A 56,797-nucleotide genomic window follows, 5' to 3' on the forward strand; every position below is an offset into this window, starting at 1 on the left:
GGCCACCGCCTCGGGCGCCACGGCGCCGTCATAGGGGCAATGGGTGACGCAGCTGACATAGCCGCGCACCGGCAGATCGGCGGCGCGGGCGGCCTCGACCACCGGGCGGAACCGATCCAGGCTTTCGGCGATGGAGGCGTTGATATTGGCGCGGCTGAACCCTTCGGAGGCGGCGCCGAAGACGGCCACCTCGTCCACCCCCGCCGCCAGCGCGTCCTCGAAGCCCCGCATATTGGGGGTCAGCGCGGTATAGCGCACGCCGGGCGCCCGGGTGATGCCGGCCAGCACGTCTGCGCTGCCCGCCATCTGCGGCACCCATTTCGGGCTGACGAAGCTGGCGCATTCGATGCGCGCGAACCCCGCCCGGCTGAGGCAATCGACCAGGGCGATCTTCTCGGCCACCGGAATGGCCCGCGCCTCGTTCTGCAACCCGTCGCGCGGGCCCACCTCGAATATCTCGACCCTCTCGGTCATCGCTCCCCCCTCCCTATGTGTGTGCCGCCGCGCTTACTGCGGCGGGCTTTCTTGCAGCGGCGGATAGAAATCCTGCGCATAGACCCCGGTGTCGGGCTCGGGCCGCGCGCTGGCAAAGCTTGGCCGGTCGGTGATACGCTCGTACCAGGCCGCCATTTCGGGGAACCCCTCCATGTCGGTGAAATGCAGCGCCATCCACACCGCCTGCCCGACGGCAATGTCGGCCGCCGAAAAGCCCGAGGTCAGCAGGTAGTCGCGGTTCTCGACCGGGGTCGACAGGCGCCCCTCGATGGCGGCAAAGCATTTCTTCAGCCGCGCCACCTCGATCTTCATCACGGTGGGCGAGCGCATCCAGTCCTCGTGCAGCACCAGATGCTGTTGCGTCAGCGCCGCACAGTGCTGCGAGACGGTTTCGGCAAAGTGCAGCCAGACCAGCCAGTCGGGCCGGTCCAGATCCCCCGCCGGGCGGCCCAGGCCGCGCTCGGGGAAGCGTTCACAGAGGATCTCCATGATCGCCAGGCTTTCGAAATAGGTCTCGCCGTCCATTTCCAGCGCGGGCACCCGACCGGCGGGTGACAGCGACAGGTAGTCGGGCTGGCGCAGCGAGGCGTCGAAGGGGCGGATCGACATCTCGAAGGGCACCCCCAGCTCGTAGAGTAGCCACAGCACCCGCATAGAGCGCGACCCGGCACAATGATGCAGCGTGATCATGCGGCCTCTCCCGCATCCTCCGCCTCAAGCCGGATCAGAGCGGCGCCGGCTTCGACCTGGCCGCCCTCCGTGGTCAGAATTTCGGCAACGATACCATCTCGCGGGGCGACAAGCGCGTGTTCCATCTTCATGGCCTCAAGGATAGCCAATCGTTGCCCGGCGGCAACCGTATCGCCGGGGGCCGCGAAAAGCTGACGCAGAAGGCCCGGCATCGGCGCCAGGATCACGTCACCGCCCGCGCCCTCGTCGGCCCCCTGACCGGGCAAGACCTGGTCCAGCACCAGCGGCCAGCCGCCAAACAGGGTGATGCGGGTTCCGGCGCGGTGCCAGCCCGGGGCGCGCGCGCCCTCCAGCCACCAGGCGCCGTTCTGCCAGCGGGCCGCGACCGGGGCGCCCTCGCCCCCGCCCTCGACCGCCGTGATGACATGGCTGCCATCCTCCAGGCTTTCGACCGCCAGCACATGGGCCTCGCCCGCCTGGTCCAGCGTCACGATGCGGCGCAGCGGCGCCCACAGGGTGAAGCCCCGGCGCGGCGCGGGGGCCTCGGCCAGATCCAGCGCGATCATCGCCGCCCAGGCCAGGGCAGCGGTGTCCGCCTTTGGCGCGTCGCACAGCACCGCCTGATGGCGTTCGATCAGCCCGGTATCGACCTCGCCCGCACGGAAGTCCTCTTGCGCCGCCAGCCGTTCCAGGAAGCCCAGGTTGGTGACGCTGCCCGCAACTTCGGTGGCCCGCAGCCCGGCCTCCAGCCGCGCCAGCGCCACGTCGCGGGTCGGACCATGGGCAATCAGCTTGGCGATCATCGGGTCGTAATGGGGACTGATCTCGTCGCCCTCGCGGACGCCGGTGTCGATGCGCAGCCCCTCGGGGAAGGCCAGCCGGTCCAGCCGACCCGTGGCAGGCAGGAAGCCAGCGCTGGCATCCTCGGCGTACAGGCGCGCCTCGAAGGCGTGACCTGTGATCGTCAGATCCTCTTGCGCGCAGGGCAGCGGTTCGCCCGCCGCGACGCGGATCTGCCATTCCACCAGATCGACGCCGGTGATCGCCTCGGTGACGGGATGTTCCACCTGAAGGCGGGTATTCATCTCCATGAACCAGAAGCCATCGGCGCGCAGGCCGTTACTGCCATCGGCGATGAACTCGATCGTGCCCGCCCCCTTGTAGCCAATGGCCTCGGCGGCGCGGACGGCGGCGCCGGTCATGGCGGCGCGCACCTCCTCGGACATGCCCGGCGCGGGGGCCTCCTCGATCACCTTCTGGTGGCGGCGTTGCAGCGAACAGTCGCGCTCGAACAGATGCACCGCCCGGGTGCCGTCGCCAAAGATCTGCACCTCGACGTGGCGCGGGCTGAGGATGTATTTCTCCACCAGCATCTCGTCATTGCCGAAGGCGCCCCGCGCCTCGGCCTTGGCCGCGGCCAGCGCCTCGGCGAAGCCCTCGGGGGCGTCGACACGGCGCATCCCCTTGCCGCCGCCGCCCGCGACGGCCTTCAGCAGCACGGGATAGCCGATGCGGTCCGCCTCGGCGGCCAGATGCGCCTCGGACTGCTCGGCGCCGTGATAGCCCGGCACCACCGGCACCCCCGCCTCTTCCATCAGCGCCTTGGCCGCGCCCTTCAGCCCCATGGCCCGGATCGCCTTGGCCGAAGGGCCGATGAAGACCAGCCCCGCCGCCTCCAGCGCCTCGACGAAATCGGGGTTCTCGGACAGGAAGCCATAGCCCGGATGCACCGCCTCGGCCCCGGTGGCCCGGGCGGCGGCGATGATCGCCTCACCCCGCAGATAGCTTTCGTCAGGGCGCGCGCCGCCCAGGCTGACCGCCTCGTCGGCCAGCGCCACATGACGGGCGCCCGCGTCCACGTCGGAATGCACCGCCACGGTGGCAATGCCCATGGCGCGCGCGCTTTCGATCACCCGACAGGCGATCTCGCCCCGGTTTGCCACCAGGATTTTCTTGAACAGATGTCCCTCAGCCATCGACGGCCTCCCTCAATATCTCTGCCTGCCGGGCGTCATAGGCGACCAGCGTAATGTCCATCTCGTCCCGGGCCTCGGCCTGCCAGGCGCGGCAGGCGCAGACGGCGACCCGGGCGGCGGCGCGCGCCGGATAGCCGTAGACCCCGGTGGAAATCGCCGGAAAGGCGATAGAGCGCAGCCCGGCGTCCGCGGCTAGGTCAAGCGCATGGCCGTAACAGGCCGCCAGCGTTTCGGCCTCATGCGCCTGGCCCCCCTTCCAGACCGGCCCCACGGTGTGGATCACATGGGGCGCGGGCAGGTCATGGCCGCCGGTCAGCCGCGCCTCACCCGGCGGGCAACCGCCCAGGGTGCGGCACTCGGCCAGAAGGCCCGGCCCGGCGGCGCGGTGAATGGCGCCGTCGACGCCCCCGCCCCCCAGCAACTGCGGATTGGCGGCGTTGACGATGGCGTCGACCGCCAGGGTGGTGATGTCGCCCTGCCAGACGCTCAGGCTCATCGCCGCCTCCATCCACCCGCCAGCAGCCCCTCGGCCTGCGTTGCCATCTCTTCCAGGATCTCGACCGCCGGGCGCACCCGGTCGATCAGCCCGATCCCCTCGCCCACGATGGGGCCCGCAATATCCGCCTCGCCCGTGGCGGCGGCGTCCAGCCAACGCGCCCGCGCGGCCTCGTCCCGGGCCAGCGCATCGAGCCGCCCTTCCCATTCGTCGGAAAAGGCATTGCGCATCCCGCGCAGGTCGAACCCCTCGGGCCAGTTTTTCTGCCGCGCCACGTCCCACAGTTTGCTGCGGTAGGTGGCATCGCCCCCGGCCTGCATTGCGGCGCGATGCTGCCCCTCAGGCACCAGCGCCTCGGCGGCGGCCCAGAAGGCAGTGCCGCAGACCACGCCCTCGGCCCCCAGCATCAGCGCGGCGGCCAGGCCGCGGCCATCGGCAATGCCGCCAGCGGCAAAGAGCAGCACCTCGGGCGCCTCGCGCGCCAACAGATCGGCCAGTTCCGGCACCAGGGTCATCGTGGCGCGACGCGCCCCATGGCCGCCGGCCTCGGTGCCCTGGGCGACCAGCGCCATGGCGCCCGCCGCCAGCGCCGCGCGGGCCTGTTCAACGCTTTGCACCTGCGCCATCACCGGCACACCCGCGTCCCGCGCCTTTGCCGCAAAGGGCGCCAGGTCGCCGAAGGACAGGAACAGCAGCTCTGGCGCCTCGGCCAGTATCTCGTCCAGCAGGGCCTCGCCCAGGGCACCGGTCTCGGCCAGCGCCCAGGTGATGAAGCCCAAGCCCCGGCGCGCATTGCCCGCCTGCGCCCATTCGCGCCGCACCCAAGTGGGATCGGCATAGCCGCCCCCCACCAGGCCCAGCCCGCCCGCGCCGCTGACGGCGGCGGCCAGCGCGCCGCCCGACACGCCCGCCATGGGCGCCAGCAGCACCGGATGGCGCAGATCGAACCTCTGGGTGACACGCGTCTCGATCATCGCCCCGCCCCCTCTTCTCGTTGCCAAAAATATCCCGGGGGAGTCGCGGCGCCGCCGGGACGGGGGCAGAGCCCCCTGCCCGCCCGCCGCAGGCGCGGCCTTCGCACGCAGGTCAGACCCCGATCACATGCGGAAAATGCCAAAGCGGCTCTCCTCGATGGGGGCGTTCAGGCTGGCCGACAGGCTCAGCGACAGCACCTCGCGGCTTTTGCGCGGATCGACGATGCCGTCGTCCCAAAGACGCGCCGAGGCATAGAGCGGGTGGCTCTGCCGGGCGAACTGCTCCTGCATGGGGCGCTTGAATTCGGCCTCTTCCTCGGCGCTCCAGCTCTGGCCCTGACGTTCCAGCCCCTCGCGCCGCACCTGGGCCAGCACGCCCGCCGCCTGATCGCCGCCCATGACGGCAATGCGCGAATTGGGCCAGGTCCACATGAACCGGGGGGAATAGGCGCGCCCGGCCATGCCGTAGTTGCCCGCCCCGTAGGAGCCACCCACCACCATGGTGATCTTCGGCACCGAGGTGCAGCTGACGGCGGCCACCATCTTGGCACCGTGGCGCGCGATGCCCTCGGCCTCGTATTTGCGGCCCACCATGAAGCCGGTGATGTTTTGCAGGAAGACCAGCGGGATCTTCCGCATCGAACACAGCTCGACGAAATGGGCGCCCTTCACGGCGCTTTCGGAAAACAGCACGCCGTTGTTGGCCACGATGCCCACGGGCCAGCCGTCGATATGGGCGAAACCGCAGACCAGGGTCTCGCCAAAGCGCGCCTTGAACTCGTCGAAGCGGGAACCGTCGACCAGCCGCGCGATCACCTCGCGCACGTCATAGGGGATCTTGGCATCGGCCGGCACCACGCCCAGCAGTTCGGCGGGGTCATAGGCCGGGGCCTCGGGCGACTGGCGGACAATGCCGCCGGGGCGGGTGCGGTTCAGCGCCGCCACCTGGGCGCGGGCCAGTTCCAGCGCATGGGCGTCATCCTCGGCCAGGTGATCGGCCACCCCCGACAGCCGCGTGTGCAGATCGCCGCCGCCCAGATCCTCGGCCGTGACGACCTCGCCGGTGGCGGCGCGCACCAGGGGCGGGCCCGCCAGGAAGATGGTGCCCTGTTCGCGCACGATGATGGTCACGTCGGACATGGCGGGCACATAGGCGCCGCCAGCGGTACAGCTGCCCATGACCACGGCGATCTGGGCAATGCCCTTGGCCGACATCCGCGCCTGGTTGAAGAAGATCCGCCCGAAATGGTCGCGGTCGGGAAAGACCTCATCCTGGTTGGGCAGGTTGGCGCCGCCGCTGTCCACCAGATAGACGCAGGGCAGATGGTTTTCCTCGGCGATCTCCTGGGCGCGCAGGTGTTTCTTCACCGAGATGGGATAATAGGTGCCGCCCTTCACCGTGGCGTCATTGGCCAGCACCATCACCTCTTGCCCGGCGACGCGACCGATCCCGGCGATGATGCCCCCGCCCGGCGCGGCGCCGTCGTAAAGGGCATGGCCCGCCGTGGCACCGATCTCGAGGAAGGGCGAGCCGGGATCCAAGAGCCCCGCCACACGGTCGCGCGGCAGCATCTTGCCCCGCGACAGATGCCGCGCCCGGGCCTTTTCGCCCCCGCCCGCAGCCGCGGCCTCGGCGGCGGCGCGCACCTCGGCCAGGGCGGCCTCATGGGCGGCCAGGTTGGTGCGGAAATCATCCCCGCCGGTCAGGATCTTCGACGCGAGCTTCATGCCCCTCTCCTTGTTTTTCCCTTGGCGGGCCGAAGCCTACGCCAGAATGTCGCACCCCCGCGCGGCGCGCGGTGAAGTTGACCCAGATCAATGAATTGGCCGCCGAAGGGGCGCAAAGGGGCAGTCGAGACAGACTGAAAGGAAACCCCATGCAACTCCGGACCCTCCTCCTCTCCGCCACCGCCGTCCTGGCGCTCGGCGCGTCCGGTGCCGCCGCTCAGCAGGCTGGCGACATCACCCTTGGTGTCGGTATCGGCAACGTGAACCCGAAAGACGACAACGGCACCGCCGGCGGCGCCCGTCTGGACATCGACGACGATACCCAGATCACGCTGACGCTGGAGTATTTCATCACCGACAACCTCGGGATCGAACTGCTGGCCGCAACCCCCTTCACCCATGACATCAAGCTGGGCGGGGCGGATATCGGCAGCGTGAAACACCTGCCGCCGACCATCAGCCTGAACTACCACTTCCAGAACGGCAGCGACGTGACGCCCTTCATCGGCGCCGGTGTGAACTACACCACCGCCCTGGACGTCGACTCCTCGGTGCCCAACCTGAAGCTGGAAGACAGCTGGGGCCTGGCCCTGCACGCCGGCCTGGACTACCGCGTCAGCGAAAAAGGCCAGATCCGTGCCGATGTGCGCTGGATGGACATCGACATGAAGGTCAAATCCGGCAACACCACCCTGGGCACCGCCGAGGTCGACCCGCTGGTCGTGGGCATTTCCTACGTCCACACCTTCTGAACCCGGCTCAACGACATGACCGGCCCGTTCCCTCGGGAGCCGGTCCAGCGGGCGCGCCAAACAGGCGCGCCCGTTTTGCATGGCGGCCCCGGGTCGCCGGGGCGCCGCCGCATATGTCGCGTCCAGGGCCTGCATGATCAGCTCATCGCCGCCATCAGCTCTCGCCCGACCAGCATCCGCCGGATTTCCGAGGTGCCCGCGCCGATCTCCATCAGCTTGGCATCGCGGAAGATCCGCGCCACCGGCGCATCCGCCAGGAAGCCCGCACCGCCCATGGCCTGCACCGCCTGGTGCGCCACCACCATGGCCTCTTCGCTGGCATAAAGGACGCAGCCCGCCGCATCGGCGCGGGTGACCTCGCCCCGGTCGCAGGCGCGGGCCACCTCGTAGACATAGGCCCGGGCCGAGTTCAGCTTGACGTACATATCGGCGATCTTGCCCTGCATCAGCTGGAAATCCCCGATGCGCTGACCGAACTGCTTGCGCTCGGCCATATAGGGCATGATCTCGTCCAGGCAGGCGGCCATGATGCCGGTGCCGATGCCCGACAGGACCACGCGTTCGTAGTCCAGCCCCGACATAAGCACGCGCACGCCGCGCCCCTCTTCGCCCAGCACGTTCTCGAAGGGCACTTCGACATCGTCGAAGATCAGCTCGGCGGTGTTCGAGCCACGCATCCCCAGCTTGTCGAAATGCGGCGATGTGCTGAAGCCCTTCATCGACTTCTCGACGATGAAGGCGGTGATGCCCTTGCTGCCCGCCTCCGGGTCGGTCTTGGCATAGACCACCAGGGTGTCCGCATCGGGCCCGTTGGTGATCCAGTACTTGTTGCCGTTCAGCACGTAGCGGTCGTTCTTCTTCTCGGCGCGCAGCTTCATGCTGACCACGTCCGAGCCTGCGCCCGGCTCGCTCATCGCCAGGGCGCCGACGTGCTCGCCACTGACCAGGCCCGGCAGGTACTTCGCCTTCTGCTCGGCAGAGCCGTTCAGGCGGATCTGGTTCACGCAGAGGTTGGAATGGGCCCCATAGGACAGAGAGACCGAGGCGGAGGCGCGGGCGATCTCCTCGACCGCGATCACATGGGCCAGATAGCCCATGCCGGTGCCGCCGTACTCTTCATCGACGGTCAGGCCCAGAAGGCCCATGTCGCCCATCTCGCGCCACAGCGCGGCGGGAAAGACATTCTCGCTGTCAATCTCGGCGGCCATCGGCTTGACCCGGCCCTGCGCCCAGGCGTGGACCGCCTCGCGCAGCGCGTTGATATCCTCGCCCAGATCGAAGCGCATGGATGCGGTGAACATCGGGCTCCTCCCTTCCCGTTTATGAACACTTGTTCACACCATAGATCCCCGCCCCGTCCCGCGTCAATACGCGATCGGATAAGGCGCAGCGATTGGCGCCCATGGGCCGAACGAAAAACACCGGCGCCGTGGCCGGGCCGGTGTCACTGTTAGCTTGCATCGGGCGCGCCGGGGGCGTCGGGACAGGCCCCTAGCCCTGCGCCTGCCAGACCGCGCCGACCTCGGCGCGGATGATCCGTGCCAGCAGGGTGCAATCGTCCAGAGAGAAGGTCAGCGGCAGGCGCATGTCCAGGATGCCCTTCAGCACCCGGTCGGTCTGCGGCATGGGCGCGCTTTCCGCATAGCGCCAGCTGTCATAGCGCGAGGTGAAGCCCTGGGGCTCGGCGGCGCCGAACCACTTCAGCTCGACCCCACGGGCGGCACAGCGCGCCAGCACCTCCTGCACCGCCTCTTCGGACCAGTCCAGCAACAGGAACTGGATGGACGAGCCCACATAGGTCTCGGCCTCGGGGCGCTCGATCACCGTCAGGCCCGGGGTGCCGCGCAGCCCCTCCTCGACCACGCGATACCGCGCGTTCCAGGCGGCGCATTGGGCCTCCAGCTTGCGCAGCTGCGGGCGCAGGATGGCGGCGCGCAGGTTGTCCATGCGGCCCGAGACATTGGGGGTGTCGTATTTCACCCGCTCGAAAACCTCTGGCCCGGGGGCGGCAAGGTGCTTGCCATAAAGCATGTAGCTGCCGGTCAGGATGACGGCGCGGGCGGCGACCTCGTCGTCGTCGGTGACCATAAAGCCCCCCTCGCCCGAGTTGACGTGTTTGTAGGTCTGGGTGGAATAGCAGCCCGCCAGCCCCTGGCGCCCGCTGACCTGGCCGTTCCAGGCGGCCCCCATGGTATGGGCGCAATCCTCGACCACCTTGACGCCCGCGGCATCGCAGATCGCCATCAGCCGGTCCATGTCGCACAGATGCCCGCGCATATGGCTGAGCAGCAGAACACGGGCCTGGCCGATCTTGGCCTCCAGATCGTCCAGGTCGATCACCAGGCCTTCGGTCACCTCGACATAGATCGGGCGCCCACCCACGGCAGCAATGGCGCCGGGCACGGGGGCCAGGGTAAAGGCATTGGTCAGCACGGGATCGCCGGGTTTCACCCCCACGGCGCGCAGGGCGGTGGTGATGGCGATCCCGCCAGAGCCGGTGGCGACGCAGTATTTGGCGCCGGTCAGTTCGGCGAACTCCTTCTCCAGCAGCGCGGCCTCGCCCGCCTCGTCGGGCAGGGTGTTGTAGCGATGCAGGCGCCCGCTGCGCATCACCGCCACGGCGGCCTCGATGGCCTCTTCGGGGATCGGTTCCTGCTGGGTGAAACTGCCGGTGAACCGTTCGGTCATGGGCGTTCCTTTCGTGCCTAGAGGGACAGGCCGGCGACCACGCCGGGCAATTCGTCGAAATGGCCGATGATCGCCTCGGGGGCGAGCGCCGCCATATCCTCGCCCGAGGGGCCGAAACCCACCAGGATAGAGGGCACCCCCGCCGCGCGGGCGGTGTTGCGGTCGGTGTCGCTGTCGCCCACCAGGCAGCAGCGGGCCGGATCACCACCGGCGCGGCGCGCCGCCTCGCGCAGGGGTTCGGGGTCGGGCTTTTTCACCGGCAATGTGTCGGCGCCGATCAGGGCCGCGAACTCCTCCAGCACGCCCAGCTCGGTCAGCAGGCGGCGGGCCAGGCCCTCGGGCTTGTTGGTGCAGATGGCCACGGCGTGGCCTTGGGCTCGCAGGGTGGCCACGGCCTCCATCGCGCCGGGGTAGAGAACCGTGTGGCGGGCGATGTCGCCCGCGTAGGCCTCCAGCAGCAGCGGATAAAGGCGGTCGATCTCGGCCGCATCCTCGGCCCGGCCCAGCCGGGTCATCCCCAGGCGCAGCATGGCGCGCCCGCCGCGTAGGGCGGTGCCCGCGTCGCCCGCCCCCAGCAGATCGCCCGCGCCCAGCGAGCGGAAACAGGCATTGGCCGCCGCCAGCAGATCGCCACTGGTATCCGCCAGGGTCCCGTCCAGATCGAAGATCACCGCGCCCATCTCATTCCTTCCCCGCTTGCCCTGCCCAGCCCGTGCAGGCGCCGTTTCGCCGCCAATTGTTGCGATGCGAAACCCAAGTTGATCGCGCCACGACGCCACCCGGCTTGCACGCCTCTGCCCACCGGATAAAACGGGCGCGACGAAAGAACAATGGCCCAGACCCCGCCCCGGCGGTGTCGCGGGCCCAGGCGATGCGTCCCGCCCGGGCCAGAGGCGGCCGCATCCGGCATGACAAGCCGACCGGGCGAAGCCCGGCGAGGGGGCAAGATGAGCACGGCACTGGTAATCCTGGCCGCGGGCAAGGGCACGCGGATGAACTCGGACCGGCCCAAGGTCCTGCATGAGATCGCGGGCGCGCCCCTGCTGATCCACGCGATCGACAGCGGCCTGGCGCTAGAGCCGTCGCGGCTGATCGTCGTGGCGGGCCATGGCGCCGAGGAGGTGGCGAAAGCGGCCCAAGAGGCCTTCCCCCCGGCCGAGGTCGTCCTTCAGACCGAGCAGAAGGGCACCGCCCATGCGGTCGACCAGGCCCGCGCGGCCCTGGCCGATTTCGACGGCGACGTGATCGTCCTTTACGGCGACACCCCCTTCATCCGCCCCGAGACGCTGGAGGCGATGCGCGCCGCCCGCGCCAAGCATGACGTCATCGTCCTGGGCTTCGAGGCAAAGGACCCGGCGCGCTACGGGCGGCTGGTGATGCAGGGCGAACGGCTGGACCGGATCGTCGAATACAAGGATGCAACGGATGAAGAACGCCGCATAACCCTTTGCAATTCCGGCGTTGTCTGCGCCAGCCGCGCGGTGCTGTTCGAGTTGCTGGCCCAGGTCGGCAACGACAATGCGGCGGGCGAATACTATCTGCCCGACATCGTCGGCCTGGCCAATGCCTCGGGCCTCAGCTCGGGCGCGGTGACCTGCGCCGAAGAGGAAACCCTGGGCGTGAACTCGCGCGCGGAACTCTCTGTCGCCGAAGGGTTTTTCCAGGCTCGCGCCCGGGCAGAGGCGCTGGAGAACGGGGTCACCATGCAGGCCCCCGAAACGGTGTTCTTCGCCCATGACACCTTCGTCGGCGGCGATACGGTGATCGAACCCAATGTGGTCTTCGGGCCCGGCGTCACGGTCGAGAACGGCGCCCGCCTCCGGGCCTTTTCCCATCTTGAGGGCTGCCATGTCAGCCGGGGCGGCGTGGTCGGCCCCTATGCCCGCCTGCGCCCCGGCGCCGAACTGGCCGAGGACGTGCGCATCGGCAATTTCGTCGAGGTGAAAGAGGCCCGCATCGACCGCGGCGCCAAGGTCAACCATCTGAGCTATATCGGCGATGCCGAGGTGGGCGAGGGCAGCAATATCGGCGCGGGCACCATCACCTGCAACTATGATGGGGTGATGAAGCACCGCACGCGCATCGGCGCGCGGGCCTTCATCGGCTCGAACACCATGCTGGTGGCGCCGGTCTCGATCGGGGATGAGGCGATGACCGGCTCGGGCTCGGTCATCACCAGCGACGTGGAACCGGGCGCCCTGGCCCTGGCCCGGGCCCGGCAGGTCACGAAACCCGGCATGGCGCGAAAATTGTTCGAAATGTTGAAACTCAAGAAGGCCCGCGCGGCCAAAGGAGTGGAATAATGTGCGGAATTATCGGGTATCTGGGAAAACACGAGGCCGCACCCTTCCTCGTCGAGGCGCTGAAACGGCTGGAATATCGCGGCTATGACAGCGCCGGTATCGCCACGGTGAACGAGGGCCATCTGGACCGGCGCCGCGCCGTGGGCAAGCTGGTCAACCTGTCGGACGTGCTGGTGCATGATCCGCTGGCGGGCAAATCCGGCATCGGCCACACCCGCTGGGCCACCCATGGCAGCCCGACCGAGGCCAACGCCCACCCCCACCGGGTCGGCAAGGTGGCCGTAGTCCACAATGGCATCATCGAGAACTTCCGCGAGCTGCGCGCCGAACTGGCCGAGGCCGGGCTGGTCGCCGAAACCGAGACCGACACCGAAACCGTCGCCATGCTGGCGGCGCAATACGTGGCCGAGGGGCTGACCCCGCAAGAGGCCGTGGCCCGCACCCTGCCGCGGCTGGAAGGCGCCTTTGCCCTGCTCTTCCTCTTCGACGGCGAAGAGGATCTGATGATCGCCGCCCGCAAGGGCTCTCCCCTGGCCATCGGCCATGGCACGGGCGAGAACTACGTGGGGTCCGACGCCCTGGCGCTGGCGCCGCTGACCGACCGGATCACCTATCTGGAGGAAGGCGACTGGGCCGTGGTTACCCGCGACAGCGTCACCATCTACGACGCGGCGGGCAACCTGGCCAATCGGCCGATGAAACAGGTGACGCTGGACAATGCCCGCGTCGACAAGGCCGGGCACAAGCATTTCATGGCCAAGGAAATTGCCGAGCAGCCCCAGGTTCTGGGAGAGGCGCTGCGCTTCTACCTGGGCGAGGCGGGCGACACGATCACCCTGCCCGGCGACGGCGTGGACTTCACCAAGCTGGAGCGGCTGACCCTGGTGGCCTGCGGCACCGCCTATTACGCCTGCCTGACGGCGAAATACTGGTTCGAACAGCTGGCCCGGATGCCGGTCGAGGTCGATGTGGCCTCGGAATTCCGCTATCGCGAGCCACCCATCACCCCCGGCACCCTGGCGCTGTTCGTCAGCCAGTCGGGCGAGACCGCCGACACCCTGGCCGCCCTGCGCTATTGCCGCGACCGCGCCGACAGTATCCTGTCGGTGGTCAATGTGGCCGAAAGCTCGATCGCGCGGGAAAGCGACCTGGCGCTGCCGATCCTGGCGGGGACCGAGATCGGCGTGGCCTCGACCAAGGCCTTTTCCTGCCAGCTGACCGTGCTGCTGCTGCTGGCGCTGGAGGCGGCGCGCCAGCGCGGCACCATCGACGCCGAACGCCTGGGCGATCTGCTGTCGGCCCTGCGCGGCCTGCCCGCCACCCTGTCGCGCGCCCTGGACGATGGCGCCACCGCCGAGGCCCTGTCGCTGCAACTGGCCGAGGCGCAGGACGTGCTGTTCCTGGGCCGGGGCCTGATGTACCCGCTGGCCCTGGAAGGGGCGCTGAAGATGAAGGAAATCAGCTACATCCACGCCGAGGCCTACGCCAGCGGCGAGCTGAAGCACGGGCCCATTGCGCTGATCGACAAACATGTGCCGGTGGTGGTCATGGCGCCGCGCGACGCGCTTTTCGACAAGACCGTGTCGAACATGCAAGAGGTGATGGCGCGCGGCGGTCAGGTGCTGCTGATCTCGGATCACGCGGGTATCGCCGCGGCCCAGGATGGCATCTGGCAAAGCATCGAGATGCCGCAGATCGACCCGGTGCTGACCCCCATCCTTTACGCCGTGCCCGCCCAGCTGATCGCCTATCACACCGCCGTCGCCAAGGGCACCGATGTGGACCAGCCGCGCAACCTGGCAAAATCGGTGACGGTGGAATGAGCCCGGCAGAGGCCCCCGTCCCCGAAGCGGCCCCCGCCCCCGAGGCCCAAGCCTCCGGGGCGCTCTCGGTCGAGGGCGCCCTGGCCGCGCTGCGGGCCGAGGCCGACCCGGAACGTGCCGATGGCATGGCGGCCTATCACAAGGTGGCGCGCCCCTATCTGGGCGTGCCCACCCCGGTGCTGAACGACCTCACCCGCGACTGGCGCGCCGGGCTGACCCTCGACCAGCGCCTGGCCCTGGCCAGCTCCCTTTGGGACAGCAATATTCACGAGGCCCGCGTGGCCGCCGCCAAGCTGCTGACCCAGGCCCGCATCCGCCCCGATGACGCCCCGGTCTGGTGGCTGATCTGTTCCTGGGTGCCGCAGTTCGACGCCTGGGCCATCGCCGATCACGCCTGCATGGCGGGCCAGCGGCGGATCATGGCCGACCTCAGCCGCCTGGACGAGGTCGAGGCCTGGACCACCCACGAGCACCTGTGGACCAAGCGCGCGGCCCTGGTCATGACCCTGGGCCTGACCAAGGCCAACCACCCCTCCGAGGCGGAACGCGCGGCGCGGCACCGGGTGCTCGGCTGGGCGGCGGATTACGTGACGGACGAGCGCTGGTTCATCCAGAAGGCCGTGGCCTGGTGGCTGCGCGACCTGTCGAAACACGACGCCCCCGCCGTCACCGCCTTTCTGGCAGACCATGGCGACGCGATGCGCCCCTTCGCCCGCAAGGAAGCGGGCAAGTATCTGTAGAGAGGCCTGCCCCGGGCACCCCGCGCCCGGGCCGATCAGCCGCCGTAGATCTCGACCTCGGCCAGGGCGGTCAGCGGCAGGCCCAGGGCCTGCATCGCCTGAAGCGACAGCCGCGCGCCGCTGTCCCCCGCCCCGGGTGCCGGGCGCAGGGTCAGGGCCACGTCGCGGCCCGTGTCACTGGCACGTACACGGCCCGGCTGCGGCGCGCTGACCAGCGGGGTAGACATCCACATCCCGCCCTCGGTCGCAGGCCCCAGCGAGGCGATGGACCGGCCCAGCAGGCCCGTGGCAATGGGGCCTGTGGCGGTGGCGGTCTCTGCGTCTTCTGCCTGCTCCCGCGCCTGCGGGCGCAGCAACCAGGGCTCGCCGGTCGAGGAATAGGCCTCGCCCTCGGCGCCCTCGGCCATCAGATCGGGCGGCATTTCATCGCCCTGGCCAAGGGAACCGGGGTTCTGACAGGCCGCCAGCAGCGGAATCAGCAGGAAGGGAAAGGCATGTTTCATGCCGCCACCCTAGCCGATCCGCCCGGTCAGACAATCCGCGAATGCCCGGGCGCGCGGTCCCCCGCCCGCCCCGCGCGGCCCCCGCCCCCGCGCAGCCCCCTGCGCGGCCCCGCACGGCGAAAGACCTTGTCGGCGCCGCCCCGCGCCCCTAGGTTCGGCAGCATGGTTCAGCCTCTTGTCGATCCCTTTCAGCGGGCCATCCGCTATCTGCGCGTCTCGGTCACCGACCGCTGCGATTTCCGCTGCGTCTACTGCATGTCCGAGAACATGACCTTCCTGCCGAAGAAAGAGCTTCTGACGCTGGAAGAGCTGGACCGGATGTGTTCGACCTTCGTGCATCTGGGCGTGGAAAAGCTGCGCATCACCGGGGGCGAACCGCTGATGCGGCGCAATATCCTTCAGTTCTTCCGCGACATGTCCCGCCATCTGGACAGCGGCGCGTTGAAGGAACTGACGCTGACCACCAACGGCAGCCAGCTGGAACGCTTCGCCGATGACCTCTATGCCTGCGGCGTGCGGCGCATCAACGTCTCGATCGACACCCTGGACGAAGAGAAATTCGCCCGCGTCACCCGCTGGGGCCGCCTGCCGCAGGTGCTGCGCGGGCTGGACGCGGCGCAAAAGGCGGGCCTGAACGTCAAGCTGAACGCGGTCGCCCTGAAGGGCTTCAACGAAGATGAGCTGTTCACCCTGGCCGAGTTCTGCGCGGATCGCCACATGGATCTGACCTGGATCGAGGTCATGCCCATGGGCGATCTGGGCAACGAGGACCGGGTGGGCCAGTTCTGGTCGATGCGTGACCTGCGCACCCAGCTGGAAAGCCGCTACACCCTGACCGACCTGGCGGAAAGCACCGGCGGACCGGCGCGTTACGTGCGTGTCGAGGAGACGGGGCAGAAGATCGGCTTCATCACCCCGCTCAGCCATAATTTCTGCGAAAGCTGCAACCGGGTGCGGATGACCTGCACCGGCGAGCTGTATATGTGCCTGGGCCAGGAAGACATGCTGGACCTGCGCCCGGCCCTGCGCAATTTCCCCGAGGATGACGGGCCGCTGGAACAGGAAATCCGCCGCGCGATCTCGCTGAAACCCGAGGGGCACGATTTCGATTACTCGCGCCGTCGTGCCGATGGTCAGGTCTCGCGCCACATGAGCCACACGGGCGGCTGATGCGCGCGCGTCCGGGGAAGACCCCCTTCTATCGTTTCTACTGCGGAGTGGCGACGGGGCTGACGCCGCTGGTCTGGCGCCGCGTGCGCGCCAAGCTGACGGCCGAGGGCATCGCGCCCGAACGCATCCGCGAACGTCTGGGCCAGGCCACCCTGCCCCGGCCCGAAGGCCCGCTGATCTGGTTCCATGCCGCCAGCGTCGGCGAAAGCGTCTCGGTCCTGGCGCTGGTCGAGCGGATGCTGGCCGCCCGCCCCGAGGCCCAGGCGCTGGTGACCTCGGGCACCGGCGGGGCGGCCAAGGTGCTGGCCGACCGCCTGCCCGACCGCGCCCGGCACCAGTTCGCGCCGCTGGACAACGCCCGCGCCCTGCGTCGCTTTCTGGCCCATTGGCGCCCCGAGGCGGGGATCTTCGTGGAAAGCGAGCTGTGGCCGCAGATGATCGTGCGCGCCCGCGCCTCGGGCTGCCGCCTGGCGCTGGTCAATGCGCGCATGTCCAAGGGCTCGCTGCGCAACTGGGGGCGCTTCGGCGACACCTTCCGCTTTCTGCTGGACCAGTTCGACCTGATCCGCACCCAGGACCGCGCCACGCTGGAGGGTCTCATGGCCCTGGGCGCCGATCCGGCCCGCGTGGCCCAGGGGCCGAACCTGAAGGCGATGATCGCCCCGCCCCCCGTCGATGCGGACGCCTTGGCACAGCTTCGCGCCGCCCTGCCCGGCCCCCTCTGGGCCGCCGCCGCCACCCATGCGGGCGAAGAGGATCAGGTGCTGGAGGCCCATATGGCCGCTCGCGCCCAGATCCCCGGCCTGCGCCTGCTTCTGATCCCCCGCCACCCGGACCGCGCGCCCGAGATCCTGGCGCTGATCCGCGCCCGCGGCCTCAGCGTCGCGCAACGCTCGAAAGGCGAGGCGCCCGAGGGCGCCGAGGTCTATCTGGCCGACACCTATGGCGAGATGGGCCTGTGGTACGCCCTAGCGCCCTTTGCCTTCCTCGGCGGGTCCTTCTGCGATGCGGGCGGGCATACCCCCTATGAACCGGCCTGTTTCGGCACCCCCGTGCTGCACGGACCCCACTATGCCAATTTCGCCGAAACCTACGCCGCCTTCGACGGCGCGGGCGCCGCCGTGGAAGTGGCGGATGCCGAGGCTCTGACGGCCCAAGTGGTGCGCCTTCTGGGCGACCCGGCCGCGCTAGCCGCCCTGGGCCAGGCCGCCCGCGCCCTGTCGGACGACCAGCGCGGCGGGCTGGAGGCGGTGGCGCAGGAACTGCTGTCGGCGCTCGCTCCTCTTTCCGGCCCGGCGCCGCTGGTGTAATCGGGACCGGCAACCGAAAGGGACCCGGGATGAGCGAGCCAGATATCGCGCGCATCGACGTGATCGCGCCGAATTTCAAGAAACGCATGTCGGGCGTCACCTCGACCGTCTATCGGCTGGTGCCCTTGCAGGCGCGCCAGATCGCCATCGCCTCGGCCGGGCCCGCCATCCCCGAGGGGGTGCCGCAGGTGTCGCTGTCGGCGCTGGCCACCATGTCGCGCCGGGGCCCCTCGGGCGCCCGCGTCTGGCACGCCCGGCGCAACAACGAGATGCTGGCCGGGATCGTGCTGAAACGCCTGCTGGGCAAGCGGTTGAAGCTGATGTTCACCTCAGCCGCGCAGCGCGACCACAAGGGGTTCACCAAGTGGATGATCGCCCAGATGGACCGCGTGGTGGCGACCTCGGCCCGCTCGGCCTCTTTCCTGAAGGTGCCCTCGCAGGTGATCCACCACGGCATCGACGCCGATCTGTTCCAACCGGCCAGCGACAAGGCCGCCCTGCGGGCCGAGCTGGGCCTGCCGGTGGATCACAAGCTGGTCGGCTGTTTCGGTCGCATCCGGCCGCAGAAGGGCAATGACCTTTTCATCGACATGATGCTGCGCCTGCTGCCCTCGCGTCCCGACGTGACGGCGGTGATGATGGGCGGCGTGACCGACCAGTTCCGCGAGTTCCACGAAGGGCTGCAGGCCAAGGTGGAAGCGGCCGGTCTGTCGGACCGCATCCTGTTCCTTCCCGAGGATCCGCACTGGGACATCTCGCGCTGGTTCAAGGCGCTGGACCTCTACATCGCGCCGCAACGCTGGGAGGGCTTCGGCCTGACCCCGATGGAGGCCATGGCCTGCGGCGTGCCGGTGGTGGCCACCCGGGCGGGCGCCTTCGAGGATTTCATCCCCGCGGGCGAGGCCGGAGCCATCGTCGATATCGAGGATCTCGACGCGCTGACGCACGAGACCGCCGCCCTGCTGGACGACGACGCCCGCCGCGCCCAATGGTCGGCCCAGGCCCGCGCCCATGTGCTGCAAAGCTGCCGGATCGAGCAGGAGGCCGCCGCCCTGGTCGCCATCTACCGCGACCTGCTGGCCGAGGGCTGAGGATGCTCAGCGGCTTTCACCACGTGGCGATCATCGCCAGCGACTATGCCCGGTCGAAGGCCTTCTATACCAAGGTGCTGGGCCTTGCAGTGATCGCGGAAACCTACCGCGCCGCGCGCGACAGCTGGAAGCTGGACCTCGCCCTGCCCGGCGGCGGCCAGATCGAGCTTTTCACCTTTCCGGGCGCCCCGCCCCGGCCCACGCGCCCCGAGGCACAGGGGCTGCGGCACCTGTGTTTCGCCACCCCCGACCTGGACGCGGCCATGGCCGAGTTGCAGGCCAAGGGCGTGACCGTCGAGCCGGTGCGTGTGGACGAAGGCACCGGCGCCCGTTTCACCTTCTTCGCCGATCCCGACGGGCTGCCGCTGGAACTGTACGAGCAGGCGCCCTGACCAAAGGGGCCGCCCCTGCTGTCGCCCGGGGGGCGGTGCCCCCTTCAGGCCTGCTCTTCGGGCACCTCGACCACCAGCCCGTCCAGCGCCGCCGTCACCTTCAGCTGGCACGACAGGCGCGAACGCGCCGGGTCGTAGCCCGGGGCGAAATCCAGCAGGTCCTCTTCCATCGGCTCGATCTTCGGCAGGCGGTCAACCCAGTCGGGCGCCACGTAGACATGGCAGGTGGAACAGGCGCAGGCGCCACCGCATTCCGCCACGATCCCCTCGATCCCATGGTCGCGCCCGCCCTCCATCACGCTGCCGCCTTCGGCCAGGTCCAGCGCATGGGTGGTGCCGTCGTGCTCGATATAGGTGATTTTCACCATCTTCCGTTTCTCCTGTTGTCTTTGATCAGATGGCCTCAGGCCTCCGCCAGGGCCTTGAGGTCGGTTTCCGGCCGCGCCAGGGCCGCCGGATCCGGGCTTTGCCCGCGGGCCAACAAGCGGCGGCCGATCATGTAGGCGCGCGGGTCGTTCATCGCGTCCAGCGCGATCAGCCGCCCACCCGCGTAGTACCAGTGCGACAGGCTGCCTGCCCGCACCCCGGGGCGGGCCACCACCTGCTCGTAGCCGTGGTTCAGCCCGGCGATCTGCAACTTGATGTCGTATTGATCCGACCAGAACCAGGGCTCGGGCTGATAGGTCTCTTCGGCGCCCATCAGGTTGCGCGCCACGCGCTCGCCCATGTCCACCGCGTTGCCCACGCTTTCCAGACGGATCCGGCCACCGCGCCAAGGGAAAGAGGCGCAGTCGCCCGCGGCCCAGATGTGCGGGTCGGAGCTTCGCCCCTGCCCGTCGACCGCGATACCGTTGTCGCACCTCAGCCCCGCCGCTTCGGCCAGCGCGACCTCGGGCAGGACGCCGATGCCGGCCAGCACCAGATCGACGTCGATCCGGCGACCGTCCGACAGGTCTGCGCCGGTGACGGCCCCCTCGCCCAGAAGCCGCTCCAGCCCCGTGCCCTCGCACAGATCGACCCCATGGGCCTGGTGCAGCTTGCGGAAATACTCGGCCGTCTCGGGCGCCGCGACCCGTTGCAGGATGCGCGGCGCGGCCTCGATCAGGGTCACGTTGAGGCACAGGCCCCGGGCCACCGCCGCCGCTTCCAGCCCGATATAGCCGCCGCCCACCACAAGCAGCCGCGCGCCGGGGCGCATATGCGGGGCCAGCGCATCGACATCCGCCATGCCGCGCAGGGTGAAGACCCCGGCCAGATCGCCACCGATCGCCTGCGGCAGACGGCGGGGCCGGGCGCCGGTGGCCAGAACCAGTTGATCATAGGTCAGCGCCTGCCCGTCGATACGAACGAGGCGCGCCGCCCGGTCGATCGCCTCGGGGCGACACCCCAGGCGCAGGTCGATCCCCTGCTCGGCGTAGAAGGCTTCGGGCCGCAGGAACAGCCGCTCTCGCGGCATCTCGCCCAACAGGTATTTCTTCGACAGCGGCGGGCGCTGATAGGGCGGGTATGCCTCCTCGCCCAGCAGGGTCAGCGGCCCGGCGTAGCCCTCGGCCCGCAGTTTCGCCACCAAGGAGGCGCCCGCCTGGCCCGCGCCGATGACGACGATGCCGCTCATGCCGCGTCCTCCGCCAGCATCTGCGCCCAGATGGCGTGCAGCTCGGGCATCGGCGGGGCACCTTCATATTGCGCCACGCCGGGCAAGGCGGCCAGCCAGGGCTGGCGTTCCTCAATGAAGATCTCGCCCGCCGGTCGCAGCCAGCCGGGGGCGTCCAGCGTACCGGGTTTCAGCACCACCACCGGGCTGCCCTCGACCCGGTGGGTGATCCGGGTGCCGCAGGCCGGGCAAAACCGGATCTCGCCCGACCGCCCCGAGCCGCCGGTGACCGCCCGCGCCTGCAAGGCGCCCTCGTCGATCACCAGGTCCTCGGGGCGCAGTTGCAGGCTTTCGCCAAAGGCGCTGCCCGATTGCCGCTGACAGCGTGAACAGTGGCACAGATAGAAGGTGACCGGCGCGCCGGTCACCCGGTAGCGCACCGCGCCGCACTGGCACCCCCCGGTCAGCGGCAGATCGGGCAGCGCCACCGCGCCGCCCGCGCCCGGCGCCGGGGCATCACAGCGTGAGGACGACATAATCATCCTCCGTCCGCACCTCGAAGATCTCGGCCTGGTAGGGCCCCTCGGCCAGGGTCTCGCCTGGGCTGACCTTCACGTCGAAGGTCTTGACCCGCATCCGGTTGGGATCGCAGTAGGAGCGCCCGTTGGCCAGGTCGAACTCCCACCCATGCCAGGGGCAGCGCACCATGACCTTTTCGTCCTCGGTGCGGTACTCGCCCGGGCCCTCGGCGCTGATGAAGGCCGCGACCTTGCCATGGCACAGCTCGGCCCCCTCATGTGGGCAACGGTTGGTAATCGCGGCAAAGCGGTTCCCGAGGTTGAAGATGGCGATGTCGCGGCCGCCGATCCGAACCCGGCGGGCGGCGCCCTCGGCGATCTCTTCGGCCTTGCAGATGATGTGATCGGTCATGATCCCTCCTCAGGTCAGGTTGTAGACGCCCATGGCATTGTCCCGCAGGATGCCGCGCCGGGCCTCCTCGGCCATGCCGACACGGAAGGCGCGGTCGGGGTGATCGAAATCCCAATGCGGGTAGTCGGTCGAGAACATCAGCTTGTCCCAGCCGATCCAGTTCAGCAGATGGCTCATGTGCTTCACTTTCGGCGGCTCTTCCACTGGCTGGGTGGTCAGCCAGACGTTGGATTTCACGTAGTCCGAGGGCCGCCGGGTCACATGGGGCACCTCTTCGCGCATCCGTTCCCATTCGCGGTCCATCCGCCACATCAGGGGCGCCAGCCAGGCAAAGCCGCCCTCGACCAGCACCAGTTTCAGTTTAGGAAAGCGCTCGAACACGCCCTCGAAGATCATCGAGGTCAGCATGGTCTGGGCGGTATGGGCAAAGCCGTAGTGTTCTTCCACATAGAAGCTGCCCCAGCCCGCGCCCGAATTGGCGCGCCAGCCGGTGGCGGCCGAATGCACCCCGATGGGCAGGTCCAGCGCCTCGGCCATTTCGTAGATCGGCCAGTAGCGGCGACGCCCGGCGGGTTCCATGGACCGGGGCACGAAAGCCACCTGCACGAAACGCGGATCCTTGGCGCGCTCTTCGATCTCGCGCAGCGAGGCCGTGGCATCTTCCTGCGGGATCGAAATGCCGCCCTTCAGCCGGGCTTCCTTCGACAGCCACTTGTCGATCTGCCAGTCGTTGAAGGCCGAACAGACCGCCGCGCCCAGTTCCTGGTTTTGCAGCGACGGCCCGGCGTTCAGGGCGTGCAGCAGGCCGAACTCGATGTTCAGCTCATCCAGCAGCTGGGTCTTCAGGAAGGCCAGGTTCGAGGCCGGTGCGCCGCCGTCGGGCGGATAGCTGTCCTGGCGCATCCCGTGGCCCATGCGCGGATATTGCAGCGCCCCGGCGAAGGGCCCGCCCGAGCGCATCCCCCAGTCGCGCACATGCTCGCGCCAGCGCAGCGGCAGGAAAGAGGCGATCTCGCCCCGGGTGGTCAGGGCCGGGTGGATGTCGCAATCGACGATGCCCAGTTTCGCCTGCGCGGTTTCGGTCTTTTCCAGTTCGGTGACGGACATGTCACACCTCCAGTCTGGGATAGGTGGCAAGGATGTTGTCGCGGCAGATCGCCGGGGCCAGATCGGGCGCCAGCCCGGCCGGCCAAAGCGCGGCGCGCGGCCCCTGGTCGTGGGGGAAGTCCGAGGAGAACAGCAGCATGTCGGACCCGCCCACGCAGTCGATGACGGCTGCGACCTCCTCGGGATCGTCGGGCAGGTCGAAGGGATGCAGGGTGAAGCGCAGCTGGCGTTGCAGCACCACCTCGGGGCTTTCCTTCAGCCAGGGCACCTCGACCCGGCTGCCGCGCCAGTCCTTGGCCATCCGCCAGGACAGGCCGAAGAGCCAGGAGATCCCGCTTTCGGCCATGACCACCTTCATGTCGGGAAACTCGGTCAGCACCCCTTCCGACAGCAGGCTGGCCGTCTGGCTGGCAAAGCCCTGGGTCCAGGTCACCTGTTCCTCGACCAGATAGCTGAGGAAGCCCGACTGGGTGGGGGCGTGGCGATAGTTGCTGCCCGGGTGGATCGACAGGGCAAAGCCCGCCTCGCTGGCGGCCCGCCAGATCGGCCAGTACTCGCGCTGCCCCAGCAACCCGTCGCCCATGCAGATGGCCAGCACCTGCACGAAGCGGCGGTCGTCGGCATAGCGTTTGATCTCGGCCACCGCCTCTTCCACATGGCGGAAGGGCACCAGCAGCGCGCCGCGCAGGCGCGGGTCGTGGTCCAGCCATTCGGCGGCCAGCCAGCGGTTGGTGGCCTGGCACAGCGCCGCCTGCATGTAGGGATCGAACAGCGCCTGTACCCCGTTGACCACGTTCAGCACCGCCGCCGACAGGCCCAGCGGGTCCAGATGCGCCTCCGCCAGCCGCGCGGGGGTCGCCACGCCGCCATCCGCCCCCTCGGCCCGGAAGGTCTTGGTGGCGAAGGGATAGGAGGTCAGCTCCATATGGCCGATGTCGCGATAGGGCAGCATGTCGCGCCAGTAGCTGTCCAGGAAGGGCATCAGGTCGGCCTGTTCGGGGCTGCGCGGATGCACGTCGCAATCAATCGCGCCAAGGCCCTGCACCGGGCCGCCGTCTGAGGCGCCGTCGGGGCCACGGACTGTCTTCGGATCAAGCTCTTTGAGCATCTCTCGCTCTCCTGCGGTTACATGAAGAAGGGAAGTTCGAAGGGGGTGTGCAGCACGCGGTCGTAAAGCGCGTAGAGCACCAGGGCGATGGCAGCGGTGTAGAGGGCCACGACCCACCAGCGGAACCGCCCCCAGAACGCGGCGTATAGCCCCGCAAAGCCCAGGATCGCCGCATAGGTGCCGACCCAGGGGGTGGCGATCACCATCAAGGTCACGGCGCCCAGCAGGGTCATCTGCCGACGATGCGCGGCCCAGAACCCGGCCAGGGTGCCCCCCGCGGCGGCATCCCCCGCCGCCCGGGCCCTGGCAATGGTCCCCAGCCGCCCCCGGTCCTGCCAGAGGACGAACAGCATGATCACCAGCCCCGACACCCCAAAGGCAATGGGCGAGATCTTCGCCAGCAGCTTCCAGTCCAGCGCCATCCAGACCGCGGCGGCGAACAGCCCCACCAGGGCCAGGGCCAGACCCGAGGACAGCATAAGGCTCGCCTTGCTTTCCTGCGTGTCCTCGATCGAATGTTCCGCCAGCCCCTGCCGGGTCGAGCGCAGGGCGAAGAAGAAGACCACCCCCAGCACCAGGACCAGGCCGATCACGGTCGGGCGGCTGACCACCTCCAGCGGCGTGTAGCTTTGCCAGGTGATAGACAGCGCGCTTTCCAGCACAGGGCCCAGCACGAAGCCCAGGATGAAGGGCGGGCGCGGCCAGCCCGCGGCCTTGAGCGCATAGCCCAGCAGGCCGACGCCCAGAAGGGTGATCCAGGTGAACATCCCCGGCTCCCAGACCCAGGACCCCATGAAGATGAAGAGGATCACGGCGGGCACGATGAAGTTGCCGTCCACGAAGGCTGCCCGCGCCACCTGCCGGCCCCAGATCATCAGCACCACGGCGCCGATGATATTGGCGATGATGATCGTCCAGACCATCGAAAAGGTCACGTCCAGGTTCTCGCCCAGCATGTTGCGCCCCGGCGAGAAGCCATGGATGGTCAGCGCGCCCAAGAGGACGGCCATGGCGCCCGAACCGGGAATGCCGAAGGCCAGCGTGGGGATCAGCGAGCCGCCGAGCACGGCGTTGTTGGCTGCCTCGGGCGCGATCACCCCGCGCACGTCGCCCTTGCCGAACGCCGCCTTGTCCTTGGCGCTTTGGGTCGCATGGCCATAGGCCAGCCAGTCGACCACGGACGAGCCGATGGCGGGCAGCATCCCCACATAGACCCCCAGCAGGGAACAGCGCACCACCAGCCAGCGATTGCGGATCGCCGCACGGATCCCGTTGAATATCCCATCCTCCTCGGCGCGCGCATCGCTGATATGGGCAATCGCGCTGCGCCGGGCGGCCAGGTCCATCATCTCGGGCAGGCCAAACAGCCCGAGGATCACCGGCACCAACGGCAGCCCGTCCAGCAGCTCGCGCTGGCCGAAGTAGTAGCGCGGCATCGAGCTGGCCACCGGATAGCCCATCTGGGACAGCATCAGCCCCAGCACGGCCGCGCCCAGCCCCTTGGAAATCGCATTGCCGCTGACCGCGCCCACCATCAGCAGCCCCAGCAGGGACAGCAGGAAGAACTCGGGCGAGCCGAAGGCCAGGATGATCCACAGCGCGAAGGGCAGCGAGGCCGCCATGGCCAGCCCGCCCAGCACGCCGCCGAAGGCCGAACTGGCGAAGGCCGCGCCGAAGGCGGTCTGCGCCAGGCCGCGCTTGGCCATGGCATTGCCGTCAATCACCGTGGCCTGGCTGGCGATGGTGCCGGGAATGCCCAGCATCACCGAGGTGATCGTGTCCGAGGTCGAGACCACGGCGAAAAGCCCCAGAAGCATGGCCAGACCGGCGGCGGGTTCCATGCCGAAGGTCAGCGGCAGCAGCACGACCATGCCGGTCACGCCCCCCAGGCCCGGCACCACGCCCAGCCACAGGCCCACGGCGATCCCCGCCAGCAGGTAGAAGAAGGTTGGAAAGGACAGGACCAGCGAGAGGCCCGTCAGGAAGGAGTCGAACATAAGAGATCAGCCCGTCAGATCGTCAGGGATCCCCGCCCCGGCGATGTCATGCGACAGCGCGCGGCGCAGCCGGAGCGGGGAAAGCATCGGTGGGGCAAGCCCCGCACGGCCCCGCGCAGCCGAGGCAGGCGCGGAAGGTCCGGAGCTTGCGGAGAGAGGGCGCGCCTGGCCCTTACTGCTCCATCCGGTCGATCAGCCCGCGCATGGCGTCCTTGATCTCCTCGGGGGTGTTCTGCACATCCGCGATGATCGCGCTCATCGCCTCGGAATGGACGATGTTGGGTTCCGAGCCATAGACCTTGGTCGCCTGCTCCAGATACTCCGGCGTGGCGACAGCGGCGTCGAAGCTGGCGCGCAGCATCTCCAGATGCTCTTCCGGCAGGCCCGGAGGGGCCACCACGATCCAGTTCACCGGGGCAGAGGACTGGGCGTGGTACATGATGACGTCCCAGGCCTCGCCCTCGGGGGCCTTGCCGGTGGCGGCTTCGATATATTCGCCCACCGTCGGCACGCCCTCAAGCGCCGGGTCCTTCTTCATCGTGCCATCTTCCAGGATCGGCCCCATCTGCCAGACGGCCATCGAGCTGCCCTCGGCGATCGGTCCGGCTTCCAGCTCGTTGATGAACTGCGCCGAGGTGGCCGGATAGGCCTCGATCTCGCCCCGTTGCAGGGCGGCGTAAAGGGGCCCATCGCCGAACATGCCCGAGACATAGGACCAGTCGACCCCCAGCAGGTCGAGCGCCGCCAGGGTCTGCATCCCCTGGGTCATCTTTGCGGAATAGCCACCTACCTTGACGGTTTCGAGACCGGCAAATTCATCGCGCCCCTCCAGGCCGCCGCCGATGTCGGTGCGTGCGTGGATCAGGAAGTTCGAACCGCCGATACCGGCGATGGTGCCGAAGTCCTCGAAGGGAATCTGCAAGGGTTCCGGGTCCAGGATCCGCGTGGTGCCCTGCCAGGCCAGATACCCCAGGGTCAGCCCGTTGGGCCGCGCCTCCATCACATGGTCGATCCCCTTGGTCAGGGCGCCCCCCGCAACCGATTGCACCACCACCGTGGGATTGCCCGCCATGGTCTTGGCCCAGGCATCGGCCAGCACCTGGGCGCTGATCCCCGTGGCCCCGCCGGGCGAGGCATTATGGACCAGGGTGACGGTCTTGCCGTCCAGATCCAGCACCTGCGCCCCGGCAGGCACGGCAAGCGACAGGCACAGCGCCAGGGCCGACGCCGCCAGGGCGCCGGGGGTCTTGGTCATTCCAAGTTTCATGTCTTCCTCCCAAATCGACCGCCAATGATCGACGCCGGCCCGCTCTGGGCCCGGCTATCGCCGAACCGCCCCCGGGCCCTTCCCCGCCTGCCCCTCCTCAAAGGCTGACGGCACCCCGGAACGCGCAGGCCGGAATGGGGCGATCCTCCACCCCGGCCCTTCTCTTAACCCCTTGGCCGACCAGTTCCCTTTGCCGACCCGGGCTCCTCTTCCGGGTGGCAGCAGAAATCTGGCTCGGAAGATGTATACACATCCTCCGCACGGCGAGGACGACTCACGGCCGTCCGAAAGGTCCTTGAGAGATCATTAACGCATATTTCTTGACGTAGAGAGAGGTTCTGACAGACTTTCCCACATCGTGGGAGTCGGCCTCCCACCGGAGGAGGTATACATGAATGGCGATTCCAAACCCGATGCCCCCCATCGGGCCAAACCGGCGTCCAATCGGTCGGCCGCGCGCTGGACCTGCTGGAACTGCTGTCCCAGAACGAAGAGGGGCTGCGCGCCAGCGACCTGGCGCGGATGTCGGGGCTGGCCATGTCGACCACCCATCGGCTGCTGACCACGCTGGAGGCACGCGGCTTCGCCCATGCCGATCCCGACAGCGCCGCCTGGCACGTCGGGCGCACCGCCTTTGCCGTCGGCAGCAGCTACGGGCGGCGGCGCAGCTTCGTCCTGCCGGCCCTGCCCTACCTGCGCCGTTTGCGCGACCAGACCCGCGAGACCGCCAACCTGGGCGTGCTGGACCGCGACCAGTTGGTCACCATCAGCCAGGTGGAAAGCCGCGAGATCGTCCGCGCCATCGCGCCGCCGGGCGGGCTGGCCCCTATCGTCTGTTCGGGCATGGGCAAGGCCCTGCTGGCCACCTGGCCCGATGCCGAGATCGCCTCTTTCGTGGCCCGGACCGGCCTGCCGCCGATGACACCGCACAGCCTGACCTCGCTTCAGGCCGTGATGGCCGACATCGCCCTGGTCCGGCAGCGCGGCTATGCGGTGGATGACGAGGAACGCAATCCCGGCCTGCGCTGCGTCGCCGCCCCGGTCTGGTCGGCCAGTGGCGAGGCGGTCTGCGCCATCTCGATCTCGGGCCTGGCCGTGCGCCTGACCCTGGCTCGCATCCCGGAGGTGGGCGCCCAGGTCCGCGCCGCCGCCGAAGCGCTGAGCGAACAGCTAGGTCATATCCCCGACCCGGCCTAGCCCGATGCGAAAGGGGCGCGTCCCGTCGGACACGCCCCCCTTCTGCTGTCTCCGGCCGGGCTTTGCCCCGGCGCGCCCTCAGGCCGCGGGCATCCGCTTTTCGACGATCTCGGCCCACCAGGAGCAGCCCGCCGGGATGGCGTCGTCGTTGAAGTTGTAGGCGGGGTTGTGCACGTCCGCGCTGTCGCCGTTGCCCACCAGGATATAGGCGCCGGGGCGCTCTTCCAGCATATAGGCGAAATCCTCGCCGCCCAGGGTGATGGGCGCCTCGACGCAGTCGCCCGAGACCGATTTGGCGACCTCGGCAGCGAAGGCGGTCTGCTCTTCCGAGTTGACCATGGCCGGATAGCCCGGGAACCACTGGATCTGCGCCTCGGTGCCGAAGGCGGCGGCGGCCTGGCCGACCACGGCCTTGAAACGCTCTTCAGCCAGCTGGCGCATTTCCTTGGTCATCGTGCGGATCGTGCCGCGAATGGTGACCGAGGCGGGAATGACGTTGAAGGCCTTGGAGGAGCTTTCGATCGAGGTGACCGAGATCACCATCTGATGCACCGGATCGGCGTTGCGGCTGACGACCGACTGAATGGCGCTGACCACATGCGAGGCGGCGACGATCGGGTCGGTGGCGGCATGGGGCTTGGCCGCATGGCCGCCGTTGCCGACGATCTTCACCTCGAACTGGTCGGTGGCGGCAAAGAAGGGCCCCGAGCGGATGGCGAAGCTGCCCACGGGCATCTTCGGCCAGTTGTGCATCCCATAGACTTCCTGGATGCCGAAACGCTCCATCATGCCATCGTCGCACATTTCCTTGCCCCCGGCGCCGCCCTCTTCGGCGGGCTGGAAGATGACAACCACGGTGCCGTCGAAATTACGGGTCTCGGCCAGGTACTTGGCGGCGCCCAGCAACATGGCGGTGTGGCCGTCATGGCCGCAGGCGTGCATGGCACCCGGGGTCTTCGAGGCGTAGTCCACCCCGGTTTCCTCGTGGATCGGCAGGGCGTCCATGTCGGCGCGCAGGCCGATGACCTTGCCCGAGCCGTTGCTCTTGCCCTTGATCACGCCGACCACGCCGGTGCGGCCCAGGCCGGTGACGATCTCGTCGCAGCCGAAGTCCTTCAGCTTCTCGGCGACGATGGCCGAGGTGCGGTGCGTTTCATAAAGGATCTCGGGGTTCTCGTGCAGGTCACGGCGCCAGGCGGTGATTTCGTCCTGCAACTCGGCCAGGCGGTTCTTGACGGGCATGGAAGGGCTCCTTGGGGTCGGTTTGGGCGGCGTCAGCGGGACAGCGGCAGACGGCTTTCGGCCATCTCGGCGATCCAGCTCATCCCGAAGGGGATGACCGCGTCGTTGAATTCATATTCGGGGTGATGCAGGCCCGCGCTGTCGCCGTTGCCGACCAGCACATAGGCCCCCGGCGCCAGGCGCAGCATCTCGGCAAAATCGTCGGCGCCCATGACGGGCGGGAAATCGGTACTGGCGGCCGAGACCGCCGCCCCCGCCTCTGCCGCATGGGCGATGGCCTCGGCATCGTTGATCAGCACCGGCGGGCCGGGCAGGAAGGTGATCTCGGCGGCAACGCCGAAGGCGGCGGCGGTCTGGGTGACCACCTCTTCGATGCGGCGGCGCACCTGCACCTGCACCTCGTCGTCATGCACCCGGAAGGTGCCCTTCAGGGTCACCACCTCGGGGATCACGTTGTAGGTGTTGGTTTCGGTCTGGAAGCCGCAGATCGAGACCACCGCGTTCTGCACCGGGTCCACGTTGCGGCTGACGATGCTTTGCAGGGCGGTCACCACATGGGCGCCCGCCAGGGTGGTGTCGACGTTCAGATGCGGCATGGCGGCATGACCACCCTTGCCTGTCAGCACCACGTCGAAACGGGCCGGCGCGGCAAAGGCGGGCCCGGCGCGCATGGTGAAATCGCCCAGCTCCATCCCCGGCCAGTTGTGCATCCCGTAGACCTCGGCGATGTCGTAGCGCGAGATCAGACCGTCCTCGATCATCGCCTTGGCGCCGCCGCCGCCCTCTTCGGCGGGCTGGAAGATGCAGATCACCCGCCCGGCGAAATTGCGCGTCTCGGCCAGGTACTTGGCGGCGCCCAGCAACATCGAGGTATGGCCGTCATGGCCACAGGCGTGCATCTTGCCGGGCACGGTCGAGGCATGGGGCAGCCCCGTCGCCTCGAGGATCGGCAGGGCATCCATATCGGCGCGGAAGCCCAGGGTGCGACCCGGGGCGCGCCCCTCGATCACCGCCACGACGCCGGTGCCGCCGACGCCCTCGACCACCTCGTCCACGCCGAAGGCGCGCAGCTTTTCGGCCACGAACCGGGCGGTCTCGTATTCCTCGAAGCGCAGCTCGGGATGGGCGTGCAGGTGGCGGCGCCAGCCCGAGACCTCTTCGGCCATTTCGGCAATGCGATTGCGAACCGGCATGGCTCAGACCTCCAGATGGGTGATCAGGCGGCGCATGAAATCGACGCCCTTGTCGAACTCGGCCAGGGTGATGAATTCATCGGGCTTGTGGGCCTGTTCGATATTGCCCGGCCCGCAGACCACGGCGGACATGCCGCGCGCCTGGAAATAGCCCGCCTCGGTGCCATAGCTGACAACATGGCTGCCGTTATCGCCGGTCAGCTGCCGGGCCAGGGCATCGGCGCGGCCGTTCTCTTCGGGGGTCAGCCCCTTCGAGCCGAAGAGCCGCTTGATCTCGATCGAGGCCTCCGGGCGCACCGCCTGCATCTCGGCCTCGACGCGGCGCACCTCGGCCTCGTAAAGGGCGCCGTATTGCTCGGGCGTCTCGCCCGGCACGCAGCGGAAGGTCATCAGGAACTCGCAGGTGCCCGCGGTGATGTTATGGGCCGTGCCGCCGTGGATCACCCCCACATGAGCATTGGTCCAGGGCGGATCGAACAGGGCATCGGTGCCGGTCGGGGTCTTGGCGGCATTCTCGGCGTTGATCCGGTTGCCCCAGTCGACGATCTTCGCCGCCTCCATCACCGCCGAGACGCCCTGATAGGCGATCGAGCTGTGCACCTCGACCCCGTGAACGGTGGTGGCAAAGCCCACGCCCGCCTTGTGCCCCGAGACGACCTGCATCTCGGTCGGCTCGCCGATGAAGGCAATCGCCGGTTTGGGCACCTGGGGCAGACAGTCGTCCAGCAGCGGATCGGCGCCCAGAAGGCCGATTTCCTCGTCATAGGTGAAGGCCAGGTGCAGGGGCTTGGTCAGGGTCTTGGAACTGGCCTCGGCCAGGGCCCAGACCGCCAGGGCGTCAAAGGTCTTCATGTCGGCGGTGCCACGGCCAAACAGCTTGCCGTCGCGTTCGGTCACGGTGAAAGGGTCCGAGGTCCAGTCCTGGCCGTCCACCGGCACCACGTCGGTGTGCCCCGACAGGACGACGCCGCCCTCTTCGGCGGGGCCGACATAGGCCCAGAGGCCCGCCTTGGGTTCGCTTTCGTGGTGGTGGCGGATGCAGGTGGCGCCGTGCTCTTCGAGGTAGCTCTGCACCCAGTCGATCAGCGGGATGTTGGTATCACGGCTGACCGTGGGGAAGGAGATCAGTGTCTCCTGGATCTCGCGCGGAGATAGTCGGGACGTCATCGTCGGGTCTTTCCTGTCCCGCGCCCCAGTGGCGCGGGGTCATGTCTGCAATCTGGCCCCGGGCAGCGGCCCGGACGCCGGCCCATCCTCAGTACCCGCTATCGGTGGTCAGGATGAAGTGATCCTCGCCGACCTTCTCATAGACCGAGGGTTCGGCCTGGTAGTCCAGATCGTGGATGGGCGAGGGAATGGGCTTGAAGTTCAGCTCGCGTTCCGACTTCCGCTTGGTCGGGTCGGCAATCGGCACGGCCTTCATCAGGGCCTTGGTATAGGGGTGCTGCGGGTTCTCGAAGACCGCCTGGCGGCTGCCGATCTCGACGATGCGGCCCAGGTACATCACGCCGACGCGGTGGCTGACGCGTTCCACGACGGCCATGTCGTGCGAGATGAAGAGGAAGGACAGGCCCAGTTCCGCCTGCAATTCCATCATCAGGTTCACCACCTGCGCCTGCACCGAAACGTCCAGCGCCGACACCGCCTCGTCGGCGACGATCAGTTTCGGGTTCAGCGCCAGGGCGCGCGCGATGGCCACCCGCTGGCGTTGCCCGCCCGACAGCTCGTGCGGATAGCGGCGCATGAAGCTGCGCGGCAGTTCCACCCGGTCGAACAGCATCTCGACCCGTTCCTGCATCGCCTTGCCCTTCAGGGTGCCGTAGTTCTTCATCGGCTCGGCCACCTGGTCCGACAGCTGCATCTGCGGGTTCAGCGAGGCGAAGGGATCCTGGAAGATCATCTGCATGTCCAGGCGCGCCTTGCGCAGGTCGCGGTCGTTCAGCGCCATGATGTCCTTGCCGTCCAGGTCGATCTCGCCCGACAGCGGTTCCACCAGACGCAGGACCGAGCGGCCGGTGGTCGACTTGCCGCAGCCCGATTCCCCGACCAGGCTCAGGGTCTGGCCGCGCTTGATGTCGAAACTGACATCCTCGACCGCGTGGACATTGGCCACGGTCTTGCGCAGCACGCCGCCCTTCACCGGGAAACGCGTCGTCAGGTTCTTCACCGACAGCAGGACCTCGTCCTTGCCGGGGATCGGTTCGATCTTCTGATCCTCGACGCCGAACAGCTTCATCGGTTCCGGCAGCGGCTTGCCGGTCATCTCGCCCAGCTTGGGCACGGCGGCCAGCAGGGCTTTGGTGTAATCATGCGTCGGCGCGGTGAAGATCTGTTCGACCGGGCCCTCTTCCACCTTGTTGCCGCGGAACATGACGACGACGCGGTCGGCCATCTGGGCGACCACGGCCATGTCATGGGTGATGAACATGACGGCAGTGCCGGTTTCGCGCTTCAGCCGGTCCATCAGGGCCAGGATCTCGGCCTGGATGGTCACGTCCAGCGCGGTGGTGGGTTCGTCCGCGATCAGCAGGCGCGGCTCGCAGGCCAGGGCCATGGCGATGACGACCCGCTGGCGCATCCCCCCAGACAGCTCGTGCGGATACTGCTTGATGCGGCGCTCGGGCTCGGGGATTCGCACCTCGCGCAGCAGGTCCACGGCCTTGGCCATGGCCTCGGCCTTCTTCATGCCCTTGTGCAGCATCAGACCCTCGGCCAGCTGGCGGCCCACGGTGAAGACCGGGTTCAGCGCCGTCATCGGCTCCTGGAAGATCATGCCGATCTCATTGCCCCGAATGGTACGCATAAGGGACTGATCCGCCGAGGCCAGGTCGATCTCTTTTCCGTCCTTTCGGTCAAAAATTAGGCGCCCGCCTGCAATGGTTCCGCCGCCATATTCGATCAGACGCATCAGCGAGAGCGAGGAAACCGACTTGCCCGACCCGGATTCGCCGACGATGCAGACCGTCTCACCGGCGTTGATTTCGAAGGAAACGTCCTTCACCCCCTCGACCGGACCATCCTTGGTTTCGAAGGAAACACGCAGGTTTTCAATGCGGGCGATAGGGGGGACGGAGCCGGGGGCGTCGAGCATGGGGTGACCTGTCATGAAAGCGTTGCCGAGACGCTACAGAGGCCATTGCGCCATTGTCAAACAGGTCGGGCCCCTGCTCTGACGTCAGCGGACCGGTCCCTGGGGAAAGGTCCGCGAAGGGTTGCATTTTCGCCGAATCCGATTTTCGATGCTGCCCATCCTCGGGTGGGAACTGACGTCCGGCTGCCGCAAGGCGCGCCGGACGTTATCGGTAACGCCCGGGTCAATGATCGGGCCAGAGAGGCCCGGCACTCAACTGGGAGATACCTATGAGTCTGAGATCCGTTCTGCTCGGTGCTGCGGCCCTGTCCGCCATCGCACCGGCCGCCTTTGCCGAGCGCGGCGCCGACGGCCACGTCAACATCATCTACTGGCAGGCCCCCTCGGTTCTGAACCCCTACATGTCGGGCGGCACCAAGGACATCGAATCCTCTTCGATGATTCTGGAGCCCCTGGGTCGGTTCGACGAGACCGGCGCGCTGGTGCCCTTCCTGGCGGAAGAGATCCCCACCGTGGAAAACGGCGGCGTCTCGGAAGACCTGACCACCATCACCTGGAAGCTGAAAGAGGGCCTGCTGTGGTCCGACGGCACCCCGATGACCTCGGAAGACGTGGTCTTCACCTATGAATACTGCACCGCCGAAGGCTTCGGCTGTGCCCAGGGCGCCAAGTTCGACAGCGTCGCCAGCGTCGAAGCGCTGGACGAGCTGACCGTGAAGGTCACCTTCGCGGCGCCGCAGCCGAACCCCTACCTGCCCTTCATGGGCGGCCAGTCCCCGATCGTGCAGAAAGCCCAGTTCGAAAGCTGCCTGGGCGAAGCGGCCTCGACCTGTACCGAAGCCAACTTCAACCCGATCGGCACCGGCCCCTTCGTGGTGGATGAGTTCAAGCCCAACGACGTGATCACCATGTCGGCCAACCCCAACTACCGCGACCCGGCCAAGCCCGCCTTCGCCACCGTGACCTTCAAGGGTGGCGGCGACGCAGCCTCGGCCGGTCGTGCCGTGCTGGAAACCGGCGAATTCGACTACGCCTGGAACCTGCAACTGGCCCCCGAAGTCATCGCCGAGATGGAAAAGGGCGGCAAGGGCAAGACCGTGGTCGGCTTCGGCACCCTGGTCGAGCGTATCGAGATGAACCTGACCGATCCGTCCTCGGATCTGTCCGCCGACATCCGCTCGACCCGCGAAGCGCCGCATCCCTTCCTGTCGGACGTGCGCGTGCGCAAGGCGCTGTCGATGGCCATCGACCGCGAGATCCTGGTGGAAATCGGCTATGGCGAAGCGGGCCGCGCGACCTGTAACCTGGTCCCCGCCCCTGCCCTCTATGCCTCGCCCAACACCGACTGCCTGACGCAGGACCTGGAAGGCGCCAAGGCGCTGCTGGACGAAGCCGGCTGGGTCGACACCAACGGCAACGGCATCCGCGACAAGGACGGCGTCGAAATGGAAGTGCTCTTCCAGACCTCGACCAACGCCGTGCGCCAGAACTTCCAGGACGCCATCAAGGCCTGGTGGGAAATGATCGGCCTCTCGGTCGAGCTGCGCAACGTCTCGGGTTCGGTCTTCTTCGGCGGTGACGCGGGTTCGCCCGACACCTTCCAGAAGTTCTATGCGGACACCGAAATGTACGCCAACAACTTCGACGGCACCGATCCGCAGGCCTACCTGGCCCAGTACCGCTGCGACAACGAACCCCAGCCCGACAACCAGTGGCAGGGTGAGAACATCAACCGCTACTGCGACCCGGAATACGATGCCCTGCTCGACGAGCTGGCACAGACCGGCGAGCTGGAGAAGCGCGGCGAGATCGCCATCAAGCTGAACGAGATGCTGACCAAGGAAAGCTACACCATCGTTCCGCTGGTTGACCGCGGCCGTGTTTCCGCCCATTCCAACACGCTCGGCGGCGTTGTCCTGAACACCTGGGACAGTGAGCTGTGGAACGTGGCCGATTGGTATCGTATCAAGGAATAAATCCTTCCCCGGAGATCCGGGCCGCCCTGCGGTCCGGGTCTCCGACCCTCCTGCCTGACCCGCGGGTCCGGATGCGCCACTGACAGACCCCACGGGCCGGGACAGCCCCGCCGGGGTCGGGCCGCCGGACAGGATCAGCGCCCCAGACGCCGGGACCCTTCATGCTGAATTTCACCCTCCGACGGCTGTTGATCGCCGTGCCAACCCTGCTGGCAAGCGCCGTGGTCATCTTCGGCCTGCTGCAACTCGCCCCCGGCGACCCGATGGCCAACGTGCCGTTGACGGTCCCGCCCGAGGTCAAGCAGCGAATGCGCGAGGCCCTGGGCCTTGGCGAACCCGTCCACATCCAATTCTGGAAATGGCTGGTCCAGTTCTTCTGGATCGAACCCCAGGTCCTGATCGACCATATCTTCGGCACCTCGCTGGCCGAGGGCAAGCTGCGCGTGCTGTCCTGGCAGACCCGGTCGCCCGTGATGGACATCGTGGTGCAACGCCTGCCGCAGACCCTGTGGGTCGTGGGCACCTCCTATGCGGTCGGCATCCTGATCGCCCTGCCCATCGGCATCTACTCGGCCTATCGCCAGTATTCGGTCTTCGACCAGGCGGGCACGTTCATTTCCATGGTCGGCTATTCGGTGCCGACCTTCTTCACCGGCGTGCTGCTGATCGTGATCTTCTCGGTCAACATGCCGCGCGAAAGCTTCTTCTGGTTCCCGTCGATCTACGACACCACCCATGTGGTCGACAGCTGGTCCGCCTTCGGCTTCCAGATCCGCCAGATGTTCCTGCCGGTCATGGTGCTGGCGCTCTATAACGCCGCGCAGATCTCTCGCTTCATGCGGGCCTCGATGCTGGACAACCTGAACCAGGACTATGTCCGCACCGCCCGCGCCAAGGGCGTTGGCGAACGCGCCGTGGTCATGGTGCATGTGCTGCGCAACTCGCTGATCCCGGTGGTCACCGTCATCGCGCTTGGCGTGCCGCAGGTCTTCGGCGGCGCCATCATCACCGAGCAGGTGTTCAAGGTGAACGGCCTGGGCCACCTGCTGATCGGCGCGATCGAGGCCAACGACCTGCCCATGGTGCAGACGCTGACCTTCATCTTTGCCGTCCTGATCGTGCTCTTCAATCTCATCGCCGATGTCCTTTACGGCATCCTCGACCCGCGGATCCGCTATGACTGACCCTACCTCCGAAACCGTCCCCGCAACCGGCGGCGCCACCGAAGCGGGCGGCGTGCTGACCGGGCCGATCCCCACCACGCCGCCGCGCAGCCAGTGGCACGAGGTCTGGACCCAGTTCCGCCACCACAAGGGCGCCATGGCCGGGGGCATCGTCTTCCTGATCATCGTGCTGGGCGTGGCCTTCGGGCCCTGGATCTGGCCGCAGGACCCGGCGGCGATCGACTTCCGCGCGCGCAACGTCGGCCCCACATGGGCGCATCCCTTCGGCACCGACCAGCTGGGCCGCGACATGCTGGCCCGGATGATCGAGGGCGGCCGGGTGTCGCTGTCGGTGGGCATCACCGCGATGCTGCTGGCGCTGGTGCTGGGCACGCTGATCGGCACCCTGGCAGGGTATTTCAAGCGTCTGGACAATATCCTGATGCGGCTGACCGACCTCTTCCTGGCGCTGCCGCTGCTGCCGCTGCTCTTGGTCATGGTGCTGCTGTTCCGCGAACCGCTGGCCGCCGCCTTCGGGATCGAGACCGGGATCTTCATCCTGATGGTCTCGGCCATCGGCGTGACCTCCTGGATGCCCACGGCGCGGATCGTGCGCGGCGACGTGCTGGCCCTGAAGGAACGCGAGTTCGTTCTGGCGGCGCAGTCCATCGGCACCACCAACACGATGATGATCATGCGCCACATCCTGCCCAACGTGATCTCGCCCATCGTGGTCTCGGCCACCCTCGGCATCGCCAATGCGATCATCACCGAGTCGGCACTGTCCTTCCTCGGCCTCGGCTTCCCGCCGGACTTCCCCACCTGGGGCCGCCTGCTCTTCGACGCCGTGGACTACATGCAGCAGAACCCCGAACGGGTGGTCATGCCGGGCATCGCCATCTCGCTGACGGTGCTGTCGGTGAACTACCTCGGCGACGGTCTGCGCGACGCCCTGGACCCGCGCATCCGCGGCCGCTGAGGCATCGCCACCCCGAAAAGGAAACGCCCGGACCGCAAGGCCCGGGCGTTTTGCATTCCGGCAAGGCGCGCGCAGGCGCCCTAGCCCTCTTTCTTCTTCGTGGGTCGCTTGGCGATGGTGCCCTGGGCGGCGGCCACGATCTTCTCTTCGCCGTCCTTCACCGCGAAGATGTCACAACGGCAGACCGCCTGCGTCGCGCCATGGGACATCACCTGCCCCCGCGCCACCAGCCGCTCGCCCACGCCGGGGCGCAGGAAGTTGATCTTCCATTCCAGCGTCAGCACGTCCTGAAGAACCGAACCGCCGGCAAAGGTCAGCGCCATGTCCGCCAGGGTCGAGGTCACGCCCCCGTGGACAAAGCCGTTGTGCTGCTTGTGGCGCTCTTCGATCTCCAGCGTCAGCTCGCAAAAGCCCACCTCGAAACGCGCGATCTCGACGCCGACCAGCTTGGAAAACGGCTGCGCGTCCAGGATCGCCTGGCCAAAAGGTATGAGATCCATTGATGTCCTCCCCATCTCTCCTCGCCGCCCAGTCTGCCCGGCCTGCCCCCGCGGTCCAGCCCGACGCTGCGTCGCGTGCCCCGGACCTCAAAGGGCCGCCCCCGGCCCGTCCCCGCGTCCAACCTCGCCCCGGCGTGTCCCGCCCCACCTTTCTCATTGCCAAAAATATCCCGGGGGGAATTGAGCCCGCCAGGGCTCAAGGGGGGCAGAGCCCCCTGCCCGCCCCCGCAAACGAAAAGGGCGACGCCAAAGCGCCGCCCCTTCCCTGTCCTTCTGGGCCGCAAGATCAGTCGATCTTGGCCAGCAGGTCGCCGATGCTTTGCTTGGCATCGCCATAGTACATGCGGGTGTTGTCCTTGTAGAACAGCGGGTTCTCGATCCCGGAATAGCCCGTGCCCTGGCCGCGCTTGGACACGAAGACCTGCTTGGCCTTCCACACTTCCAGAACCGGCATCCCGGCGATCGGGCTGTTGGGATCTTCCTGTGCGGCCGGGTTCACGATGTCGTTCGAGCCGATGACGATGACCACATCCGTGTCGGGGAAGTCGTCGTTGATCTCGTCCATCTCCAGCACGATGTCATAGGGCACCTTGGCCTCGGCCAAGAGCACGTTCATGTGCCCTGGCAGACGGCCCGCCACGGGGTGGATGGCGAAACGCACCTCTTTCCCCTTGGCGCGCAGCTTGCGGGTCAGCTCGGCCACGTTCTGCTGCGCCTGGGCGACGGCCATGCCGTAGCCCGGCACGATGACCACGCTGTCGGCCTCGTCCAGGGCAGCGGCCACGCCGTCCACGTCGATGGGCTTCTGCTCGCCCTCGACCTCCATCGCCGGGCCCGTGGTGCCGCCGAAGCCGCCCAGGATCACCGAGACGAAGCTGCGGTTCATCGCCTTGCACATGATGTAGCTGAGGATCGCACCGGAGGAGCCCACCAGGGCGCCCACCACGATCAGCAGGTCGTTGGACAGCGAGAAGCCGATGGCCGCTGCCGCCCAGCCCGAGTAGCTGTTCAGCATCGACACCACCACCGGCATGTCGGCGCCGCCGATGCCCATGATCAGGTGATAGCCGATGAAGAGCGCGGCCAGGGTCATCAGGATCAGCGGCAGGGTGCCGCCCGAGGTCATGTACCACACCAGGCACAGCACCGAGATCACCGCCGCGGCGATGTTCAGCAGGTGCCCGCCGGGCAGTTTCTCGGCCTTCGAGGTGACCTTGCCCGCCAGCTTGCCATAGGCAATGACCGAGCCGGTGAAGGTCACGGCGCCGATGAAGACGCCCAGGAACAGCTCGACCGAGAGGATGCCCAGCTCGACGCCCGACTTATGGGCCACCAGCTCGCCGAAGACGCCCGAGGGCTCGGCGCCGCCGGCCAGGCGCGCCATGGTGATATGGGCGTTGTAGCCGACGAAGACCGCCGCCAGGCCAACCAGCGAGTGCATGGCCGCCACCAGCTGCGGCATCTCGGTCATCTCGACCTTCTTGGCCACGTACCAGCCGATGATGCCGCCGCCCGCGATCAGGATCGCGGACAGAAGCCACAGGCCGGAACCCGGCCCGATCAGCGTTGCCGCCACGGCCAGGGCCATGCCGACAATGCCGTACCACACGGCGCGCTTGGCGCTTTCCTGGCCCGAGAGCCCGCCCAGCGAAAGGATGAAGAGAACAGCCGCGACCACATAGGCCGCCGTCGTAAATCCGAAGTCCATGTCTCTGTTCTCCTTAGGATTTCTGGAACATGGCGAGCATACGCCGCGTCACGAGGAAACCGCCGAAGATATTGATCCCGGCCATGAAGACCGACAGGGCGGCCAGCAGGATCACCAGCCAGGAGCCGGAGCCGATCTGCATCAGCGCGCCCAGGATGATGATCGAGGAGATGGCGTTGGTGACGGCCATCAGCGGCGTGTGCAGCGAATGCGAGACGTTCCAGATCACCTGGAAGCCCACGAAGACCGACAGCACGAAGACGATGAAGTGCTGCATGAAGCTGGACGGGGCGATCAGGCCCACGCCCAGGATCAGCACGGCCATCACGGCCAGCAGGGTCACCTGGGTCTTGGTTTCCTTCTTGAAGGCGGCGGTTTCGGCCGCGCGCTTCTCTTCCGGGGTCAGCTCCGGCGCCTTGGGCTTGGGCTTTTGCGCCGCGATGGCGGCCACCTTCAGCGGCGGCGGCGGGAAGGTGATCTCGTGATCATGGGTGACGGTGGCCGAGCGGATCACGTCGTCTTCCATGTCGTGGTTGATCACGCCGTCCTTCTCGGGCGTCAGATCCGCCATCAGGTGACGGATGTTGGTGGCGTAAAGCGACGAGCTTTGCGTTGCCATGCGCGAGGGGAAGTCGGTGTAGCCGATGATCGTGACGCCATTGTCGGTCACGACCTTCTGGTCGGCCACGGTGCCCTCGGCATTGCCGCCCTTTTCCGCCGCCAGGTCGACGATGACCGAGCCCGGCTTCATCGACTTGATCATGTCCTCAAGCCACAGCTTGGGCGCCTCGCGGTTGGGGATCAGCGCGGTGGTGATGACGATGTCGATATCCGGAGCGATCTCGCGGAACTTGGCCAGCTGCGCCTCGCGGAACTCGGGGCTGGAGACAGCGGCGTAGCCACCGGTGGCAGCGCCGTCCTGCTGCTCTTCCTCGAAGTCCAGATAGACGAACTCGGCGCCCATGCTCTCGACCTGTTCGGCCACTTCGGGGCGCACGTCGAAGGCATAGGTGATGGCGCCCAGCGAGGTCGAGGTGCCGATGGCGGCCAGACCGGCCACACCGGCGCCGATCACCAGCACCTTGGCCGGGGGCACCTTGCCCGCTGCCGTGATCTGACCGGTGAAGAACCGGCCAAAGTTGTTGCCCGCCTCGATCACCGCGCGATAGCCCGCGATATTGGCCATGGACGACAGGGCGTCCATCTTCTGGGCGCGGCTGATGCGCGGCACCATTTCCATGGCAATGGCGGTGCTGCCCTGGGCCTTGATGGCCTCCAGCAGGTCCGCATTGCCGCCCGGGTTCAGGAAGGAAATCAGCGTCTGGCCTTCGCGCAGCAGCTTCACCTCTTCCTCGGAGGGCTGGCGCACCTTGGCCACCACATCCGCCTGGGCATAAAGCGCCCCGGCATCGGCCAGCACGGATACCCCGGCCTCCTCATAGGCGGCATCCGTGAACCCGGCCTTGGCGCCAGCTCCGCTTTCGATCAGGCACTCGTGCCCCAGCTTCTGCAATTGCAGCGCCGAGTCCGGTGTCATCGCGACACGCGCCTCTCCCTCGAACACTTCCTTCGGCGTTCCGATCTTCACCTGTGTCGTCCCCCTTCTGGTCCAACGAATTCGCATTGGCCGGAATTTTCCGGCGTGCATGGTCTTTGGCCGCGCAAGATTGTTGCGCGCAGGCTAGGCCGGGTTTGCCCCGGATGGCCCCATCCTGTCAAACACAACCATATGACGACCTGACGGGAGGTCCAGCCCGAACCCCTTGTGATCTAAGCTTTGATCGCTTTCTGTCCCCCCGAAGGCCGCAGCGTCGCGTCGCACACATGACAGCCATGTGTCACACGCGCGGCATCGGGCGGGGCGCGCCGGTCGTTGATCCGGCCCTTGATCCGGCCCGGGCCTTCATCATAGGCTTTCTTTCGATATGCGGAACGAATTTCCGCAAATGGGAGGAAAGACATGGATCTGAAAGGCAAACACGCCCTCGTCACCGGCGGGGGCACCGGCATCGGGCTGGCCATCGCCCGCGCCCTGGCAGAAGCCGGGGCCGAGGTGACCATCACCGGCCGCCGCATGGAGGTGCTGGAGGCGGTGGCGGGCCCGGGCCTGCACCCTGCGGTGATGGATGTGACCGACGAAGGCGCCATTCGCGACGTCACCGCCGCCGCCGTGGCGGCGCGCGGGCCGGTGCAGATCTGCGTGGCCAATGCGGGCATCGCCGAGGGCCGCAAGCTGCACAAGACCAGTGCCGAGTTCTGGCGCAAGATCATGGCCACCAACCTGGACGGCTGTTTCTACACCGTGCGCGAAAGCCTTCAGTCGATGCTGACCACCGACTGGGGCCGGGTCATCGCCGTGTCCTCGATCGCGGGCCTGCGCGGCGCGGGCGGCGCCGGGGCCTATGCGGCGTCGAAACACGGGGTGATCGGCATGATGCGCAGCTTCGCCGAGGATTTCCTGGGCCAACCCTATACGTTCAACTCGATCTGCCCGGGCTATGTGGACACGCCCATCGTCACCCGCAACACCGATGCCATCTCGGCCCGCGCGGGCGTCAGCGAGGCCGAGGCGCGCGAGATGATGGTCAAGCTGAACCGGCACAACCGGCTGATTTCGCCCGAAGAAGTGGCCGCCGCCGCGCTGTGGCTGTGCAACCCCCTGTGCGAAAGTGTCAACGGCACCGAGGTGCGTATCGCGGGCGGCCAGATCTGACCGCGCCTGCGGGATAAGGGACGGTGGGGGGACCCCCACCCTACGGGCCGAGGCACGGGCCGGTGTAGGGTGGGGGTTACCTCAGCCTGCGCCGACCGGGCGCAGCAAAAGGTGCAGGGCGGGGGTTACCCCGCCTTTTTTCAACCGGACATCGGAAAACACGTAAGCTGGGTATACCCCCCCCGCCCGCGCTCAGGCGCTGCGCAGCACCGGCCAGGCCTGGCGGCCCTGCGACCAGGCGCGGGCCGCCTCGCCCAGGCCCTCGAACAGGGGCCGCGACACGGGGTCGTTGGCGGCGTTGTATTCCGGGTGCCATTGCACCGCGAGGGTGAACCCAGACGCCCCGTCCACATAGGCCGCTTCCGGCGTACCGTCCGGCGCGTGGCCGTCGATGACGAAGCGCGCGCCCGGCGTCACCACCCCCTGGCCATGCAGGGTGTTGGTCATCACCTCCTGCGCGCCCATCACCTGGTGGAACACGCCCCCCTCGGTAAAGGTCACCTTGTGGCGCAGGGCGAATTTCTCTTCCAGCGTGCCATCGGGGGGCATCCGGTGGTTCATCCGCCCCGGCAGGTCGCGGATCTCGGGGTGCAGGGTCGAGCCCATGGCCACCGCCACCTCCTGGAAGCCTCGGCAGATGCCGAGGAAGGGCTGGCCGCGTTCCACGCAGGCCCGCACCAGCGGCAGGGTGATGGAATCGCGCGCCCGGTCAAAGGCCCCGTGCGCCTCGGTTTCCTCTTCGCCGTATTCGTTGGGGTGCACATTGGGCCGCCCGCCGGTCAGCACGAAGCCGTCGTAGGTCTCCAGCAGCTCGTCGACCGAGACGTAGCGCGGGTCGGCGGGGATCAGGGCGGGCTGCGCCTTGCAGACCTCGGCCACCGCCTCGCAGTTCATCACGCCGCCCGCATGGGTGCGGTAACTGCCGTCGATGACGTGGAGGTTGGTGATAATGCCGATTAACGGTCGTTTCATGTTCGGGCCCCTTGCTATGCAGGGCAATCTAGCCCCACGGCCCCGTGATTTAAACGGAAATCACTGTGCAGCGACGCACCCCCGCCCCTCAGCACCCCGGAATTTCGCGAAAATGCCCAGAACTGGGCAGAATGGAGCGCCGCAGGTGCATCTTCCGGCGTCGCCCGCTGCGCGCGCTCAGAGGCGCTCTGCCTCGGCGGCCTGCGGCAGGGCCTGGGGCACTTCCTCCTCGTCTCCGTCAAAGGCGGCGAAAAGAACGGCGGCGGCCATCAGCAGGCCGAAGAGCGCGGCCAGGACGATGCCACCGATCGGCACGGCATGGTGGCGGCGCTGGCGGTCGATCTCGGTATCGGATGCAGACATGGTGTCCTCCTTTGGCGGCTCAACGCGGCGCCCCGCCGGACTGTTCCCCGGCCCGCCCCTTGCAATCCCCGCGCTGCGGCGCAACATCGAGGGCAAGACAGATGCGAAAGGACCCGCCATGAAGGACGCCGCCGCCGAAACCGCCCACGAAACCGTCTACCTGGCCGATTACACGCCCTTCGGCTGGACGGTGGACGAGGTGCAGCTGACCTTCCAGCTGGCGCCCGAGGCCACCCGCGTGATCTCGCGCATCCGGTTTTCGCCCAATCCCGAGGGCAGCCAGGAGCGGTTCTTCCTGCATGGGGAAAAGCTGAAACTGATCTCTGCCCGGATCGACGGCGCCCCCGTCACCCCCGAGGTCACGCCCGAGGGCCTGACCTGCGCCGTGCCCGACGCCCCCTTCACCTGGGAGGCCGAGGTCGAGATCGCCCCGGCGCAGAACTTCGCCCTGGAGGGGCTTTACATGTCGAACGGCATGTATTGCACCCAGTGCGAGGCCGAGGGGTTCCGCAAGATCACCTATTACCCCGACCGCCCCGACGTGATGTCGGTCTTTACCGTGCGCATCGAGGGCGACGAGAAGGTCAAGCTGTCGAACGGCAACCCCGTGGCCGAGGGCGAGGGCTTTGCCGAATGGCACGACCCCTGGCCCAAGCCCGCCTACCTCTTTGCCCTGGTCGCGGGCGAGCTGGTGAACCATCCCGACCGCTTCACCACCGCCTCGGGCAAGGATGTGGACCTGAACATCTGGGTCCGTCCGGGGGACGAGGACAAATGCGCCTTCGGGATGGAGGCGCTGAAGAAGTCGATGAAATGGGATGAAGAGGTCTATGGCCGGGAATACGACCTGGACATCTTCAACATCGTCGCGGTGGACGATTTCAACATGGGCGCGATGGAGAACAAGGGGCTGAACGTCTTCAACTCGTCCTGCGTCCTGGCCAGCCCCGAGACCAGCACCGACGCCAATTTCGAACGCATCGAGGCGATCATCGCGCATGAATATTTCCACAACTGGACCGGCAACCGCATCACCTGCCGCGACTGGTTCCAGCTGTGCCTGAAGGAAGGGCTGACGGTGTTCCGCGACGCCAGCTTTACCGCCGACATGCGCTCCGAGCCGGTGAAGCGGATTTCCGACGTGATCGACCTGCGCGGCCGCCAGTTCCGCGAGGACAACGGCCCCCTGGCGCATCCCGTCCGGCCCGAAAGCTTTCAAGAGATCAACAACTTCTACACCGCGACGGTCTATGAAAAGGGCGCCGAGGTGATCGGGATGCTGAAACGCCTCGTCGGCGATGAGGGGTATTTCAAGGCGCTGGACCTCTACTTTGCCCGCCATGACGGCCAGGCCTGCACCATCGAAGACTGGCTGGCGGTCTTCGAAGAGGCCACGGGCCGCGACCTGACCCAGTTCAAGCGCTGGTATTCCCAGGCGGGCACCCCCCGCCTGCATGTGACCGAGACCTGGGAGGACGGCACCTTTACCCTTCATTTCCGCCAGGAAACGCCCCCCACCCCCGGCCAGCCCGAGAAGCTGCCCCAGGTGCTGCCGATCGAGGTCGGCCTGATCGGCCCCAATGGGGACGAGGTGCTGCCCACCACCCTGCTGGAGATGACGCAGGCCGAACAAAGCTTCAGCTTCCCCGGCCTGGGCGCGCGTCCCGTACCCTCGATCCTGCGCGGCTTCTCGGCGCCGGTGATCCTGCACCGCGACACCGACAATGCCGAACGCGCCTTCCTGATGGCCCATGACAGCGATCCCTATAACCGCTGGGAGGCGGGCCGGGGCCTGGCGAAACAGGCGCTGATGCGGATGATCACCGAGGACGCCGACCCCGACGAGGGCTATCTGGGCGCCCTGCATACCCTGCTGTCCGATGAAACCCTGGACCCGGCCTTCCGGGCGCTGGCCATGGCCCTGCCGTCCGAGGATGACCTGGCCCAGAGCCTGCACGAGGGTGGCCTGACCCCCGACCCGCAGCGGATCTGGGAAAAGCGCGAAGAGATGCGCGATGCCATGGCCCGCTGGATGCCGGACCTGCTGGAAAAGCTCTTCCATGCCCATCAGGTGCCGGGCAGCTATCAGCCCGACGCAGGCCCCGCCGCCTCGCGCGCGCTGGCCAATGCCGCCCTGGCCCTGCTGACCCGGCTGGACGGCGGCGCCAAGGCGCGGGCGCAATATGCGGCCGCCGACAACATGACGCAGCAGCTGGCCGCCCTGTCCTGCCTGCTGTCCATCGGCGCGGCCAAGGCCGAGCTGGCCGCCTTCTACGATCAGTGGCAGGCCGACCGGCTGGTGATCGACAAGTGGTTCTCGCTTCAGGTGGCCTATGCCAAACCGGCCGAGACGGCGGCCACCGCCGCCGCCCTGGTGGCCCATCCCGATTTCGACATGAAGAACCCCAACCGCTTCCGCGCGGTCTTTGGCGCCCTGACGATGAGCCCGGCGGGCTTCCACCATGCCTCGGGGGCGGGCTATGCCCTGCTGGCCGACTGGCTGCTGAAGCTGGATCCGCTGAACCCGCAGACCACGGCGCGGATGTGCACCGCCTTCCAGACCTGGAAACGCTATGACGCCGACCGCCAGGGCCTGATCCGCGCCCAGCTGGAACGGATTGCGGCGCAGGAGGGGCTGAGCCGGGACAGCTCGGAAATGGTGACGCGGATCCTGAACGGGTGACGGCACGCTGATCCGCAAGGATAAAGATGCGGCGCCCCTGGCGCCCGTCGTGACAAACCCCGGCGCCCCCAAGGCGCCGGGAAACGGCCCCCGCCGGTTTCCCTAGAATGTTAACGATCTGGCGACGGTTTAACGCCATATCTCCGCCAAGGTGCCACGTTTCGGCCCAAATGCCCCGGCAAAACTCCGGGACGTTCAAGATCGGAGATCCTCATGCGCGGCCTGCCAGACCTTTCCAGCCTTCGCACCCTCTTCGGAGGGGAGGCCCCGCCGTCGCCCGAGGCCCTGCCCGGCGCGGCGCTGATCGCCGAACAGGTCTCGCCCCAGGGCGGGCGCCAGATCCGCATCCGCAGCGCCGCCGAGGCCCGGGCCGAGGCCCCCGCCTCGACCGAGGTGCGCCGCCTGCTGCCGATCCGCCACGCCACCCGCGAACAAAGCACCTTCCGGGCCTATTTCGACAAGGGCCGCACCCTGGCCCGGCAGGACCGCTGGGATCTGCTGTCGCGGATGATCCGCGAGACCGACCGCCTGCGCGAGATCTCGCCCGCGGGCGTCCGCATGGCCGATGTGCTGGCCGCAGGCGCGCGGTCCGACATGGTCAGCGCCGCACGCAAGGCCATCCATCGCGGCGCCCAGCCCTGTGACGCCGCCATGGCCGATCTGGACGAGATGGCCGCCCAGGGCGACTGGCCCCTGGCCGCCACCGTGGCCCGGATGCACATGGATCTGGCCTGGCTGCACCATGGCGATCTGCCCCCGGTGTCGCGCCCGGCGCGCCCCTCGATTTCCTTCGAGGCCCATATGGCCCGCGCCGCCCGCCTGCTGGACGGCTACAGCCCGATCGAAGAGAACAGCCCGATGCTGGCCGAGGCGCGGATCGGCCTGCTGGCCGGGGATGTCACGGCGCGCGAGCGGATGGGCGACGAGTTCGAGGATCTGATCGACCTCGACCCGGCCAACCCCGGGCCGCTGCGGGCCTTCGGCCTTTACCTGACGCCCGACTGGTACGGCACCGATGCCGCCGCCATCGACGCCGCCGCCAGCGCCACCGCCGACCGGCTGGCCGACATCTGGGGCGACGGCGCCTATGCCTGGATCTGGCTGGACGCCCTGTCGACCGATGCCGAAACGGCGGCGGCCTGTGACGCCACCCGCCTGCGCCGGGGCCTTTTCGACATCCTTGACCGCAGCCCCCGGCAGGAGGTCGCCAACCTGCTGGCCGGCTTCTGCGCCCTGGCCATGGCCCCGGGCCGCGCGCCCGCGGGCCTGAGCGAGGCGGCGCGCAGCACCCGCACCGTCCTTCATGGCGCCGCCGACGCCATCATCGAACATCACATGACCGAAATCCGCCCCGAGGTCTGGCTGCGCGGCGCCCGCCCGGCCCTGGCCCTACCCGAAGAGCCGATGAGCCCCGCCGACCTGGCCGCCGATGCCGCGCAGATCGCCGCCATCGTCAAGGCGCGCCGTTCCGGGGCCGTCAAGCACTGAGGCCTCTTGCCCCCTTTCCCGCCCTGCCCTAGAACCCGGGATCAAGCCAATCCCGGAAAGGACAGACCATGCTGGACCTCACCTACGAGACCCCAAAGCCCAAGGTCATTGCGGGCGCGCAACATGATTGGGAACTGGTCATCGGGATGGAAGTCCATGCCCAGGTGGCCTCGAAGGCCAAGCTGTTCTCCGGCGGCTCGACCCTGTTCGGCGCCGAGCCCAATTCCAACGTCGCCTTCGTCGATGCGGCGATGCCCGGGATGCTGCCGGTCATCAACGAGTTCTGCGTGGCCCAGGCGGTGCGCACCGGGCTGGGTCTGAAGGCGGAAATCAACCTGCGCTCGGCCTTCGACCGCAAGAACTATTTCTACCCCGACCTGCCGCAGGGCTATCAGATTTCGCAGCTCTATCACCCCGTCGTGGGCGAGGGCGAGATCCTGGTCGACATGGGCCCGGGCGTCGCGCGCCTGGTGCGGGTCGAGCGGATCCACCTGGAACAGGACGCGGGCAAGTCGATCCACGACATGGATCCCAACATGTCCTTCGTCGACCTGAACCGCACCGGCGTCGCTCTGATGGAAATCGTCAGCCGCCCCGACATCCGCGGCCCGGAAGAGGCGGCGGCCTATGTCACCAAGCTGCGCCAGATCCTGCGCTATCTGGGCACCTGCGACGGCAACATGCAGAACGGCAACCTGCGCGCCGACGTGAACGTTTCGGTCTGCCGTCCGGGGCAATACGAGAAATACATGGAAACCCAGGACTTTTCCCACCTGGGCACGCGCTGCGAGATCAAGAACATGAACTCGATGCGCTTCATCCAGCTGGCCATCGACTATGAGGCGCGGCGCCAGATCCAGATCCTGGAATCGGGCGGCGAAGTGGTGCAGGAAACCCGCCTTTACGACGCCGACAAGAACGAGACCCGCTCGATGCGCTCGAAGGAAGAGGCGCATGATTACCGCTACTTCCCCGATCCCGACCTGCTGCCGCTGGAGATCGAACAGGGCTGGGTCGACGATATCGCCGCCTCGCTGCCCGAGCTGCCGGACGAGAAAAAGGCGCGTTTCGTCAAGGACTTCGGCCTGTCGGAATATGACGCCTCGGTGCTGACCGCCGAGGTGGTGAACGCCGAGTATTTCGAGGCCGTGGTGGCCAAATGCGCCGACGGCAAGCTGGCCGCGAACTGGGTCATCAACGAGCTGTTCGGGCGTCTGAAGAAGGACGACCTGGAGATCGCCGACAGCCCCGTCTCGCCCGACCAGCTGGCCGGGATCATCACCCTGATCAAATCGGGCGACATCTCGGGCAAGATCGCCAAGGACGTCTTCGAGATCGTCTTCACCGAGGGCGGCGACCCGGCCCAGATCGTCGAGGCGAAGGGGCTGAAACAGGTCACCGACACCGGCGCCATCGAGACGGCGGTGGACGAGGTCATCGCCGCCAACCCCGCGCAGGTCGAGAAGGCCAAGCAGAACCCCAAGCTGGCGGGCTGGTTCGTGGGCCAGGTGATGAAGGCCACGGGCGGCAAGGCCAACCCCAAGGCCGTCAACGACATCGTCGCGGCCAAGCTGGGCCTCTGATCCTGAGGCGCCGCTCTGGGACGGAGAACATGGCGGGGGTGCACGCCCTCCGGAGGATAGCAACGGGCGGGGCATTAAGCTCCGCCCGTTTTGCCGTTTTCGGCAGGTTGTTAACATGCACCGCGAGACATCGGCATCGCTTCGTCGCCTTTTGCGGCACGGCGGGAGGTAGGGAAGGTTAAGAACGGGTGACAGTTTGCCCCGAGGAGGGCGAGCTTCGATCCGGACGCAGGGTGATCGACACCTCCGCAATTTAGCGCTCACCCATGTCTCCTCGGGCCCAAACAAGGCACCACCAAACGGACGAAGATGTATATCGGCACATTTGACCACGAGTTTACAAGAATTTCGCCCTTGCGCCACAGATGGTTAGCGCAAAGTTGTTTGTTTTACCTTCTCCGCCCATTGCAATTATTTACGCTATCTCTACATTGAAGATCGAAGGCGGTTGCAAACATCAGGAAGTGGAGGACAAAATGGAACCTTGGATTCTCGGACTTGGAGCAAGCGGCGTCATGCTTCAGCTTGTCGCGTCAATTCTGCTGATTGTGAAATACTACTACGGCTGACCCGAATTGAATCAGGACCAACCAAGCGTCGGAAAGATGTTCGGCGAGCTTGTGAAAGCTCGTCGAATTGCGCTTGGCCTGACCCAGAGCGATCTCGCGGCTCGCGCATTCGGGAATGCTGACCGAAAGGGCGACGTCTCGAGGATCGAGAACGGGAAGTTCAAGCGACCAACTGAGGAGACCATCAGCAAGCTCGGCGAAGCTCTGGGAATTACCGAGGAGCTTCGCTCGGCAGTGACCCAAAAAAGGCAAGACGAAGCCACGCAAGCTACCTCCGAACTGGCCATCAGGCTGCAAGAGGCCCTGAAGGCTTCTGAGAAGACCCTCGAACTTCGCACAGAAATCCAACACAACACTCAGCTCGTGAAAGCGCTCGCCCGGCGATACGCCGAGGGCAACCCGGAGGATTTCGACGCGGCCCTGCGCGGGTTGGAACGCGCGTTGGAAGTGGCGGCGCAGCGCAGCCCGGGCGGCAACCTCGATGCCGAGGTGACGGCGATCATGGCCGAGGTGGACCGGCTGAACGACGCCGGGCGCTTCGAGGAGGCAGGGGAGGCCCTGTGCCGGGCACGGGAGGCGCGGCGGGAGCGGATCGCCGAGGAGAAGGCGGCACTGGTGGCGCTTCTGGACAAGGGGGTCGCCCAGGCGGTTCTGGTCCGCTCCGTCGATGAGGTGGTGAGCTGCGAGCTGGAAAAGCTGGAGATCGAGGTGCCACAGCCTGCCGCGCGGTTCGAGGCACTATTGCACGTCTGGGAAGGCTGGTACGCGCGCGGGCGCGACAAGGGACTCAATTTTGATTTAGAGGTCGCTATTTATCTGGCTGAAGCCAGCCAGAGCCTGGCGACCCACCCCAACGAACACGCCATTGCGCGCGAGAACCGTGGCCTCGCCCTTCAGACGCTCGGGCAACGCGAACCCGGCACCTACAAGCTAGAGAAATCCATTTCTGCATTTCACAGTGCGATTGAGGAACTGCCGCGCGAGAGATCTCCGCTCGAGTGGGCAAGGAAGATGAACAATCTCGGCGCTGCACTCACGGCACTCGGCGCACGCGAAAGCGGCACCGCGCGACTGGAGGAGGCCATCGCGGCCTATCAAGACGCCCTTCAGGAAATGACCCGCGAGAAGGTGCCGCTCGACTGGGCCAGCACGCAGATGAACCTCGGCAATGCGCTTCAAACCCTCGGGCAACGCGAAAGCGGCACCGCGCGGCTGGAGCAGGCCGTCGCGGCCTATCGGAACGCCCTGCAGGAATGGACCCGCGAGCGGGTGCCGCTCGACTGGGCCATGACGCAGATGAACCTCGGCACTGCGCTTGCGACCCTCGGGCAACGCGAAAGCGGTACCGCGCGGCTGGAGCAGGCCGTCGAGGCCTATCGGCGCGCACTTCTTGAATTGACGCGAGAGAGGGCACCACTCGGTTGGGCCGATGCGCAATTACACCTCGGCTCGGCGCTCCGGGCACTTGGTGAACGGGCAACCGGCACTGACAGGCTACAACAGGCCGTTGCCGCCTTTCGCAACGCCCTGCTGGAACTGACCCGCGAGAGGGTGCCGCTCGACTGGGCCATGACGCAGATGAGCCTCGGCAATGCGCTTCGGACCCTCGGGCAGCGCGAAAGCGACACGGCGCGGCTGGAGGAGGCCGTCGCGGCCTATCGGAACGCCTTGCAGGAAATGACCCGCGAGAGGGTGCCGCTCGACTGGGCCATGACGCAGATGAACCTCGGCAATGCGCTTCAGACCCTCGGGCAACGCGAAAGCGGCACCGCGCGGCTGGAGCAGGCCGTCGCGGCCTATCGGAACGCCCTGCAGGAATGGACCCGCGAGAGGGTGCCGCTCGACTGGGCCATGACGCAGGAGAACATCGCCCTGGCCGAGCTTGCCTTTGCCGACAAGACCGACGCCACCGCCGAGGCGCATCTGCGGGCCGCGCTGGCCCATGTGGAGGCGGCGCTGGAGGTCTATTCGCCCGAAAGCTCTGCCTACTACCACGATAGGGCAACCCGCCTGCGCGACGGCATCCTCTCCCGCCTCTGAGCTTGCCCTCCCCTGCGCCTCTGTTAGGCTTCGGCGCAAAAGGAGGCCCCATGCCCTATCTCAGCCCCGACATGGTCGTGAAACCCGAGTGGATCGATTACAACGGCCATCTCAACATGGCCTATTACAGCGTGCTTTTCGATCTGGGCAGCGATCCCTTTGCCGAGGCCATGGGGATGGGCGAGGCCTATCTGAAGGCCTCGGGCTGCACGACCTATACGGGCGAGTTCCGCATCCGCTATCTGCGCGAGGTGCATCTGGGGGCGAAGCTGCGGGCCTCGATGCGGTTGATCGATGTGGGGCCGAAGGCCTTTCATTATGCCCAAGAGCTGATCCATGAGGACGGCTGGGTGGCAGCCACCGGCGAGGGGATCAGCCTGCATGTGGACCAGGACAAGGGCCGCGGCGGGCCGAAAGTCGCCCCCTATCCGGCCCCGGTGAAGGCCAAGCTTGACGCCGCCTGGGCGGAACACCAGAAGGAGCCGGTGCCGGACTGGGTCGGCAAGCCGATGGGATTGCGGAAATGAACTGGGACTACCGGGTGATACCTGCCCCCGTGAAGGGGCGCCGCGCGCGCGGCGTGAAGGGGGCGGAGGCGCAGTTCGCCCTGGCCGTGGAGAGCGTCATCAACGAGATGGCCGCCCGGGGCTGGGAATACTGCCGCGCCGAGATGCTGCCGCAGGAAGAGCGCCGCGCCCGGGTGACCTATCGCAACCTGTTGGTCTTTCGCCGCGAGGCCGGGCAGACGGGGGAGGCGGGCGACATGGCCCCCCTGCCCGAGGTCGTGGCCGAGCGTCCGGGCCTGGCCCCGCGCCTGCGCCGCAGCGCCGGGCGGCTGATGGACGGGGTGCTGGCGCGCCCCGGCAAACGCCAGGAACCGCGGGTGGCCAAGGGCGAGGCGCCGCTGTTCCAGCACGAGGAAATGCGCCGTCCCGCGCGCAAGCTGACCGCCACCCCCGAAGAGGGCGAAAGCGGCGCCCCCGAGGCCCCGGTGGCCGATCCCCGCGCGCAGGACTGAGCGACCTTTCAGGCAAGGGAAGCCGGGGGCTCTGCCCCTCCCGTCGCCGGAGGGCGGCAAATGGGCGGAAGTCGCCGGGTGGCGCAATTGGACGGAAAAAGGGGGCTCTGCCCCCCTTGCGCCTGCGGCTCGCCGGGGCTCCGCCCCTTCGCGGCTGAAATCGTCCCCCGGACGATTTCCGAGACGCCGCTCAGCCCCCGGGATATTTTGGCAATGAGAAAGATGGGGCGGAGCGCGTAATGGTGCCCGTGTGCGCCGGGATTTGGGGCGGAGCCAGGGGGCTGTTGGCCCGCGTGCTGGACGGACGGAGGCGCAGGGACGCCCTCCCCCGCGCCAGATAGACGGACGGCGCGCCCGTCCGATGGGGCGTCTGCCTAGGAGGGAGGCCGCCGCGCCAGTCCCTACGGCGCGCGGCGGCCCCACACTCTGGCCCCTCGCTCAGGCGCTGAGGTCGAGGTTCAGCGCGTGGATCTGCGGCATCAGGTCGCCCAGGGCGTCATAGACGGCGCGATGCTGGGCGACGCGGGTCTTGCCCGCCAGCCCGGCGGCCTTCATCCGCACGATGAAATGGCTCTGCCCGCCTTCGGGATAGCCCGCATGGCCGCGGTGGCTTTCGCTGTCGTCGATCACCTCCAGCGTCTCGGGGGTGAAGGCGGCTTCCAGCCGCTCGCGGATCTCTGCCTGTCGGTTCATTTTTTCTCTCCTGGCCTCTTCAACTTGCTGGTCAAAAGTCTAAACTTCAGCGCCTGACTCGGAAAGCTCCCCCACGACCCAGGAGGCCCGCGCCCCATGCCCAAAAACGATCCCTTTGGTTTCGACATGTCCGTTTCCTCTGCCAAGAAGAAGCAGAATCGCGGTCGCCGCGGCATGTCCGGGGCCTCGGAAACCTCGACCCGCGTTTGCGAACACCCCGGCTGTACCGAACCGGGCAAGTACCGGGCGCCGAAAGCTCCGGATGTGCTGGACGATTATTACTGGTTCTGCAAGGACCACGTCCGCGAATACAATCAGAAGTGGAGCTTCTTCGACGGCAAGACCGAAGCCGAGATGAACGCCCAGGCCTCGGAAGACAAGGTCTGGGAACGCAAGACCAAGCCCCTGGGCGACCCCGAGGCGCGCGCCTGGGCCCGGCTGGGCATCGAGGACCCGCACCAGGTGCTGGGCCAGAACGCCACCCAGAACCCCGGTCGCAGCAACAACAACGGTCACACCCGCCGCCTGCCCCCGAAGGAACGCCAGGCGATCGAGATCCTGGACGCCAAGGATCACTGGTCCAAGGCCGAGGTGCGCAAGGCCTACAAGGCGCTGATCAAGGTGCTGCACCCCGACATGAACGGCGGCGACCGCAGCCAGGAAGAACAGCTGCAACAGGTGGTCTGGGCCTGGGATCAGATCAAGGACAGCCGCAGCTTCAAGTGAGGCGCGGCGCCCGTTGCGACGGAGATGCAAAAAGGGGCGGTGCCGATGGCGCCGCCCCTTTCGCTTTGACCGCTCGCTGCCGGCAATCAGCCGGTGATGCCCCGGATCACCAGGAACAGCCCCGCCGACAGCACCGCGGCGGCGGGCACCGTGATCACCCAGGCCGCGACGATGGTCATGAAATGCGACCGGCGCACCAGCTTGCGGCGGCGGCGTTCCTCGGCGGGGACCGGCAGGCCCTCGACCGGGGCGCGGGCGCGGCGCATCCGCCGCGCGGTGTCCCATTCGCGGAAGAAACCCACGCCGAAGACCCCGCCCACGGCGATATGGGTCGAGCTAACCGGCAGGCCCAGCCAGCTGGCCACGATCACCGTGATCGCCGCCGAAAGGGCCACGCAATAGGCGCGCATCGGGTTCAGCTTGGTAATCTGGTTGCCCACCATGCGGATCAGCTTCGGCCCGAAGAGGAACAGCCCGAAGGAGATGCCAAGCGCGCCGATCACCATCACCCACAGCGGGATCGCCACCGCATGGGTGAAATCCCCGGTCGAGGAGGCCTGCACGATGGCCGCCAGGGGCCCCACGGCATTGGCCACGTCATTGGCCCCATGGGCGAAGGACAGAAGCGCCGCCGAGGCGATCAGCGGAATGCCGAACAGCACCTTCAGCGACTTGTTGCGGTTTTCCAGGTTGCGCGACTGGCGCCGGATCACCGGGATCATCAGCAGCCAGGCCGCCACCGTCACCGCCAGGCCGATCAGCAGCGCCGTGGCCAGATCGACCGAGATCAGCTTCTTCAGCCCCTTCACCGTCAGGTAGCTGGCAAAGGCGCCGGCCATGATCCCCACCAGCACCGGCACCCAGCGACGGGCGGCGGCGATCTTGTCCTCGCGGTAGACGATATTGGCCTTGATGAACCACAGCACCCCCGCCGCGATCAGCCCACCCAAGAGGGGCGAGATCACCCAGCTGGCCGCAATCGCCCCCATCTGGCCCCAGCTGACGGCGGCAAAGCCTGCCGCCGCGATGCCCGCGCCCATGACGCCACCCACCACCGAATGTGTGGTGGACACCGGCGCGCCAATCCAGGTCGCCAGGTTCACCCACAGGGCCGAGGCCAGAAGGGCCGCCATCATCGCCGCGATGAAGGCCGAGGGGGTGCCCATGCTTTCCGGCGCGATGATCCCCTTGGCGATGGTCGACACCACATCGCCCCCCGCCAGCAGCGCGCCCGCGCTTTCGAAGATCGCGGCGATGACGATCGCCGCCCCCATGGACATGGCATTGGCACCCACGGCGGGGCCCATGTTGTTGGCCACGTCATTGGCGCCGATGTTCAGCGCCATATAGGCGCCGAAGGCCGCGGCGATCACCACGACCAGGGTATTGTCCGCATGGCCAAAGATCAGCGCCGCCAGGATCGCGGCGAAGACCACGAAGATCAGCGCCACGCCCATCCCCAGCAGGGGGCGGCTGGCCGCATCGGTGGCGCGTTCCAGGGTCGACAGGCGCCCCAGGTCGCGATCCAGCGTCTCCAGGTGACTGGGATCGAGGTTGCTGTTACCGGACATCCGCCCCTCCGTTCTTGTACCGCCAGCCGCCAACGGGCGACCGGATTACAGGCTGTCATGGGCCTGTTACAAAAGTTTCACATCCGATGACACCACCTTGCGCCCCTCGGCCGGGGCAAAACGCGATTTTCCTATGGCGCCCTGAAGGGCGGAAAGGACCGCCGGGGCCGGGCATCGGGCAAGACAGCCCCGCCG

At 67.6% G+C, this 56,797-nt stretch carries 49 protein-coding genes (1 of these 49 running past the window's edge); 20 read left to right on the forward strand and 29 right to left on the reverse strand.

The window, feature by feature from the left end:
• The 6 genes from ACRARE_RS14370 to ACRARE_RS14395 all read right to left on the reverse strand — a co-directional run.
• Positions 1-474, reverse strand: the 5' portion of a protein-coding gene (locus ACRARE_RS14370) for a hydroxymethylglutaryl-CoA lyase (RefSeq protein ID WP_432657135.1). 390 nt of this gene lie to the left of the window's left edge; the window shows 474 of its 864 coding nt (coding positions 1-474); it begins with the start codon at positions 472-474; the stop codon falls past the left edge of the window.
• A 33-nt stretch (positions 475-507) separates the two neighbouring features.
• On the reverse strand, positions 508-1,185 hold the full coding sequence (locus ACRARE_RS14375) for a glutathione S-transferase family protein (protein WP_432657136.1): 678 nt from the start codon (positions 1,183-1,185) through the stop codon (positions 508-510).
• Complete coding sequence (locus ACRARE_RS14380; protein ID WP_432657137.1) at positions 1,182-3,161, reverse strand: acetyl/propionyl/methylcrotonyl-CoA carboxylase subunit alpha; 1,980 nt, start codon at positions 3,159-3,161, stop codon at positions 1,182-1,184. Before ACRARE_RS14380 ends, ACRARE_RS14375 begins: the two co-directional genes overlap by 4 nt.
• Positions 3,154-3,657 carry an O-acetyl-ADP-ribose deacetylase gene (locus ACRARE_RS14385; RefSeq protein ID WP_432657138.1) on the reverse strand — a complete coding sequence of 168 codons (504 nt, stop codon included), beginning with the start codon at positions 3,655-3,657 and terminating at the stop codon, positions 3,154-3,156. Before ACRARE_RS14385 ends, ACRARE_RS14380 begins: the two co-directional genes overlap by 8 nt.
• A complete protein-coding gene (locus ACRARE_RS14390) occupies positions 3,654-4,631 on the reverse strand; it encodes an NAD(P)H-dependent flavin oxidoreductase (protein WP_432657139.1) in 978 nt (325 codons plus the stop codon). The genes ACRARE_RS14385 and ACRARE_RS14390 overlap by 4 nt, the downstream gene beginning before the upstream one ends.
• A gap of 123 nt (positions 4,632-4,754) precedes the next feature.
• Positions 4,755-6,359: a carboxyl transferase domain-containing protein gene (locus tag ACRARE_RS14395; RefSeq protein WP_432657140.1), complete on the reverse strand. Its 1,605-nt coding sequence runs from the start codon at positions 6,357-6,359 to the stop codon at positions 4,755-4,757.
• 149 nt (positions 6,360-6,508) lie between these two features.
• Here ACRARE_RS14395 and ACRARE_RS14400 point away from each other — a divergent pair, with 149 nt between their 5' ends.
• On the forward strand, positions 6,509-7,111 hold the full coding sequence (locus ACRARE_RS14400; protein WP_432657141.1) for an OmpW/AlkL family protein: 603 nt from the start codon (positions 6,509-6,511) through the stop codon (positions 7,109-7,111).
• Positions 7,112-7,248: 137 nt separating this feature from the next.
• Here ACRARE_RS14400 and ACRARE_RS14405 read toward each other — a convergent pair whose 3' ends face one another.
• The 3 genes from ACRARE_RS14405 to ACRARE_RS14415 form a co-directional block, all read right to left on the reverse strand.
• Positions 7,249-8,412 carry an isovaleryl-CoA dehydrogenase gene (locus tag ACRARE_RS14405; protein WP_432657142.1) on the reverse strand — a complete coding sequence of 388 codons (1,164 nt, stop codon included), beginning with the start codon at positions 8,410-8,412 and terminating at the stop codon, positions 7,249-7,251.
• Between the two features lie 190 nt (positions 8,413-8,602).
• Positions 8,603-9,799 (reverse strand): DegT/DnrJ/EryC1/StrS family aminotransferase, encoded by a 1,197-nt coding sequence (locus tag ACRARE_RS14410; RefSeq protein ID WP_432657143.1) that lies wholly within the window; start codon positions 9,797-9,799, stop codon positions 8,603-8,605.
• Between the two features lie 17 nt (positions 9,800-9,816).
• Positions 9,817-10,479: an HAD-IIIA family hydrolase gene (locus ACRARE_RS14415; protein WP_432657144.1), complete on the reverse strand. Its 663-nt coding sequence runs from the start codon at positions 10,477-10,479 to the stop codon at positions 9,817-9,819.
• A 267-nt stretch (positions 10,480-10,746) separates the two neighbouring features.
• On the opposite strand from ACRARE_RS14415, the gene glmU reads away from it, so the two are divergent.
• From glmU to ACRARE_RS14430, 3 genes are read left to right on the forward strand one after another with little or no spacing between them, the layout of a single operon-like run.
• A complete protein-coding gene (glmU, locus tag ACRARE_RS14420; protein WP_432657145.1) occupies positions 10,747-12,102 on the forward strand; it encodes a bifunctional UDP-N-acetylglucosamine diphosphorylase/glucosamine-1-phosphate N-acetyltransferase GlmU in 1,356 nt (451 codons plus the stop codon).
• Complete coding sequence (glmS, locus tag ACRARE_RS14425) at positions 12,102-13,925, forward strand: glutamine--fructose-6-phosphate transaminase (isomerizing) (RefSeq protein ID WP_432657146.1); 1,824 nt, start codon at positions 12,102-12,104, stop codon at positions 13,923-13,925. The genes glmU and glmS overlap by 1 nt, the downstream gene beginning before the upstream one ends.
• Positions 13,922-14,665 carry a DNA alkylation repair protein gene (locus ACRARE_RS14430; protein WP_432657147.1) on the forward strand — a complete coding sequence of 248 codons (744 nt, stop codon included), beginning with the start codon at positions 13,922-13,924 and terminating at the stop codon, positions 14,663-14,665. The genes glmS and ACRARE_RS14430 overlap by 4 nt, the downstream gene beginning before the upstream one ends.
• A 35-nt stretch (positions 14,666-14,700) precedes the next feature.
• On the opposite strand, the gene ACRARE_RS14435 is transcribed toward ACRARE_RS14430, so the two are convergent.
• Positions 14,701-15,168, reverse strand: coding sequence for a hypothetical protein (locus tag ACRARE_RS14435; RefSeq protein ID WP_432657148.1), 468 nt, complete (start codon positions 15,166-15,168; stop codon positions 14,701-14,703).
• Positions 15,169-15,330: 162 nt separating this feature from the next.
• Here ACRARE_RS14435 and moaA point away from each other — a divergent pair, with 162 nt between their 5' ends.
• The 4 genes from moaA to gloA2 are packed head-to-tail and all read left to right on the forward strand — an operon-like array spanning position 15,331 to position 19,131.
• A complete protein-coding gene (moaA, locus tag ACRARE_RS14440; RefSeq protein ID WP_432657149.1) occupies positions 15,331-16,338 on the forward strand; it encodes a GTP 3',8-cyclase MoaA in 1,008 nt (335 codons plus the stop codon).
• A complete protein-coding gene (locus tag ACRARE_RS14445) occupies positions 16,338-17,648 on the forward strand; it encodes a 3-deoxy-D-manno-octulosonic acid transferase (protein ID WP_432657150.1) in 1,311 nt (436 codons plus the stop codon). Before moaA ends, ACRARE_RS14445 begins: the two co-directional genes overlap by 1 nt.
• A gap of 29 nt (positions 17,649-17,677) precedes the next feature.
• Positions 17,678-18,739 carry a glycosyltransferase family 4 protein gene (locus ACRARE_RS14450; RefSeq protein WP_432657151.1) on the forward strand — a complete coding sequence of 354 codons (1,062 nt, stop codon included), beginning with the start codon at positions 17,678-17,680 and terminating at the stop codon, positions 18,737-18,739.
• 2 nt (positions 18,740-18,741) lie between these two features.
• Positions 18,742-19,131, forward strand: coding sequence for an SMU1112c/YaeR family gloxylase I-like metalloprotein (gene gloA2, locus ACRARE_RS14455; protein WP_432657152.1), 390 nt, complete (start codon positions 18,742-18,744; stop codon positions 19,129-19,131).
• 44 nt (positions 19,132-19,175) lie between these two features.
• Here the strand turns inward: gloA2 and ACRARE_RS14460 are convergent, their stop codons facing one another.
• From ACRARE_RS14460 to ACRARE_RS14495, 8 genes are all read right to left on the reverse strand, one after another.
• Positions 19,176-19,499: a 2Fe-2S iron-sulfur cluster-binding protein gene (locus ACRARE_RS14460; RefSeq protein WP_432657153.1), complete on the reverse strand. Its 324-nt coding sequence runs from the start codon at positions 19,497-19,499 to the stop codon at positions 19,176-19,178.
• Between the two features lie 35 nt (positions 19,500-19,534).
• Complete coding sequence (locus tag ACRARE_RS14465) at positions 19,535-20,746, reverse strand: NAD(P)/FAD-dependent oxidoreductase (protein ID WP_432657154.1); 1,212 nt, start codon at positions 20,744-20,746, stop codon at positions 19,535-19,537.
• Positions 20,743-21,261 carry a GFA family protein gene (locus tag ACRARE_RS14470; protein ID WP_432657155.1) on the reverse strand — a complete coding sequence of 173 codons (519 nt, stop codon included), beginning with the start codon at positions 21,259-21,261 and terminating at the stop codon, positions 20,743-20,745. The genes ACRARE_RS14465 and ACRARE_RS14470 overlap by 4 nt, the downstream gene beginning before the upstream one ends.
• A complete protein-coding gene (locus ACRARE_RS14475; protein WP_432657156.1) occupies positions 21,242-21,655 on the reverse strand; it encodes a Rieske (2Fe-2S) protein in 414 nt (137 codons plus the stop codon). The genes ACRARE_RS14470 and ACRARE_RS14475 overlap by 20 nt, the downstream gene beginning before the upstream one ends.
• 9 nt (positions 21,656-21,664) lie before the next feature.
• The gene (locus ACRARE_RS14480; protein WP_432657157.1) at positions 21,665-22,762 is read right to left on the reverse strand and encodes an amidohydrolase family protein; all 1,098 of its coding nucleotides are present in this window, start codon (positions 22,760-22,762) and stop codon (positions 21,665-21,667) included.
• Between the two features lies 1 nt (position 22,763).
• Positions 22,764-23,870: an amidohydrolase family protein gene (locus ACRARE_RS14485; RefSeq protein ID WP_432657158.1), complete on the reverse strand. Its 1,107-nt coding sequence runs from the start codon at positions 23,868-23,870 to the stop codon at positions 22,764-22,766.
• Between the two features lie 17 nt (positions 23,871-23,887).
• On the reverse strand, positions 23,888-25,867 hold the full coding sequence (locus tag ACRARE_RS14490) for a tripartite tricarboxylate transporter permease (protein ID WP_432657159.1): 1,980 nt from the start codon (positions 25,865-25,867) through the stop codon (positions 23,888-23,890).
• A gap of 172 nt (positions 25,868-26,039) precedes the next feature.
• Positions 26,040-27,134, reverse strand: a complete 1,095-nt coding sequence (locus tag ACRARE_RS14495; RefSeq protein WP_432657160.1) for a type 2 periplasmic-binding domain-containing protein — start codon at positions 27,132-27,134, stop codon at positions 26,040-26,042.
• Between the two features lie 387 nt (positions 27,135-27,521).
• Between ACRARE_RS14495 and ACRARE_RS14500 the strand changes: the two genes are divergently transcribed.
• Positions 27,522-28,331 carry an IclR family transcriptional regulator gene (locus ACRARE_RS14500; protein WP_432657250.1) on the forward strand — a complete coding sequence of 270 codons (810 nt, stop codon included), beginning with the start codon at positions 27,522-27,524 and terminating at the stop codon, positions 28,329-28,331.
• A 78-nt stretch (positions 28,332-28,409) separates the two neighbouring features.
• On the opposite strand, the gene ACRARE_RS14505 is transcribed toward ACRARE_RS14500, so the two are convergent.
• From ACRARE_RS14505 to ACRARE_RS14520, 4 genes are all read right to left on the reverse strand, one after another.
• A complete protein-coding gene (locus ACRARE_RS14505; RefSeq protein WP_432657161.1) occupies positions 28,410-29,573 on the reverse strand; it encodes a M20 aminoacylase family protein in 1,164 nt (387 codons plus the stop codon).
• Between the two features lie 32 nt (positions 29,574-29,605).
• Positions 29,606-30,766, reverse strand: a complete 1,161-nt coding sequence (locus tag ACRARE_RS14510; protein WP_432657162.1) for an amidohydrolase — start codon at positions 30,764-30,766, stop codon at positions 29,606-29,608.
• A 3-nt stretch (positions 30,767-30,769) separates the two neighbouring features.
• The gene (gene argE / locus ACRARE_RS14515) at positions 30,770-31,933 is read right to left on the reverse strand and encodes an acetylornithine deacetylase (RefSeq protein ID WP_432657163.1); all 1,164 of its coding nucleotides are present in this window, start codon (positions 31,931-31,933) and stop codon (positions 30,770-30,772) included.
• An 88-nt stretch (positions 31,934-32,021) separates the two neighbouring features.
• Complete coding sequence (locus tag ACRARE_RS14520) at positions 32,022-33,857, reverse strand: ABC transporter ATP-binding protein (protein ID WP_432657164.1); 1,836 nt, start codon at positions 33,855-33,857, stop codon at positions 32,022-32,024.
• 269 nt (positions 33,858-34,126) lie between these two features.
• Between ACRARE_RS14520 and ACRARE_RS14525 the strand changes: the two genes are divergently transcribed.
• The 3 genes from ACRARE_RS14525 (at position 34,127) to ACRARE_RS14535 (ending at position 37,975) form a co-directional block, all read left to right on the forward strand.
• The gene (locus ACRARE_RS14525; RefSeq protein ID WP_432657165.1) at positions 34,127-35,833 is read left to right on the forward strand and encodes a peptide ABC transporter substrate-binding protein; all 1,707 of its coding nucleotides are present in this window, start codon (positions 34,127-34,129) and stop codon (positions 35,831-35,833) included.
• A gap of 161 nt (positions 35,834-35,994) precedes the next feature.
• On the forward strand, positions 35,995-37,017 hold the full coding sequence (locus tag ACRARE_RS14530; RefSeq protein ID WP_432657166.1) for an ABC transporter permease: 1,023 nt from the start codon (positions 35,995-35,997) through the stop codon (positions 37,015-37,017).
• A complete protein-coding gene (locus tag ACRARE_RS14535; protein ID WP_432657167.1) occupies positions 37,010-37,975 on the forward strand; it encodes an ABC transporter permease in 966 nt (321 codons plus the stop codon). Before ACRARE_RS14530 ends, ACRARE_RS14535 begins: the two co-directional genes overlap by 8 nt.
• Before the next feature lie 80 nt (positions 37,976-38,055).
• Here ACRARE_RS14535 and ACRARE_RS14540 read toward each other — a convergent pair whose 3' ends face one another.
• The 3 genes from ACRARE_RS14540 to ACRARE_RS14550 form a co-directional block, all read right to left on the reverse strand.
• Positions 38,056-38,475, reverse strand: coding sequence for a PaaI family thioesterase (locus tag ACRARE_RS14540; protein WP_432657168.1), 420 nt, complete (start codon positions 38,473-38,475; stop codon positions 38,056-38,058).
• A gap of 286 nt (positions 38,476-38,761) precedes the next feature.
• The gene (locus ACRARE_RS14545) at positions 38,762-40,183 is read right to left on the reverse strand and encodes an NAD(P)(+) transhydrogenase (Re/Si-specific) subunit beta (RefSeq protein ID WP_432657169.1); all 1,422 of its coding nucleotides are present in this window, start codon (positions 40,181-40,183) and stop codon (positions 38,762-38,764) included.
• Positions 40,184-40,196: 13 nt separating this feature from the next.
• The gene (locus ACRARE_RS14550; protein WP_432657170.1) at positions 40,197-41,771 is read right to left on the reverse strand and encodes a Re/Si-specific NAD(P)(+) transhydrogenase subunit alpha; all 1,575 of its coding nucleotides are present in this window, start codon (positions 41,769-41,771) and stop codon (positions 40,197-40,199) included.
• A 372-nt stretch (positions 41,772-42,143) separates the two neighbouring features.
• Here ACRARE_RS14550 and ACRARE_RS14555 point away from each other — a divergent pair, with 372 nt between their 5' ends.
• Complete coding sequence (locus tag ACRARE_RS14555; RefSeq protein ID WP_432657171.1) at positions 42,144-42,896, forward strand: SDR family NAD(P)-dependent oxidoreductase; 753 nt, start codon at positions 42,144-42,146, stop codon at positions 42,894-42,896.
• A 192-nt stretch (positions 42,897-43,088) separates the two neighbouring features.
• Here ACRARE_RS14555 and ACRARE_RS14560 read toward each other — a convergent pair whose 3' ends face one another.
• Both ACRARE_RS14560 and ACRARE_RS14565 read right to left on the reverse strand, forming a co-directional pair.
• A complete protein-coding gene (locus ACRARE_RS14560; protein ID WP_432657172.1) occupies positions 43,089-43,868 on the reverse strand; it encodes a gamma-glutamyl-gamma-aminobutyrate hydrolase family protein in 780 nt (259 codons plus the stop codon).
• A 177-nt stretch (positions 43,869-44,045) separates the two neighbouring features.
• A complete protein-coding gene (locus tag ACRARE_RS14565; RefSeq protein WP_432657173.1) occupies positions 44,046-44,231 on the reverse strand; it encodes a hypothetical protein in 186 nt (61 codons plus the stop codon).
• 118 nt (positions 44,232-44,349) lie between these two features.
• Here ACRARE_RS14565 and pepN point away from each other — a divergent pair, with 118 nt between their 5' ends.
• From pepN to ACRARE_RS14595, 6 genes are all read left to right on the forward strand, one after another.
• The gene (gene pepN, locus ACRARE_RS14570) at positions 44,350-46,914 is read left to right on the forward strand and encodes an aminopeptidase N (RefSeq protein ID WP_432657174.1); all 2,565 of its coding nucleotides are present in this window, start codon (positions 44,350-44,352) and stop codon (positions 46,912-46,914) included.
• Between the two features lie 213 nt (positions 46,915-47,127).
• Positions 47,128-48,402 (forward strand): hypothetical protein, encoded by a 1,275-nt coding sequence (locus tag ACRARE_RS14575; RefSeq protein ID WP_432657175.1) that lies wholly within the window; start codon positions 47,128-47,130, stop codon positions 48,400-48,402.
• A gap of 68 nt (positions 48,403-48,470) precedes the next feature.
• Positions 48,471-49,985 (forward strand): Asp-tRNA(Asn)/Glu-tRNA(Gln) amidotransferase subunit GatB, encoded by a 1,515-nt coding sequence (gatB, locus tag ACRARE_RS14580; protein ID WP_432657176.1) that lies wholly within the window; start codon positions 48,471-48,473, stop codon positions 49,983-49,985.
• Between the two features lie 605 nt (positions 49,986-50,590).
• Entirely contained in the window at positions 50,591-52,594 is a 2,004-nt protein-coding gene (locus ACRARE_RS14585) for a helix-turn-helix domain-containing protein (protein ID WP_432657177.1), read from the forward strand.
• 50 nt (positions 52,595-52,644) lie between these two features.
• Positions 52,645-53,121, forward strand: a complete 477-nt coding sequence (locus ACRARE_RS14590) for a thioesterase family protein (protein WP_432657178.1) — start codon at positions 52,645-52,647, stop codon at positions 53,119-53,121.
• Positions 53,118-53,612, forward strand: coding sequence for a DUF4177 domain-containing protein (locus ACRARE_RS14595; protein WP_432657179.1), 495 nt, complete (start codon positions 53,118-53,120; stop codon positions 53,610-53,612). The genes ACRARE_RS14590 and ACRARE_RS14595 overlap by 4 nt, the downstream gene beginning before the upstream one ends.
• A 438-nt stretch (positions 53,613-54,050) precedes the next feature.
• Here the strand turns inward: ACRARE_RS14595 and ACRARE_RS14600 are convergent, their stop codons facing one another.
• Complete coding sequence (locus ACRARE_RS14600) at positions 54,051-54,305, reverse strand: BolA family protein (protein WP_432657180.1); 255 nt, start codon at positions 54,303-54,305, stop codon at positions 54,051-54,053.
• Between the two features lie 96 nt (positions 54,306-54,401).
• Between ACRARE_RS14600 and ACRARE_RS14605 the strand changes: the two genes are divergently transcribed.
• Entirely contained in the window at positions 54,402-55,031 is a 630-nt protein-coding gene (locus ACRARE_RS14605; protein WP_432657181.1) for a DnaJ domain-containing protein, read from the forward strand.
• An 86-nt stretch (positions 55,032-55,117) separates the two neighbouring features.
• On the opposite strand, the gene ACRARE_RS14610 is transcribed toward ACRARE_RS14605, so the two are convergent.
• Positions 55,118-56,602: an inorganic phosphate transporter gene (locus tag ACRARE_RS14610; protein ID WP_432657182.1), complete on the reverse strand. Its 1,485-nt coding sequence runs from the start codon at positions 56,600-56,602 to the stop codon at positions 55,118-55,120.
• Between the last annotated feature and the right edge of the window lie 195 nt (positions 56,603-56,797).

Source organism: Pseudooceanicola aquaeponti, from assembly GCF_050897975.1.
Taxonomy (GTDB): Bacteria; Pseudomonadota; Alphaproteobacteria; order Rhodobacterales; family Rhodobacteraceae; genus Pseudooceanicola.

Bases quoted from the DNA above. Each gene is read 5' to 3' on its own strand.
- ACRARE_RS14390 (WP_432657139.1), bottom strand. From the start codon at position 4,631: ATGATCGAGACGCGTGTCACCCAGAGGTTCGATCTGCGCCATCCGGTG.
- gloA2 (WP_432657152.1), top strand. From the start codon at position 18,742: ATGCTCAGCGGCTTTCACCACGTGGCGATCATCGCCAGCGACTATGCC.
- ACRARE_RS14510 (WP_432657162.1), bottom strand. From the start codon at position 30,766: ATGCCGGTTCGCAATCGCATTGCCGAAATGGCCGAAGAGGTCTCGGGC.
- ACRARE_RS14385 (WP_432657138.1), bottom strand. From the start codon at position 3,657: ATGAGCCTGAGCGTCTGGCAGGGCGACATCACCACCCTGGCGGTCGAC.
- ACRARE_RS14560 (WP_432657172.1), bottom strand. From the start codon at position 43,868: ATGAAACGACCGTTAATCGGCATTATCACCAACCTCCACGTCATCGAC.
- ACRARE_RS14465 (WP_432657154.1), bottom strand. From the start codon at position 20,746: ATGAGCGGCATCGTCGTCATCGGCGCGGGCCAGGCGGGCGCCTCCTTG.
- ACRARE_RS14480 (WP_432657157.1), bottom strand. From the start codon at position 22,762: ATGTCCGTCACCGAACTGGAAAAGACCGAAACCGCGCAGGCGAAACTG.
- ACRARE_RS14490 (WP_432657159.1), bottom strand. From the start codon at position 25,867: ATGTTCGACTCCTTCCTGACGGGCCTCTCGCTGGTCCTGTCCTTTCCA.
- ACRARE_RS14590 (WP_432657178.1), top strand. From the start codon at position 52,645: ATGCCCTATCTCAGCCCCGACATGGTCGTGAAACCCGAGTGGATCGAT.
- ACRARE_RS14435 (WP_432657148.1), bottom strand. From the start codon at position 15,168: ATGAAACATGCCTTTCCCTTCCTGCTGATTCCGCTGCTGGCGGCCTGT.
- moaA (WP_432657149.1), top strand. From the start codon at position 15,331: ATGGTTCAGCCTCTTGTCGATCCCTTTCAGCGGGCCATCCGCTATCTG.
- ACRARE_RS14610 (WP_432657182.1), bottom strand. From the start codon at position 56,602: ATGTCCGGTAACAGCAACCTCGATCCCAGTCACCTGGAGACGCTGGAT.
- ACRARE_RS14450 (WP_432657151.1), top strand. From the start codon at position 17,678: ATGAGCGAGCCAGATATCGCGCGCATCGACGTGATCGCGCCGAATTTC.
- ACRARE_RS14595 (WP_432657179.1), top strand. From the start codon at position 53,118: ATGAACTGGGACTACCGGGTGATACCTGCCCCCGTGAAGGGGCGCCGC.
- ACRARE_RS14545 (WP_432657169.1), bottom strand. From the start codon at position 40,183: ATGGACTTCGGATTTACGACGGCGGCCTATGTGGTCGCGGCTGTTCTC.
- argE (WP_432657163.1), bottom strand. From the start codon at position 31,933: ATGACGTCCCGACTATCTCCGCGCGAGATCCAGGAGACACTGATCTCC.
- ACRARE_RS14555 (WP_432657171.1), top strand. From the start codon at position 42,144: ATGGATCTGAAAGGCAAACACGCCCTCGTCACCGGCGGGGGCACCGGC.
- ACRARE_RS14405 (WP_432657142.1), bottom strand. From the start codon at position 8,412: ATGTTCACCGCATCCATGCGCTTCGATCTGGGCGAGGATATCAACGCG.
- ACRARE_RS14375 (WP_432657136.1), bottom strand. From the start codon at position 1,185: ATGATCACGCTGCATCATTGTGCCGGGTCGCGCTCTATGCGGGTGCTG.
- ACRARE_RS14495 (WP_432657160.1), bottom strand. From the start codon at position 27,134: ATGAAACTTGGAATGACCAAGACCCCCGGCGCCCTGGCGGCGTCGGCC.
- ACRARE_RS14380 (WP_432657137.1), bottom strand. From the start codon at position 3,161: ATGGCTGAGGGACATCTGTTCAAGAAAATCCTGGTGGCAAACCGGGGC.
- ACRARE_RS14470 (WP_432657155.1), bottom strand. From the start codon at position 21,261: ATGTCGTCCTCACGCTGTGATGCCCCGGCGCCGGGCGCGGGCGGCGCG.
- glmU (WP_432657145.1), top strand. From the start codon at position 10,747: ATGAGCACGGCACTGGTAATCCTGGCCGCGGGCAAGGGCACGCGGATG.
- ACRARE_RS14540 (WP_432657168.1), bottom strand. From the start codon at position 38,475: ATGGATCTCATACCTTTTGGCCAGGCGATCCTGGACGCGCAGCCGTTT.
- ACRARE_RS14475 (WP_432657156.1), bottom strand. From the start codon at position 21,655: ATGACCGATCACATCATCTGCAAGGCCGAAGAGATCGCCGAGGGCGCC.
- glmS (WP_432657146.1), top strand. From the start codon at position 12,102: ATGTGCGGAATTATCGGGTATCTGGGAAAACACGAGGCCGCACCCTTC.
- ACRARE_RS14400 (WP_432657141.1), top strand. From the start codon at position 6,509: ATGCAACTCCGGACCCTCCTCCTCTCCGCCACCGCCGTCCTGGCGCTC.
- ACRARE_RS14520 (WP_432657164.1), bottom strand. From the start codon at position 33,857: ATGCTCGACGCCCCCGGCTCCGTCCCCCCTATCGCCCGCATTGAAAAC.
- ACRARE_RS14460 (WP_432657153.1), bottom strand. From the start codon at position 19,499: ATGGTGAAAATCACCTATATCGAGCACGACGGCACCACCCATGCGCTG.
- ACRARE_RS14565 (WP_432657173.1), bottom strand. From the start codon at position 44,231: ATGTCTGCATCCGATACCGAGATCGACCGCCAGCGCCGCCACCATGCC.
- ACRARE_RS14575 (WP_432657175.1), top strand. From the start codon at position 47,128: ATGCGCGGCCTGCCAGACCTTTCCAGCCTTCGCACCCTCTTCGGAGGG.
- ACRARE_RS14585 (WP_432657177.1), top strand. From the start codon at position 50,591: ATGTTCGGCGAGCTTGTGAAAGCTCGTCGAATTGCGCTTGGCCTGACC.
- ACRARE_RS14525 (WP_432657165.1), top strand. From the start codon at position 34,127: ATGAGTCTGAGATCCGTTCTGCTCGGTGCTGCGGCCCTGTCCGCCATC.
- gatB (WP_432657176.1), top strand. From the start codon at position 48,471: ATGCTGGACCTCACCTACGAGACCCCAAAGCCCAAGGTCATTGCGGGC.
- ACRARE_RS14485 (WP_432657158.1), bottom strand. From the start codon at position 23,870: ATGCTCAAAGAGCTTGATCCGAAGACAGTCCGTGGCCCCGACGGCGCC.
- ACRARE_RS14600 (WP_432657180.1), bottom strand. From the start codon at position 54,305: ATGAACCGACAGGCAGAGATCCGCGAGCGGCTGGAAGCCGCCTTCACC.
- ACRARE_RS14445 (WP_432657150.1), top strand. From the start codon at position 16,338: ATGCGCGCGCGTCCGGGGAAGACCCCCTTCTATCGTTTCTACTGCGGA.
- ACRARE_RS14430 (WP_432657147.1), top strand. From the start codon at position 13,922: ATGAGCCCGGCAGAGGCCCCCGTCCCCGAAGCGGCCCCCGCCCCCGAG.
- ACRARE_RS14530 (WP_432657166.1), top strand. From the start codon at position 35,995: ATGCTGAATTTCACCCTCCGACGGCTGTTGATCGCCGTGCCAACCCTG.
- ACRARE_RS14535 (WP_432657167.1), top strand. From the start codon at position 37,010: ATGACTGACCCTACCTCCGAAACCGTCCCCGCAACCGGCGGCGCCACC.
- ACRARE_RS14505 (WP_432657161.1), bottom strand. From the start codon at position 29,573: ATGCCCGTCAAGAACCGCCTGGCCGAGTTGCAGGACGAAATCACCGCC.
- ACRARE_RS14395 (WP_432657140.1), bottom strand. From the start codon at position 6,359: ATGAAGCTCGCGTCGAAGATCCTGACCGGCGGGGATGATTTCCGCACC.
- pepN (WP_432657174.1), top strand. From the start codon at position 44,350: ATGAAGGACGCCGCCGCCGAAACCGCCCACGAAACCGTCTACCTGGCC.
- ACRARE_RS14605 (WP_432657181.1), top strand. From the start codon at position 54,402: ATGCCCAAAAACGATCCCTTTGGTTTCGACATGTCCGTTTCCTCTGCC.
- ACRARE_RS14410 (WP_432657143.1), bottom strand. From the start codon at position 9,799: ATGACCGAACGGTTCACCGGCAGTTTCACCCAGCAGGAACCGATCCCC.
- ACRARE_RS14415 (WP_432657144.1), bottom strand. From the start codon at position 10,479: ATGGGCGCGGTGATCTTCGATCTGGACGGGACCCTGGCGGATACCAGT.